The 57,671-nt window shown below is 68.2% G+C and carries 47 protein-coding genes (2 of these 47 cut by a window edge); 23 read left to right on the top strand and 24 right to left on the bottom strand.

The features are described 5' to 3' along the window. From AC1D2E_RS03700 to AC1D2E_RS03685, 4 genes are all read right to left on the bottom strand, one after another. A protein-coding gene (locus tag AC1D2E_RS03700; protein ID WP_478196148.1) for a serine hydrolase domain-containing protein crosses the window boundary here: on the bottom strand, positions 1-599 show its 5' portion. Its footprint begins 562 nt before the window's first position; 599 of the gene's 1,161 nt are visible here — the first part of the coding sequence; it begins with the start codon at positions 597-599; the stop codon falls past the left edge of the window. A 341-nt stretch (positions 600-940) separates the two neighbouring features. After that, positions 941-1,690, bottom strand: coding sequence for an H-NS histone family protein (locus AC1D2E_RS03695; RefSeq protein ID WP_478196147.1), 750 nt, complete (start codon positions 1,688-1,690; stop codon positions 941-943). Positions 1,691-1,906: 216 nt separating this feature from the next. After that, the gene (locus AC1D2E_RS03690; RefSeq protein ID WP_478196146.1) at positions 1,907-2,686 is read right to left on the bottom strand and encodes a metallophosphoesterase; all 780 of its coding nucleotides are present in this window, start codon (positions 2,684-2,686) and stop codon (positions 1,907-1,909) included. A gap of 1,119 nt (positions 2,687-3,805) precedes the next feature. Next, the gene (locus AC1D2E_RS03685; protein WP_478196145.1) at positions 3,806-4,468 is read right to left on the bottom strand and encodes a MurR/RpiR family transcriptional regulator; all 663 of its coding nucleotides are present in this window, start codon (positions 4,466-4,468) and stop codon (positions 3,806-3,808) included. 195 nt (positions 4,469-4,663) lie between these two features. Between AC1D2E_RS03685 and AC1D2E_RS03680 the strand changes: the two genes are divergently transcribed. Genes AC1D2E_RS03680 through AC1D2E_RS03665 form a run of 4 tightly spaced genes read left to right on the top strand, consistent with a single transcriptional unit; the run spans position 4,664 to position 11,293 of the window. Further along, entirely contained in the window at positions 4,664-6,364 is a 1,701-nt protein-coding gene (locus AC1D2E_RS03680) for a DUF1302 domain-containing protein (protein WP_478196144.1), read from the top strand. Positions 6,365-6,375: 11 nt separating this feature from the next. Next, the gene (locus AC1D2E_RS03675) at positions 6,376-7,725 is read left to right on the top strand and encodes a DUF1329 domain-containing protein (RefSeq protein ID WP_478196143.1); all 1,350 of its coding nucleotides are present in this window, start codon (positions 6,376-6,378) and stop codon (positions 7,723-7,725) included. A 13-nt stretch (positions 7,726-7,738) separates the two neighbouring features. Further along, positions 7,739-8,830, top strand: coding sequence for a WD40/YVTN/BNR-like repeat-containing protein (locus tag AC1D2E_RS03670; protein ID WP_478196142.1), 1,092 nt, complete (start codon positions 7,739-7,741; stop codon positions 8,828-8,830). Positions 8,831-8,848: 18 nt separating this feature from the next. Continuing rightward, positions 8,849-11,293: an efflux RND transporter permease subunit gene (locus AC1D2E_RS03665; RefSeq protein ID WP_478196141.1), complete on the top strand. Its 2,445-nt coding sequence runs from the start codon at positions 8,849-8,851 to the stop codon at positions 11,291-11,293. Positions 11,294-11,365: 72 nt separating this feature from the next. On the opposite strand, the gene AC1D2E_RS03660 is transcribed toward AC1D2E_RS03665, so the two are convergent. From AC1D2E_RS03660 to AC1D2E_RS03650, 3 genes are read right to left on the bottom strand one after another with little or no spacing between them, the layout of a single operon-like run. Then, positions 11,366-12,367, bottom strand: coding sequence for a S1C family serine protease (locus AC1D2E_RS03660; RefSeq protein WP_478196140.1), 1,002 nt, complete (start codon positions 12,365-12,367; stop codon positions 11,366-11,368). Between the two features lie 7 nt (positions 12,368-12,374). Then, entirely contained in the window at positions 12,375-12,722 is a 348-nt protein-coding gene (locus AC1D2E_RS03655; protein ID WP_478174835.1) for a response regulator transcription factor, read from the bottom strand. A gap of 26 nt (positions 12,723-12,748) precedes the next feature. Then, on the bottom strand, positions 12,749-13,630 hold the full coding sequence (locus tag AC1D2E_RS03650) for a S1C family serine protease (protein WP_478196139.1): 882 nt from the start codon (positions 13,628-13,630) through the stop codon (positions 12,749-12,751). Between the two features lie 88 nt (positions 13,631-13,718). On the opposite strand from AC1D2E_RS03650, the gene AC1D2E_RS03645 reads away from it, so the two are divergent. Beyond that, entirely contained in the window at positions 13,719-14,102 is a 384-nt protein-coding gene (locus AC1D2E_RS03645; RefSeq protein WP_478196138.1) for a hypothetical protein, read from the top strand. Positions 14,103-14,136: 34 nt separating this feature from the next. Further along, positions 14,137-15,867: an OPT/YSL family transporter gene (locus AC1D2E_RS03640; protein ID WP_478196137.1), complete on the top strand. Its 1,731-nt coding sequence runs from the start codon at positions 14,137-14,139 to the stop codon at positions 15,865-15,867. Between the two features lie 151 nt (positions 15,868-16,018). Here AC1D2E_RS03640 and AC1D2E_RS03635 read toward each other — a convergent pair whose 3' ends face one another. Further along, positions 16,019-17,077, bottom strand: coding sequence for a DUF3500 domain-containing protein (locus AC1D2E_RS03635; protein WP_478196136.1), 1,059 nt, complete (start codon positions 17,075-17,077; stop codon positions 16,019-16,021). A 61-nt stretch (positions 17,078-17,138) separates the two neighbouring features. Here AC1D2E_RS03635 and AC1D2E_RS03630 point away from each other — a divergent pair, with 61 nt between their 5' ends. The 4 genes from AC1D2E_RS03630 (at position 17,139) to AC1D2E_RS03615 (ending at position 21,336) form a co-directional block, all read left to right on the top strand. After that, on the top strand, positions 17,139-17,486 hold the full coding sequence (locus tag AC1D2E_RS03630; protein WP_478196135.1) for a YtcA family lipoprotein: 348 nt from the start codon (positions 17,139-17,141) through the stop codon (positions 17,484-17,486). A gap of 607 nt (positions 17,487-18,093) precedes the next feature. Next, complete coding sequence (locus AC1D2E_RS03625; protein WP_478196134.1) at positions 18,094-18,969, top strand: FUSC family protein; 876 nt, start codon at positions 18,094-18,096, stop codon at positions 18,967-18,969. Continuing rightward, positions 18,956-20,488, top strand: coding sequence for a TolC family protein (locus AC1D2E_RS03620; protein ID WP_478196157.1), 1,533 nt, complete (start codon positions 18,956-18,958; stop codon positions 20,486-20,488). Before AC1D2E_RS03625 ends, AC1D2E_RS03620 begins: the two co-directional genes overlap by 14 nt. 20 nt (positions 20,489-20,508) lie before the next feature. Then, positions 20,509-21,336 carry a phosphodiesterase gene (locus AC1D2E_RS03615; protein ID WP_478196133.1) on the top strand — a complete coding sequence of 276 codons (828 nt, stop codon included), beginning with the start codon at positions 20,509-20,511 and terminating at the stop codon, positions 21,334-21,336. Here AC1D2E_RS03615 and AC1D2E_RS03610 read toward each other — a convergent pair. Beyond that, positions 21,297-21,764, bottom strand: coding sequence for a response regulator transcription factor (locus AC1D2E_RS03610; RefSeq protein ID WP_478196132.1), 468 nt, complete (start codon positions 21,762-21,764; stop codon positions 21,297-21,299). The genes AC1D2E_RS03615 and AC1D2E_RS03610 overlap by 40 nt on opposite strands. A gap of 397 nt (positions 21,765-22,161) precedes the next feature. Here AC1D2E_RS03610 and AC1D2E_RS03605 point away from each other — a divergent pair, with 397 nt between their 5' ends. The 8 genes from AC1D2E_RS03605 (at position 22,162) to cydB (ending at position 31,381) form a co-directional block, all read left to right on the top strand. Further along, positions 22,162-22,875: an ABC transporter ATP-binding protein gene (locus AC1D2E_RS03605; protein ID WP_478196131.1), complete on the top strand. Its 714-nt coding sequence runs from the start codon at positions 22,162-22,164 to the stop codon at positions 22,873-22,875. 35 nt (positions 22,876-22,910) lie between these two features. Further along, entirely contained in the window at positions 22,911-23,900 is a 990-nt protein-coding gene (locus AC1D2E_RS03600; RefSeq protein ID WP_478196130.1) for a PQQ-dependent catabolism-associated beta-propeller protein, read from the top strand. Next, entirely contained in the window at positions 23,897-25,075 is a 1,179-nt protein-coding gene (locus AC1D2E_RS03595) for a type 1 periplasmic-binding domain-containing protein (RefSeq protein ID WP_478196129.1), read from the top strand. The genes AC1D2E_RS03600 and AC1D2E_RS03595 overlap by 4 nt, the downstream gene beginning before the upstream one ends. Beyond that, positions 25,072-25,938, top strand: a complete 867-nt coding sequence (locus AC1D2E_RS03590; RefSeq protein WP_478196156.1) for an ABC transporter permease — start codon at positions 25,072-25,074, stop codon at positions 25,936-25,938. Before AC1D2E_RS03595 ends, AC1D2E_RS03590 begins: the two co-directional genes overlap by 4 nt. Continuing rightward, a complete protein-coding gene (locus tag AC1D2E_RS03585) occupies positions 25,935-26,918 on the top strand; it encodes a Bug family tripartite tricarboxylate transporter substrate binding protein (protein WP_478196128.1) in 984 nt (327 codons plus the stop codon). Before AC1D2E_RS03590 ends, AC1D2E_RS03585 begins: the two co-directional genes overlap by 4 nt. A gap of 224 nt (positions 26,919-27,142) precedes the next feature. Continuing rightward, positions 27,143-28,951, top strand: coding sequence for an outer membrane protein assembly factor BamB family protein (locus AC1D2E_RS03580; RefSeq protein WP_478196127.1), 1,809 nt, complete (start codon positions 27,143-27,145; stop codon positions 28,949-28,951). 16 nt (positions 28,952-28,967) lie between these two features. Beyond that, entirely contained in the window at positions 28,968-30,377 is a 1,410-nt protein-coding gene (locus AC1D2E_RS03575) for a cytochrome ubiquinol oxidase subunit I (protein WP_478196126.1), read from the top strand. Then, positions 30,374-31,381, top strand: coding sequence for a cytochrome d ubiquinol oxidase subunit II (gene cydB, locus AC1D2E_RS03570; protein ID WP_478196125.1), 1,008 nt, complete (start codon positions 30,374-30,376; stop codon positions 31,379-31,381). Before AC1D2E_RS03575 ends, cydB begins: the two co-directional genes overlap by 4 nt. 75 nt (positions 31,382-31,456) lie before the next feature. Here the strand turns inward: cydB and AC1D2E_RS03565 are convergent, their stop codons facing one another. The 10 genes from AC1D2E_RS03565 to AC1D2E_RS03520 all read right to left on the bottom strand — a co-directional run bounded on the left by AC1D2E_RS03565 (position 31,457) and on the right by AC1D2E_RS03520 (position 43,501). Continuing rightward, the gene (locus tag AC1D2E_RS03565) at positions 31,457-32,458 is read right to left on the bottom strand and encodes a Bug family tripartite tricarboxylate transporter substrate binding protein (RefSeq protein ID WP_478196124.1); all 1,002 of its coding nucleotides are present in this window, start codon (positions 32,456-32,458) and stop codon (positions 31,457-31,459) included. Between the two features lie 22 nt (positions 32,459-32,480). Continuing rightward, positions 32,481-33,491, bottom strand: coding sequence for a YeiH family protein (locus AC1D2E_RS03560; protein ID WP_478196123.1), 1,011 nt, complete (start codon positions 33,489-33,491; stop codon positions 32,481-32,483). Positions 33,492-33,498: 7 nt separating this feature from the next. Further along, on the bottom strand, positions 33,499-35,127 hold the full coding sequence (locus tag AC1D2E_RS03555; protein WP_478196155.1) for a 3-(methylthio)propionyl-CoA ligase: 1,629 nt from the start codon (positions 35,125-35,127) through the stop codon (positions 33,499-33,501). A gap of 44 nt (positions 35,128-35,171) precedes the next feature. Continuing rightward, positions 35,172-36,536 carry an MFS transporter gene (locus AC1D2E_RS03550; protein ID WP_478196122.1) on the bottom strand — a complete coding sequence of 455 codons (1,365 nt, stop codon included), beginning with the start codon at positions 36,534-36,536 and terminating at the stop codon, positions 35,172-35,174. 28 nt (positions 36,537-36,564) lie between these two features. After that, positions 36,565-37,536 (bottom strand): quinone oxidoreductase family protein, encoded by a 972-nt coding sequence (locus AC1D2E_RS03545; RefSeq protein ID WP_478176682.1) that lies wholly within the window; start codon positions 37,534-37,536, stop codon positions 36,565-36,567. A 43-nt stretch (positions 37,537-37,579) separates the two neighbouring features. Further along, positions 37,580-38,176 carry an RBBP9/YdeN family alpha/beta hydrolase gene (locus tag AC1D2E_RS03540; protein ID WP_478196121.1) on the bottom strand — a complete coding sequence of 199 codons (597 nt, stop codon included), beginning with the start codon at positions 38,174-38,176 and terminating at the stop codon, positions 37,580-37,582. 2 nt (positions 38,177-38,178) lie between these two features. Continuing rightward, a complete protein-coding gene (locus AC1D2E_RS03535) occupies positions 38,179-39,237 on the bottom strand; it encodes a beta-keto acid cleavage family enzyme (RefSeq protein WP_478196120.1) in 1,059 nt (352 codons plus the stop codon). 49 nt (positions 39,238-39,286) lie between these two features. Next, positions 39,287-40,210 carry a TauD/TfdA dioxygenase family protein gene (locus tag AC1D2E_RS03530; protein WP_478196119.1) on the bottom strand — a complete coding sequence of 308 codons (924 nt, stop codon included), beginning with the start codon at positions 40,208-40,210 and terminating at the stop codon, positions 39,287-39,289. A gap of 179 nt (positions 40,211-40,389) precedes the next feature. Continuing rightward, the gene (locus tag AC1D2E_RS03525) at positions 40,390-43,071 is read right to left on the bottom strand and encodes a helix-turn-helix transcriptional regulator (protein WP_478196118.1); all 2,682 of its coding nucleotides are present in this window, start codon (positions 43,069-43,071) and stop codon (positions 40,390-40,392) included. Between the two features lie 166 nt (positions 43,072-43,237). Beyond that, positions 43,238-43,501 carry a hypothetical protein gene (locus AC1D2E_RS03520; protein WP_478196117.1) on the bottom strand — a complete coding sequence of 88 codons (264 nt, stop codon included), beginning with the start codon at positions 43,499-43,501 and terminating at the stop codon, positions 43,238-43,240. Between the two features lie 18 nt (positions 43,502-43,519). Here AC1D2E_RS03520 and AC1D2E_RS03515 point away from each other — a divergent pair, with 18 nt between their 5' ends. Next, positions 43,520-46,684, top strand: coding sequence for an ATP-binding protein (locus AC1D2E_RS03515; protein WP_478196116.1), 3,165 nt, complete (start codon positions 43,520-43,522; stop codon positions 46,682-46,684). Between the two features lie 23 nt (positions 46,685-46,707). Then, a complete protein-coding gene (locus tag AC1D2E_RS03510) occupies positions 46,708-47,361 on the top strand; it encodes a peroxiredoxin family protein (protein ID WP_478196115.1) in 654 nt (217 codons plus the stop codon). Between the two features lie 172 nt (positions 47,362-47,533). On the opposite strand, the gene AC1D2E_RS03505 is transcribed toward AC1D2E_RS03510, so the two are convergent. Beyond that, complete coding sequence (locus AC1D2E_RS03505) at positions 47,534-48,238, bottom strand: Crp/Fnr family transcriptional regulator (RefSeq protein WP_478196114.1); 705 nt, start codon at positions 48,236-48,238, stop codon at positions 47,534-47,536. A gap of 158 nt (positions 48,239-48,396) precedes the next feature. Here AC1D2E_RS03505 and AC1D2E_RS03500 point away from each other — a divergent pair, with 158 nt between their 5' ends. Beyond that, a complete protein-coding gene (locus tag AC1D2E_RS03500; RefSeq protein WP_478196113.1) occupies positions 48,397-49,590 on the top strand; it encodes a M20 family metallopeptidase in 1,194 nt (397 codons plus the stop codon). Between the two features lie 28 nt (positions 49,591-49,618). Here AC1D2E_RS03500 and AC1D2E_RS03495 read toward each other — a convergent pair whose 3' ends face one another. After that, positions 49,619-54,454, bottom strand: a complete 4,836-nt coding sequence (locus AC1D2E_RS03495) for an NAD-glutamate dehydrogenase (protein ID WP_478196112.1) — start codon at positions 54,452-54,454, stop codon at positions 49,619-49,621. Between the two features lie 45 nt (positions 54,455-54,499). Here AC1D2E_RS03495 and AC1D2E_RS03490 point away from each other — a divergent pair, with 45 nt between their 5' ends. Continuing rightward, positions 54,500-54,709 carry a hypothetical protein gene (locus tag AC1D2E_RS03490; RefSeq protein WP_478196111.1) on the top strand — a complete coding sequence of 70 codons (210 nt, stop codon included), beginning with the start codon at positions 54,500-54,502 and terminating at the stop codon, positions 54,707-54,709. Continuing rightward, positions 54,694-54,849, top strand: coding sequence for a hypothetical protein (locus tag AC1D2E_RS03485; protein WP_478196110.1), 156 nt, complete (start codon positions 54,694-54,696; stop codon positions 54,847-54,849). Before AC1D2E_RS03490 ends, AC1D2E_RS03485 begins: the two co-directional genes overlap by 16 nt. 30 nt (positions 54,850-54,879) lie before the next feature. Here AC1D2E_RS03485 and AC1D2E_RS03480 read toward each other — a convergent pair whose 3' ends face one another. The 3 genes in view from AC1D2E_RS03480 to AC1D2E_RS03470 are tightly spaced (each overlapping or abutting the next) and all read right to left on the bottom strand, a layout consistent with a single transcriptional unit that may run on beyond the window. Then, positions 54,880-55,488, bottom strand: coding sequence for a glutathione S-transferase (locus tag AC1D2E_RS03480; protein WP_478196109.1), 609 nt, complete (start codon positions 55,486-55,488; stop codon positions 54,880-54,882). Beyond that, positions 55,485-57,215, bottom strand: a complete 1,731-nt coding sequence (locus tag AC1D2E_RS03475) for an FAD-dependent oxidoreductase (RefSeq protein ID WP_478196108.1) — start codon at positions 57,213-57,215, stop codon at positions 55,485-55,487. Before AC1D2E_RS03475 ends, AC1D2E_RS03480 begins: the two co-directional genes overlap by 4 nt. Then, positions 57,212-57,671, bottom strand: partial view of an SDR family NAD(P)-dependent oxidoreductase gene (locus AC1D2E_RS03470; RefSeq protein ID WP_478196107.1) — the 3' portion only. The gene runs 275 nt beyond the window's last position; only the last 460 of its 735 coding nucleotides appear in the window; its start codon lies beyond the right edge, outside the window; the stop codon is at positions 57,212-57,214. The genes AC1D2E_RS03475 and AC1D2E_RS03470 overlap by 4 nt, the downstream gene beginning before the upstream one ends.

The raw sequence follows: 57,671 nt of genomic DNA, 5'->3' as shown, positions 1-57,671 counted from the left end.
GTGTTGCTGTACTGGTATTGCTCGCCGGGAAGAAAGGCCGGCTTCGCGGCGAACGAGAAGGCCACGAGTTCCTGCGGCGTCCACACGTGCAGCGTGTCCTTGACGAAGACCTCGAAGAAGCCCGGCTGCATCGAGTAGTCGGCCAGTCCGCTCTGGTTGCCGGCGAGATCGGCCAGGTCGATCAGGTTTCCGTTCGGCACGCCCGGGATATAGCGCTCGATCTTGTGATCCAGTGCAAGCAGATCGGATTGCACCAGTTGAAGGAGCAGCGTCACCGTGAACGACTTGGTGACGCTTCGGACCGGGAACGTGCTGTTCAGCGCCATCGGCGTGCCGCGGGCCACGTCGGCCTGCCCGAAGGCTCGGCCCCAGGGTGCCTGGCCGGCCACGTTCAMGCCGGCCAGAATGCCCGGCGGGTGATAGGTCGCGAAGATGCTGTCGACGGCCTCGACGTAGGCGGCTTCGCGGGAATTCGCCGCCAGCGCAACAAGCACGCCCGAATCGCCCGAGCCGCCACCCCCGCACGAGGCGAGCCACGGCGCGAGGGCCGCCGCACCGGCCCAGCGGCCGAGGTGACGACGCGATAGATCGAAACGCATGATGATCAGCCCCTCGACTGGTTGGATTCTTGCGCGCGGGGTCGCGCTCTGCCGCATCCTAAACGAGGGCTCACGACTGGAAAACTCTGGCCACCGTGAGCAACTACCGAGCAGGCTCCGAGTTGACTGGCTTCTTGCATTCCTCGGGGCCGCGACGCGCCTTCGACTGTCACATCACCCATGGGGCTCGCTCCTGTCGGCGCTCGACTGAGGGGGCTCGGGCTAGTCGATGGACCCCTCGCTCTGCACCAAATCTATCTCTGGGGCCGGCTCGAAAAGAAACGGGCCGCAGAGCGGCCCGTTTGTGTGGTCTCTTCGGCCGAAGCCGACCAGCGGCGATATCAGCTTGCGGAAGCAGCCGTCTCCGGCGTGGCGGAGGTCAATACAGGCGCCGTGGCGCTGGTGGACGCGCGCAGGCTGCGGGTCTTGGCGGCAGCTTGTGACTTGATCGACTTGGGAGCGGCCTCCTTGGTGGCCTTCGCAGCAGCCTTTTGAGCCTTTGCAGCCTTGGGGGCGGCAGCTGCCTTCTTTACCGGTGCGGCCTTCTTCAAAGGAGCGCTCCTCTTTGGTGCAGCCTTCTTCGCGACCGGCTTTTCAGCCTTGGTTTCGGGAGCTGCGACAGCGGCGGCAACAGCCTTCTTGACGCGGATCGGCTTCGTCACCGGCGCTGCAATTGTGCGGGACTTGCGGGTGGCTTTTGCCACTGCAGCGACAGGCGTCACGGCCTTTTCGACCGAAGGTGCTGCAACGACGCCAGATTGGTCGATGAGGAACTTGTCGCGGTTGCGAACCGTGGCAATCCACCCGGGAGCCTTGCCGAAGCCCGTCCAGGTCTTTCCCGTCTTGGGGTGGCGGTACTTCGGCACGCCTGCGCCCTTGCGCGCCGCTTTGCCACCGCCGAGGGCCTTGCCGGCGGCCGCTTTCAGTGTTTTGGCGCCACGGCCAAAGAGGTGTTCGACGGTCAGGCCAAACGTGGCAATCGATTCCTTGATTTGCGCAACCACCTCTTTTGTTTCAGCTTCACGGAGTGCAGCCGCTTCTTTCTCGAGTTTGGCGATGGCGGATTTCAGTTGCGCGTAGGACTTCGTCATTGAGTCTGGAACCTTTGAAGTTGAGGGAGTCTGTCGCTTAGCGTCATGACGTTTGTGACAAAGGCGTTGAATATTAGTGAATCGTCAGAAAAAGTCTTCTTTTCAAATTCACGCCGGCCCGGATTTTACCCACCGGCCGTAGAGAGGTCTTCTCAGGCCTGCTTGGCACCACCACAGCACAACAACAAAGTGGAAGCGAAGATCACCGCGCGGCTACTATCCGGTGGCGGATCGCGTCATACAACGCCCCCGTGCTGAATCGTTCGAAGAATGGTCTGCACTCGTTCTCGACCGCCGGCAGCGGCGAACTCTGCCGGCGTTTGGCCTCCCAGGAGGAATCTCGTTGACGAAGCCGCCAGAGGACCAATCCTCAGCATACCGCGGTGCCAGCGACTTGCGATGCGGTGCATGGTGGGTCACCACCACCGTTGGCCCATCGAACGGTTCGGAGAGCCTTCGGCGCAGCCAAGAGCGATGCCGCCGATGGATCTTCAGGGTGTCCATCGGCACCAGGCGCCGCGAGCCTCKCGAGTTTGAAGTGGTTGGGTCGTCAACTCGTATCGCCGAGTAGTCGGCTAGGTAGCGCGAGCTTTCCGTCATCGAACGGTATCGATCCGACAGCAGACGCATCGGTTGCCCAGGGAAGCCAGGATTGTCGATGCGCAGTCGAAAGTCGGTCCACAACGTGCAGCCCAAGAACCGCACGCCGGCAATTTCGATCTCGTCGCAGTTGAGGAAGTGAACGCCCTGCTCTTTCGCTTGGCGGCGCATCTCCGTTTCTTCCTGATCCAGCACAGATTCGTAGTACTCATGATTGCCGGCGATCTGCACGACAGGCTTGCCACCAAAGCGCGCCGGATCTCGCAGCCAGCGCGCGACCACCCGCCCAGGCGCGACGATGTCGCCCGCCAAGATGGCCACGTCGTACTCCAGGCAATTCGATACTTCGAAGGTCTCGAATTCAGCGTGAAGATCAGAAAGGATCAGGAGCTTCATGTTTGATCAGTACGAGTCGCCGGTCGCCACCGCCAGGACACGCGCAAGCTCAGTGCCTCGTTCGAGGGCCACTCGCGGTGTCAAGCCGTCTAGCGCGGGCACCGGCGTCTCAAGAAGATCAAGGATCTGCCAGGGATCCTGCGTGCGCAGAGATCGGCCGACGAGCTGAATCGCTGACCAGGCAGACGGCTCAAACTGCCAACGGGGAAACTTCAGCAATCCGTCTGGACCGGCAAGCCCAATGCACCGGCCGCTTTCGATCCACGCTGCCATCGTCGAACCATTCACCTTCATGAGCGAGGCGGCCTCAGAGCCTGACACCGTCGATGACATCCCTTCCAGTGCCAAGCGGACCAATCCCATGAGCCCTGTCTCTACCGGATCGTTGAGCGTGTCTGGAGCATGCGAAGCGCAGACCGTGACGTATCACCCGTCGTACAGGGAGGTTTTGGCCTCGCCGCCGCATACCATGCAGCTGGCCGAGAGGCGCTGCTGGGCCTCTCGCACGATGTCGTCGATCTGATCAATCATTTGGACGCTCGGAATTGTCAGGGATGAAACGCTCCGCCTTCCGTCGCTGGCCAGAGTGACCTATCCAAGATCGAAACAGGTGTTCGACGAATCGACTTCGTGGAACTGAGGCATTGGTTGCTCGCGATGGATCTGGACATGGGGGCCTTCGTTGATGAGTTCGAAAAGCGTCTCCCGCAGCTAGCCGGTCTACGCAGGCCCTGACGGCAGGTCAAAATACTGAGCGCCGAGGACGAAACTGGCCCGGAAGCGGACGCTTGAACTTGAAGAATTCGGGCAGCATTCGTTGGCCCCCCCAGAGGATCAGTCCTTCGCGAACTGCCACGCAAGCGATCTGCGATGCGGTGCATGGTGGTCACCCCCACCGTTGGCCCTTCGATCGGGTCAGCCAGCCTTCCTGCAGCTACGAGCGGAGTCGCCGCTCAACAACCGCTGCCACAAGCCTGCTCTGAACATTCGAGCAGCGCATTGGCAGCGATACCGCGTCAACAGCCACGACGGCGGACGCTGTTTGTATCCGCCCAGACCGACTCTCGGCCACAACATTCATACTCCAAACTCAAGCGCCCGATCAGCGATTGATTCTTATCAGGAATTCTCGGCCAACTTTTGTTGCGACTCTTGACAATTGGCCAAAGGTCGGCGCACCAGGAGCAGGACGTCCATCTGGCGCGTCTGGCGGCGGGTGCCGAAGACGATCACGCAGTCGCGTTCGCCGACGCCGGCGAGGTGCTCGGCCAGGGTCTCGCCGGCGCCGGGGATCGCGCTGACGCGCGGCAGCACCTGGATGATCTGCCAGCGCAGGTACTGGGCGAAGGCGTGGCTGCTGCGGCTGCCGAAGATCAGCACCTGGCTGGCGCCGATGATCGCCTTGACGATGTCCGACATCTGCTTGTCGCCCAGGCGGTCGAAGGTGCTGGCCAGGTTGGCCTGCGAGCGCTGGAAGTGGGTCGCCACCAGGTGGCCGCGCCGGGACGCCTCGGTCGCGGTCTGGAACAGCGGCGAGCCGCTCTCCTTCTCCTCGCGCACCTGGCGCCGGGCTTCCTCGTAGTTCTCGTAGCCGATGCGGCGGATGAACCGGCTGACCGTGGAGGGCGACACGCCCGCGAGTTCGGCCAGTTCGTTGCCCGCGTAGCTGGCGAGCTCGCCGGGAAACTCGAGCACGAAGTCGGCCAGCTGCCGTTCGGTCGCGGACAAGGCGTCGAGGTGGCCGCGCACGCGTCGGACAAAGGATTCGGTGGCGTTGCGCATCGTTGAATGCAGCCTTTCAACTTCGGCCGGGAGTGAAATCGGGATTCTAAGTGCGGGYCGAGGCTTTCCCGACCCCCTCCCCCCTCCACCAAGGAGGGGGCAGCGCGCGGGTGCGACCGACAAAATTTCGGCCGTCCCCTGACCCCATGCAGTCAGGGGGCTCCCCCTGCCCTCCAACCAAGAAGCTCTCACCACGTGCACCACCCCAAACGCAAGACGGGATCCGTTGAAGCCCGCTCGTCCTTCCGCCTCGCAGCCACGGCTGCCGCAGTCCTGCTCGCGACGCTCTGCCCCGGCGGCGCGCAAGCCTTCGAATTCGACACCGGCAACCCCGACGTGTCGATCCGATGGGACAACACGCTGCGCTACAACTACGCGAACCGTGTCGAAAGCCGCGATCAGAAGATCGGCAACACGGTCATCGCCGACGAAGGTACCTACAGCTTCAATCGCGGCGAAACGGTGGCGAACCGCCTGGACGTGCTGAGCGAGATGGATCTGACCTACAAGAAGCGCTACGGCATGCGCGTGAGCGCGGCCGGCTGGTACGACGACGCCTACGGCCCCAACAGCAAGACCAATCCGTTCCCGCCTTTCACCAACATTCCCAGCTACGTCAACAAGAAGTACAGCCCCTACACCGAGCGCTACTACCGCGGTCCGTCGGGCGAGTGGCTCGACGCCTTCGTCTTCGGCGGCGCCGACATCGGCGACGTGCCGGTCAACGCCAAGCTGGGCAGCCATTCGCTGTACTGGGGCGAATCCCTCTTCCTCGGTGGCAACCTGAACGGCATCGCCTACGCGCAGAACCCGCTCGACCTCCAGAAGGGCTTTGCCACGCCCGGCGTCGAAGCGAAGGAGTTGTTCCGGCCCCTGAACCAGCTCTCGATGCAGGCGCAGGTCAGCGACACCGTGTCGGTTGCCGCACAGTACATGCTCGCGTGGGAGGCGTTCCGCTACCCTGAAGGCGGCACCTATCTCGGTCCCGTGGACTTCGCCTTCAACGGCCCCGACCGCCAGTTCCTCTCGCCGGCATTGGGCTTCGCCCAGCGCGGCGCACCGTCCGACCCGAAGCAGCGYGGCCAGGAAGGCGGCGTCTCCACGCGCTGGAGCCCGGAGTGGCTCGACGGCACCCTGGGCTTCTACTACCGCAGGTTCTCCGACAAGCTGCCGCAGACCTTCCTGACGCGGGTCGGGCCGGGCATCAGCCGCTACAACCTGATCTACGCCGACGACATCGACCTGTACGGCGTGAGCCTGGCGAAGAACATCGGCGGCATCAGCATCGGCTCCGAGCTTTCCTTGCGCCACAACACGCCGCTGAACAGCACCGTGCTCGGCATCGCGCCCGGCCTGCCTGCGCAGGGCGACACCAAGGGCCCGCGCGGCGACACCTACCACGGCCTCGTCAATGCGGTGGGCATCGTGCCGAAGACCGCCCTCTTCGACACCGCCGCCTGGGCGGCCGAGCTGGTCTGGGCGAGCTGGGGCAAGGTCAGCAGCGGCCAGAACCTCTTCTTCGCCGAGGGCTTCGCGCCCTGCGTCGGCAAGAACAAATGGGACGGCTGCACGACCAAGAACTACTTCGGCGCCGGACTTTCGTTCACGCCGACCTGGTTCCAGGTGTGGCCAGGCATCGACCTGTCGGCACCGATCACGTATGCCGTGGGACTCAGCGGCAACGCGCCGACGGTCTTCGGCGGCAACCAGGGCAACGGCAACTACAGCGTCGGCCTGGGTGTCGACGTCCGGCAGAAGTACCGCTTCGACCTGAAATACATCGACTACGTCGGCCACTACAAGGACAACGGATTCGCCGTGACCGCGCAGAACGGCTTCACCACCCTGCTCAAGGATCGCGGTTTCCTGAGCCTCACCTTCAAGACCACCTTCTGAGGATTCGATCCATGAAACTCTCCCACTCACTGCTTGCGGGCATCGTCGCCGCATCGACAGGGCTGGCCGCCCAGGCCGCCATCACCGCCGAAGAGGCCAAGGCCCTCGGCACCACGCTCACGCCCGTCGGGGCGGACAAGGGCGCCAACAAGGACGGCACCATTCCCGCCTACACCGGTGGCATGAAGAGCGGGCCGGCCGGCTACACGGCGGGCGACGGCATCCGTCCCGACCCCTTMGCCAACGAGAAGCCGCGCCTCGTGATCGATGCCAGGAACATGGCCGAGCACGCCGACAAGCTGACCGACGGCACCAAGGCCCTGCTGCAGAAGTACCCGAGCTTCCGGGTCGACGTCTACCCGACGCACCGCACCGTCGCGTTCCCCAGGTTCGTCACCGACAACACGTCGGCGAATGCGGTCAAGGCCAAGACCAGCCACGACGGGCGCTCGATCGAAGGCGCCCACGCCGGCTTCCCGTTCCCGATTCCCAAGGACGGCTACGAAGCCATGTGGAACCACCTGGTGCGCTTCAACGGCCAGAGCTACGAAGCCAAGTACCGCAACCTGAACGTCGATGCCAGCGGCCGTCCGGCACTGGCCACCGAGGGCGTCAGCGTGCAGGAGTTTCCGTTCTGGGACACGGGCAAGGCCGCCGCCGACACCTACTGGCGCATCAAGCTGACCTACACCGGCCCGGCGCGCCGCGCCGGCGAGGCCCTGCTGATCGTCGACCCCCTGGACATCGGCCAGAAGGACCGCCGCGCCTGGAGCTACCTGCCCGGCCAGCGCCGCGTCAAGGTCGCCCCCGACCTGTCGTACGACACGCCCAACCCCGGCACCGCAGGCGCCACGACCTTCGACGACACCTTCATCTTCAATGGCTCGATGGACCGCTTCGACTTCAAGCTGGTCGGCAAGAAGGAGATGGTCGTGCCCTACAACGCCTACGGCGCGGTGTACCAGTCCAAGCAGGACGACCTGCTCAAGCCCAACCACCTGAACCCCGACCTCGTGCGCTGGGAGCTGCACCGCGTATGGGTGGTCGAGGCAACCCTGCGCGAGGGCAAGCGCCACGTCTACAGCAAGCGCACCTTCTACCTCGACGAGGACTCGTGGGCGGCCCTGGCTTCGGACAACTATGACGCCCGCGGCCAGCTCTACCGCGCCGGCTTCGCCTACATGGCGCCGAGCTACGACCTGCCCGCGCCGTACACCGACATGTTCGGCCACTACGACTTCGCGTCGCGCATCTACTCGCTGACGGGCTACATCGCTGAAACCGGCGGCCTGCGCCACACCAAGCCGCTGTCCGATCGCGAATGGACCGCCGACTCGCTCGCCGGATCCGGCGTCCGCTGAAAGGGGCCCCTCGATGAACGCGAAGCGAGCCACCCCCGGTGGCCTGGTCCTGGCCGTGGCGCTGACCGCCGCGGCGTGGGCCGCGCAGCCCGCCGGCTCCAAGGGATGGCGCGACGTGCTGGACACGCCGGCGATGAAGAGCCCGCTCGCCTCGCGTGCATTGCTCAACGGCCTCGCGCGCGCCGGCGACCGCCTGGTGGCGGTGGGCCAGCGCGGCCACATCGTCTTCTCCGACGATGCCGGCATGAACTGGCGGCAGGCGGAAGTGCCCGTCAGCTCGGACCTGGTGGCCGTCAGCTTCCCGAACGCGACGACCGGATGGGCCGTGGGGCATGACGGCGTCGTGCTGCGCAGCACCGACGCCGGCCTGAGCTGGTCCGTCCAGCTGGACGGCCTGCAGGTCGGCGGCGTCATGGTCCGCTACTACCAGCAGCAAGCCGCCGCCCTGGCGGCCGAGGATCCGAAGCGGGCCGCGCTGCTGCTGGAGGAAGCCAGGCGATTCGAGGTGCAGGGCGCCGAGAATCCCTTCCTCGACGTCTGGTTCCGCGATCCATCCGAAGGCTTCGTGGTCGGTGCATTCGGCCTGGTGCTGCACACCCGCGACGGCGGCCAAAACTGGGAGCCGTGGCTGCACGCCGTCGACAACCCGAAGGGCCTGCACCTCTACGCGGTGCGGGGCATCGGCCAGGACGTCTACATCACCGGCGAGCAGGGACTGCTGCTCAAGCTGGCGCATGGCGCCACGCGTTTTCGCGCACTCGAGCTGCCCTACAAGGGCACCCTGTTCGGCATCACGGGCCATGCCGGCTCACTGGTCGCCTACGGCCTGCGCGGCACCGTGCTGCGCAGCACCGACGGCGGGCAGAGCTGGCAGCAGACGCCCACCGGCCTGCAGGTCGGCCTGACCGCAGGCATCCGCCAGGACGACGGACGCATCGTGATCGTCAGCCAGGCCGGCCACATCCTGCGCAGCGCCGATGACGGCGCGAGCTTCAAGGCCGAATCGGCCGAACGCACCGTACCCGCCGCCGCGGTCGCGATGCCCGCCAAGGGCACGCTCGTCATTGCCGGGCCACGCGGCGCCCAATCGCTTCAACTGCCCTGAGAGGCTCGGAGACCACCCGTGCATCCCCTTTCGAACGCGGACAGGTCCGCGCCGACTTCGCTCGACCGATTCGACCCCCGCTCCGGCTCGCGCCTGGAGCGGCTCATCTTCAATCACCGCTTCGCGGTGATGGTCGCCTGCGGCCTGATCACGCTGCTGCTCGGCTTCGTGGCCGCAACGAAGCTGACGCTGAATGCCAGCTTCGAGAAGATGATCCCGCAGAGCCACCCCTATATCCAGAACTACCTGGCGCATCGCTCGGACCTGCGCGGGCTGGGCAACTCCCTGCGCATCGTCGTGGAGAACACCCAGGGCGATGTCTACGACCCGCGCTACCTGAAGGCGCTCAAGCGCATCCAGGACGAGCTCTTCCTGACACCGGGCGTCGACCGCGCCTGGATGAAGTCCTTGTGGGCACCGGCCGTGCGCTGGACCGAGGTGACGGAAGAAGGCTTCCGCGGCGGGCCGGTCATGCCCGACAACTACGATGGCTCGCCCGCCGCCATCGAGCAGCTGCGCGGCAATATCGCGCGCGCCGGACTGGTCGGCGGCCTCGTCGGCAACGACTTCAAGTCGAGCATGATCGTCGTGCCGCTGCTGGACCAGAACGCCGGCCAGCGCATCGACTACCGGGCCCTGTCGCACACGCTCGACGAGATGCGCGCGCGCTACGAGACGGACGACAAGGGCCAGGCCACGGGCATCCGCGTGCACAGCATCGGCTTCGCGAAGCTGGTCGGGGACCTGATCGACGGCCTCTACCAGGTGGCGCTGTACTTCGGCCTCGCCGCGCTGGTGGCGACGCTCATCATCTTCTTCTACACGCGCTGCGTGCGCAGCACCGCGCTGGTCGTCGCCTGCTCCCTGGTGGCCGTGGTGTGGCAGCTCGGGCTGATCGCCGGGCTCGGCTTCGAGCTCGACCCCTACTCGATCCTGGTGCCCTTCCTGGTCTTCGCCATCGGCGTGTCGCACGGTGCCCAGAAGATGAACGGGATCATGCAGGACATCGGCCGCGGCGCCCACCGGCGGGTGGCGGCGCGCTTCACCTTTCGCCGCCTCTTCCTCGCCGGGCTGACCGCGCTCGTGGCCGATGCGGTCGGTTTCGCGGTGCTGATGCTGATCGACATTCCGGTCATCCAGGACCTGGCGCTCGCCGCCAGCATCGGCGTGGCCGTGCTGATCATGACCAACCTGATCCTGCTGCCGGTGCTGCTGTCGTACATCGGCGTCAGTCCCGCCGCCGCCGAGCGCAGCCTGCGTGCCGAACGCGACGGGTCGGGCGGGCGCGGCGTCGACCGGGTGTACGCCTGGCTCGACCGCTTTACCCAGCGGCGCTGGGCCGTCGGCACCGTGGCGCTCGCCGCCGCGCTGATGGCGGTCGGCCTCGCGGTCAGCACGCACCTGAAGATCGGCGACCTCGACCCGGGCGCGCCCGAGCTGCGGCCGGACTCCCGGTACAACCGCGACAACGCCTACGTCACGGCCAACTACTCGCTGTCGAGCGACACCTTCGCGGTGATCGTGAAGACCGCCAAGGAAGGCTGCCTGAAGTACGAGACGCTGGTCGAAGCCGACCGGCTGGCGTGGGCGCTGCAGCAGGTGCCGGGCGTGCAGACGACGATGTCGCTCACCAACGCCGTGCGCCAGATCACCGCCGGCAGCAACGAGGGCAGCCCCAAGTGGCTGACCATCGCGCGCAACCAGGACGTGCTGAACTATGGCGCCCAGCAGGCCAGCGTCAACAACCCGGAACTGTTCAACACCGAGTGTTCGGTGATGCCGGTGATCGCCTACCTCGCCGACCATCGCGCCGAGACGCTCGACCGCGTGGTGCAGGCCAGCGCCGGCTTCGCCGACGCGCACAGCGGCACCGACCGCAAGTTCCTGCTCGCCGCAGGGGGTGCCGGCATCGAGGCCGCGACCAACATCGTGGTCCGCAAGGCCTGGACGCAGATGCTGCTGCTGGTCTACGCTGCCGTGATCGTGCTGTGCTTCATCACCTTCCGGAGCTGGCGCGCGGTGGTCGTGGCCGTGGTGCCGCTGATCATCACCTCGGTGCTGTGCGAGGCCCTGATGGTCTGCCTCGGCATCGGCGTCAAGGTCGCCACGCTGCCGGTGATCGCGCTCGGCGTCGGCATTGGGGTGGACTACGCGCTGTATCTCCTCAGCGTGCAGCTGGCCCAGCAGCGTTCCGGCGCATCCCTCGGCAGCGCCTACCGCGCGGCCCTGCAGTTCACCGGCAAGGTGGTCGTGCTGGTCGGCGTGACACTGGCCGCGGGCGTGCTCACCTGGGCGCTGTCGCCCATCAAGTTCCAGGCCGACATGGGGATCCTGCTGGCCTTCATGTTCATCTGGAACATGGTCGGCGCGGTGCTGCTGATCCCGGCGCTGTCGTACTTCCTGCTGCGTTCGCGCACACCGGAAGCGTTGGCCAGCGAAACGCCTTGCGCCGCACCGGCCTGAAGACGCAGTTCGTCGACCTCGGCGGCCGGCGCATCCGGACGCGACCGCCTCCGGGCGGCGACCCTCTCATGTCTAGCGCCGTGCGGAAGCCGGCGCCGGCCGTTCCTGCGCCGTCACCGTGCGTGCGACGAGGCGGCCATCGCGCAGCAGCGACACCTCCACGGGCCGCCCGATGCGGTCCGCGCCGAGCAGGCGCAGCAGGTCGTCCGCGCCCGCCACCAGCACGTCGTCCAGCGCGATGAGGATGTTGCCCACGCGCAGGCCCGCCCGATCCGCTGCGCCGCCGGCCTGCACTTCGCCGACACGCACGGCGTTGGCGCCCGAATGAACGGCCAGCGCCACGCGCCGGGGCAGCGGCACCGTCTGCGCCGCGATGCCGAGGTGCGCGCGCCGCACCCGGCCGTGCGCGATGAACTCGCCGATCACGAAGCGCGCCGTATTGCTCGACACCGCGAACGCGAGCCCCTGCGCACCCGCGATCATGGCCGTGTTGATGCCCACCACCTGCCCGGACGCAGCCACGAGCGCGCCGCCCGAGTTGCCCGGATTGAGCGCCGCGTCGGTCTGGATCACGTCGTCGATGAGGTGCCCGCTCTGCGATCGCAGCGAGCGGCCCAGCGCCGACACGATGCCGGCGGTGATGGTCGATTCGAAGCCCAGCGGATTGCCGATGCCCACGACCAGATGGCCGCGCCTGAGCATCTTCGAATCCCCGAGCGTCGCGGTGGCCGCGCTGCGCGGAAGCTCCACGCGCAGCAGCGCGAGATCGGTGGCGGGATCGTCGCCGAGCACTTCGGCTTCCCTGTCGCCGGCTTCCGCGAGCCCGATGCGCACGCGCCGCGCACCGCCCACGACGTGGCTGTTGGTCAGCACCAGCCCGTCGCCGGCGATGACCACGCCCGAGCCCAGGCCGCCGCGGCGGCCGGCCGTGCCGCTTTGCACGCGCACCACGGCCGGGCCGACGTTGTCGGCCACCGTCGCGACCGCGTGCGAGTAGGCGTCGATGAGCGCGTCCTGGTTCAGCTCGGGCGCGCTGCCGTCGATGGAGGGAGAGAGGGTGTGGTCGTCGAACATGGTCTTCTCAAAGATGGATGACACCCTGCCGCACCGCTTGCGCCACCGCATCCGTGCGGCCGGTGGCGTCCAGCTTGTCGAGCAGCGAGCCGACATGGAACTTGGCCGTGTGCACCGAAATGCCCAGCCGCCGGGCGATGGCCTTGTTGGATGCGCCTTCGGCCATGAGGGCGAGCACTTCGAGTTCGCGCCGGGTCAGCGTCGCGTCGGCGTCTGCCGCGGTCGTTGCATCGGCCACCACCACCGTGACATCGGCCGGTTCGCCGCGCCGCGCGACACGCAGCCCTGGCACCTCCGCCAGCGACGCGAGCAGGCGCTCCGACAGCGCGGCATCGGCCACATCGATCGCGATCACGATCGGCTCCGTGACGCTCGTCCTGGTCAATCGGCCGGCCTTTCGCCAATGGTGATCTGCGTCTCGGCGGGCTCGCCCGCGCGCCGCAGCGACAGCGCCACGACGGTGCCGACGCTGGCGGGCCCCAGCGCGCGCAGCAGCATCTGCACGCTGCGCACCGGCTCGCCGTTCCAGGCCACGATCACGTCGCCCTGGCGCAGGCCCGCCGCCGCAGCCGGTCCGTCGCGGTCGATGCTCATCACCATGGCACCGATGCCCTCGGGCTCGACCTTCACCGGCTGGAGGCCCAGGCCCAGGTAGCCTCGCGGCACCCGGCCGTGGGCGGCCAACTGCGCGGCCACACGGTCGATCGTCGCGCCCGGAATGACGAGCACGCGGCGGCGCGGCCCGAAGACGCTCATGCCGATGGCCCGGCCTTGCGCATCCAGCACCAGTCCGCCTTCGGCGATGCGCCGCATCGTCAGCCCGAGCTCGATCCGTGCGTCGATGTCACCACCGCGCAGGCTGCGCCATGCGGGCGCCGCCAGCGAAACCACGCCGGCCGCAGCGACCGGCGTGCCGGCGAGCGATCCCACCGAGAGTGCCAGGGATGCGACGCGCACCGGCGCCGCGTCGAACGCGATCGGGGAGGGCGCGGCGCCATCGATGCGCAGCAGGGCGATGTCGGTGCCGGCGTCGCGCCCGACGAGCGTTGCCCGCGCGCTCGCACCGCCGGGCAGGCAGACCGTCACGTCCGCGTCGTCGGGCAGCGCCTCTTCGCAGGTGACGACCAGCCCTTCGCGCCAGGCGAAGCCGCTCGCGCGCGAACGCCCGGTGTGCACCGCCACCACGCTGCCGGACGCAGCAGCCACCGCATCGGCCATTGCCGCGGACAGTTGTTCGAGAGATGAGGACATCGTGTCGGCCATGGGGAACTCCTTAGATGGCTTCATTGTGTGAAGGCACAAGGGCTGGCGCTACTGCCCGGATGGGCAGGGTGTGCATACTGTTCAAGCCATGAAGCTGCAGCCGTTCGTCCGCGTCGATGACACACCGTTCTCGGCCTCCAGGGAAGAGGTCCTGAGGATGCGCGGCGAGCCCATGAGAACGTGCCGGAACGACATCGGGCTGCATGAGCTCGACTATGACTCGGTGGTCTACCGCTTTCAGGATGGCGGCAGGCTGGAAGAGATCACCCTGCGGGCGCCGGTCGTGAACATCGGCAATTTGTCGGTGCCATTTACCGCACTGGCTTCCTTTGTTCGAGCGACAGATCCGTCGGCGTTCGAGAGGGCGGGCTTTCTCGTCACGCCGATGTTCGGGCTTGCTTTCGATCCGGATGAACCTTTCTGGGTCACCGCGCTGGCGGCGCACTGCCTGGACGCGTGGCGCGCCCTGTGAAACCGGAAACGGACCTCATCCCTCGAGCCTGTTCATGGATCCACACCAAGGTCCCCGCTGGGGATGGTTGCCCATCGAGGGCAGCTGGCGTTACCACCTCCTCCTGGCAGGCACGGGCATGTTCGTCCTGGGTCCGTTGGCCGGCGTGACTGCAGCCTATATGAACTTCTCGCTCGGCTTCTTTGTGGGCGGCCAGGTGCTGGCGGGCCTGCTGGGCTCCGCCGTCACTGCGGGCTACGGTGCGGCAGGCCGGCACGGCGCCAACTACATCCAGACCGCGGCCGCCTCGGTCGCCAGCATGAGCGGCCTGGGCGTGCTGCTGCAGGCCATGGCGTGGATGGGACTGCCGCAGCCGCCCGGCTGGCAGATGGCGCTGTATCTCGCCTGCGTCGGTATGTTCGGCGTCGGCGTGGGCATGCTCTACACGCCGGTTCTGGTGGACCGCATGCACCTGGTCTTTCCGTCCGGGCTGGCGGTGGCTAACATTCTGCGAGCGCTGACCGACACCGCGCTGCTGCGGCGCTCGGTGCGGCAGCTCGGAGGCGGCGTCGTCCTTGGACTGGCGACCGGACTGACCGCGGCCCGCCTGCCGCTGCTGGGCGCCATCGAACTGTCGGCGTCCACCTTCGGCGCGGGGCTCGTGATCGGCGCGCGCATCGGCATCCCCGCGGTGGTGGGCGGCTTGATCGGTGTGGCGCTGCAGCCGTTCTTCGTCCTGATCGGCTGGCTGGAGACCGGCGACCCGCCGCGCAAGATCATGTTCCTCATCGCGCTGGGCACGATCATGGGCGCGGCTCTGGTGGATTTGGCGCTGATATTCGCGCGTGCCCTGCCCCGCGCGCGGCGGCAGGCTGCAAGCGATGCGCCGCCGCCGGCCGTCGACGACTGGCGGCGGGTGAACAGCACCCGCCTGGTGCTGTGGGTGGCTTTCTGGGCGGCCGCCACGGTGGCCTGCGGCCACTGGCTGCTGGGACAGCCCGTCTTCTTTCTGCTCGTGGCCGTGGCGCTGGTGTTCCTCTTCGCCCTGGTCAACGGCATATCGGTCGGTATCAGCGACTCCAACCCTATCTCCTCGGCCTTCGTCGTGACGGTCGTCATCCTCGCCGCCCTGGGCCTGCGCGATCCCGGCGTGGGCCTGATGGTCGGCGCGGTGCTGCTGGTGGCGACCAGCGTGGCCTGCGACATGCAGCAGGACCGCTCCACCGGCTGGCGGCTCGGCACGCCACGCGTGCCGCAGTTCCGCTATCAGGTGCTGGGGATCGTCGTGGGCGCCGTGCTGGCGGTGGTGTTCGCGCGGCTTTTCATGGCGGCCTATCCGGTGCTGCTGCAGGACCAGACGGTGCTCAAGGCCGACCAGCAGCCGGCCGCCTGGAGTTCGGCCATGACCTTCAAATTCGTGGGCGTGCTGCGTGGCCTGGCACAAGACCTGCCATTCCAGCGCGTCGCCATCGGCGTGGGCATCGTCGCCGGCCTGACGATCGAAGTGCTGCGCAAGTGGGTGCGCCCGCGCAATTTCGTGCTGGACGCCATCGTGCTGCCTTCTCCCTATGCGCTGTCTTTCGGCGGCTTCGTCAACCTGCCGACCTCGCTGTGGCTCGGCGCGGGCGGCGTTGCAGGTAGCCTGTGGGCGGCGCGCGCGCCCGTGCGGCGCGATGTGCCGCAGGACATGAGCAGTGCTTCGCTGTTCGGCGGCGGGTTGATCGCCGGCGATGCGCTGGCGGCGGTGGGGATTGGCGTCGCCAGCTTGCTGGCGGTGTTGACTTAGGCCCCCTCCCAAAAAAGAAATGAATTGTCGTTCCCAGCCGACTCCCTTGAGAGGGTGGGCATGCACCGTGGTGGCGCTTCACACGATGCGGACTGACTTTCCGGTCAGTACGGTGTCGCAGCTCTGAAGCAGTTGGCGCCGGGCACGACACTCAGTGCCGGTGGCTGCTTGCGCGTGTGCGGCGGTAGTGTTCGCCGAGCACGTCGCGCCCCCAGTCGCCCTCGAAGTCGCGCCACACGCTGTGGATGTGGTTGCCGCCCGAGTTGTCCCATTCGATCAGAAAGCGCGAGCCCTGGATGCGCCAGTAGTGCGGCTGGCCGCGCTCGGTGTCGCCGGCCCATCCGAAGCGGATGCCGTCCAGGCCGCCCGCACGCACGCGCTCCAGTCGCTGCTGCGCCAACGACGATTCGGCCACCGACGCCAGCGACTCGATGATGCGCAGCAGCAAGGCCTGCTGCGCTGCGTCCAGGGCGCTGAAGGCCACACCCACAGGTGCCAATGGGTCCAGCTGGGCGGCATTGCGCGTGACGATGTCACCGAACGGCCGGGCACTGAAAATGGCTTGCTGGCGCTGCGCCGGCGAGAGAGCAGCCAGCAGCGCAAAGGCGCGGTCTTCCTCCTCGCCCAGCGCGCGCTGGCCCTTGCGCGGGCCCTTGTTGGCGATGTCGCGCGGCACCTGCGCCGGATTGGCACCCAAGAACTGAGGCAGCGTGGCCACTACCTGGCCGTCGGCCAGCGTGAAGTGCAGCGAGAGATGGTGCCCCTCAATTCGCCAGCCCCAGGGCGACGTGGCGTCCGGCGTGCCGAACAATGCGATGGCGTAGTTCTCCGGATCGCGCGAGAAGCCGAAGGATTCGATCTCGCGCAGCGCGATCTCCAAGGCGATGATGGCCTGCACCTTGACCAGCCCCGGCTCCGACAAGGCCGCGGCCAGCAACTGCTGCGCTGCCTGGCGCTGTGCATCCTCCATGGTCTTGAAGGCAATGCCGGGCCGGCTACGCGGCGTGTAGTTCCAATCGCCACGCGCCTCCAGCGTGAACGGCTGCAGCAGCTCCGGCCGCTGCCGCGCCGGCGTCGCCTCCAGCAGCGCCCGCGCCGCGGCCGTCATCGCCTGCGCCGCGCGGCTGGTGTCGGCCGCGGTGGCGGCAAGGGGCACCACGGCGAGCAAGGTCCAGCAGGCCGTCCAGGCGGAGAGAGTGCGCAGCAGCATGGCCCAGCCTCGACAAAGTGATGAAGCAGCATGTTGGCGAGGAGCATATATGTCAACGCATATGGAGAAGACCGAGGATGTCCGCAGGGCCTTGACAGCGCCTGCGTCAACCGCCGATCGACGCATTGACAGGGCCACCTCGGACAGATATGCACGCGCGCTTCGGGTGCCGCTGATTTCGCTCGCGCTGAGCGGATGCGCGCAACGCGCCGCGCCATCGTTCGCGCTTTTCGGCGCCTACTTCCCCGCCTGGATGCTCTGCGCGCTGCTCGGCGTCCTCGCGGCAATATTCGCGCGCGCGGGCTTTGTTGCGACAGGGCTGTCGAGTGCCCTGCCCTATCAGCTGTTCGTGTGCATCGCGATCGGGGTCTGCTTTGCACTGTTCGTCTGGTTGTTCTGGTTCGCGTAGCAGAAATGAAGGCCGCAGGAATTCACCGACCTGCGCAGGCCTGATGATGCGTCTCGGCGGGCCCTCGGCAAAGCCCTGTCCGAGGGGACCGGCGAAATTCAAGGGTGGTTGAAACGGGTCGAGGTCGAGAAGACATCGGTCGCAGAAGACGTCGCCGCGCTTCGCCGGGCCGTTGCGTCGGTCACGCAGATCCTGCTGGTGGTGGACTTGGCCAATCCCGAAGGCCCCAGCCCATGGCCGCCCGTGCTTCGGGATCGCGTGGCGCGCACGCTGGACGAGATGGGCTCGATCCTGCAAGCCGGCGGGTACCCGGTCGACATCGCGCTCGACGATGAAGCCCCTGACCCGGCTTTGCCGCCCGCAGGCGCCGCGATTCTTGCAGAGATGAAGGAAGCACTCGTGCGATTCACGCAGCAGCCTGGTCCAGAGACAGCGCCACGGCCATCGCAGCCGAAGTCGAAGACGAAGACGAAGGATGGAGGCTTCTTCCTGCCGGATGCTTTCGTCAACCCGGAGCCTATGCAGTACGCCCTCAAGACCACAGCGGCGGCCATGTTCTGCTACTTCGTGTACTCGCTGCTCGACTGGCCCGGCATCCACACGATGCTTGATCACTTGCTACATCGTCTCGCTCGGCACTGCAGCCGAAACGGTCGAGAAGCTGACATTGCGGATCGTCGGCTGCCTGGTCGGTGCCGCGAGCGGCCTCGCGGCACTCGTTTTTCTCATGCCGAGCGTGACTTCGATCGGCGGCTTGTTGGCGATCGTCTTCCTGGCGGCGCTCGGCTCGGGCTGGGTCGCGGCGGGGTCGCCGCGCATCTCCTATGCGGGGTTTCAGATCGCGTTCGCCTTCTTTCTCTGCGTGATCCAAGGCGCTTCGCCCGCCTTCGACATGACGGTAGCCCGGGATCGGGTCGTCGGCATCCTGTTCGGCAATCTGGTCATGTACGTGGTGTTCACAACGATCTGGCCGGTCAGCGTCACGCGGCGCATCGATCCAGCCATCGCCACGGTTCTGCGTCGCTTGAGCGCCATGATGACGGCGGCCAATCGCTCGAGCCGCTATTCGCTGGCAGGTGAAGCGCACGCGGCGCTGGGCACGCTCGAACAGGATATGGCTCTCGCCCGCTACGAGCCGCAAGCCGTTCGGCCCGCGCCCGATTGGCTGGAAGCGCGACGGCGCGCGGCGCACGAGATCGCAGCGCTCCAGGGGCCGCTGCTCTTGAACGCCAGGCTCGATCCCACGTGTTCCGACGCCATAGCCGGCCGGCTCGCCAGGCTGGCCGACAGCGTCGACGATCATTCGGCATCTTCGGGCGCACGTGCCACGGGCGCCGTGGGACCGGGGCCGCAAGAAGAGCCCGAAGCCTCGACACATGCGGTGGGCAGGCGCATCGATGACCATCTCGGCAGACTGGAGCAATCGCTCCTCCATCGATATGCAGAAGAACCGCGCAGGAGAGCTCAGCATGCGCCGGGTTGAGTCGGCCATCGCGACCGCGCTTTGCACGGCCTGGCTGGCCGGTTGTGCAACTTCGGCGCTCGAGATGGCGCCACCCGGGTCCGACCGACCCTGGGTTCCGGCCACGACGGCCGAAGGAGAAATACTGGCCGGGCAGAAAGGTGCTTCGGAAGGGGCCGGCGGCTACGTCCTGCCTGCCAATCGCGCGATGGCGAGCTTTCCGCCGCCGGCCAGCGTCGACAGTGCAAAGGTCTACGCCCTGCCCGAGCTGATCGATCTCGCGGAATCCAGCAATCCGATCACTCGGATTGCCTGGAACGATGCGCGGCGCGTCGCGCTTGCCGCCGGCATTGTCGAGAGCAGCTACCTCCCGAACATCACCGCGAGCGTCGTCGGCGCATACCAGTCGACGAGCACCAGAAATTCGGTGCTCGGCCTCAGCGGCAGCGGCGACGCGTCGGCGCGTGGCACCATCTCGGCGGTCTCGTTCCAGTGGCTGCTGTTCGATTTCGGTGAGCGATCGGCCGTCATCGAAGCGGCGAAGCAGGCGTCGCTGATATCGAACATCGCTTTCACCGCGGCGCACCAGCAGGTGATCTACGACGTCAGCCTGGCCTTCTACGCGAATGCCGCGGCCCGCACGCGACTCGCGACGCCGACGCAATCGCTGAAGAACTCTCAGGCCGTGCAGGCGGCAGCCGAGGATCGCCACAAGCACGGCATCGGGACCGTCATCGAGGTCGCGCAGGCACGCCAGGCCACAGCACAGGCCAATCTCGCCGTCGTGCAGGCGACGGGTGGGAGCCAGGACGCCCATCTCAGGCTGCTGACGGCCATGGGCATTTCGCCACTGACAAGGATCAAGGTCGCCGACGTGTCGGGCCGGTCCCTGTCGCCAGCGATGGCTGCCTCCGTCGAAAGCATCATTTCGGATTCGCTTTCGCGCCGCCCGGACGTGCTGAGCGCCTATGCGGCCCAGAAGGCGAGTCTCGCGAAGGCGCGCGCGGCAGAGGCGGAATTCATGCCGAAAGTCTTCGTCGCGGGCACTGGCGCCTACAACTCCGCAAACCTCGGTGTGACCGCGCTGCCGTCGGTGGGACAGCAAGCCCCGACAGTCAACATCAACGGCAGAGGCAGGGGGGGCACCCTCTTCGCAGGGATCACGATTCCACTCTATGACGGCGGAACGCGCGACGCGATCCTGGCGCAGGCCCGCGCCGACTCCGACAGCGCCGAGGCCAGACTCATGCGCGTTCGTGAAGATGCAGTACGCCAAATCGTGCTCGCCGACAACGCCCTGCGCACCAGCCTGTCCGCACACGTTGCCTCGCAGGCGCTGGTAGCAGCCGCGCAGACAAGCTTTGACGCGGCGCTGGCTGCCTACCGCAGCGGCGTGGGCTCCGTCACCGATCTGACGCTGGCGCAGACGCAGCTGCTGCAGGCCGAGAATGCTGCAGCCGAGACCTACAGCACGGCACTGTCGGCCGCGGCCACCCTTGCGCTGTCGGCCGGCGCGCTCGGCGCCGCCCCGCAATACTGACACACCTCATGGAATGAAACATGCTTGTCGCATCGCTTCGTCAGGAGGTCGCCTTGCTCATCGCTCAGCTCTCGGATATGCACATCAGGCCGAAGGGCCGGCTCTATCACGGCGTCGCGGATTCCAATCGCATGCTCACCGAGGCCATCCGACACCTGCATTCCCTTGACCGACGGCCTGACCTGGTGCTGCTCACGGGCGATGTTGTCGACGAGGGGCACCCGGATGAGTACGCTGCCGCCCGAGAGTTGCTCGCCGAGCTGACGATTCCGTATCTGGTCATCCCGGGCAACCACGACAGGCGCGAGCCTTTCCGAGCCGCCTTCGCAGACCACGCATACCTGCCCGAGTCCGGCCCGATGCACTACTGCGTCGACGACTATCCAGTCCGAATCGTGGCACTCGATTCGACTGTTCCCGGGTTGCACCACGGCCATATCGAGCAGGCCGGACTGGACTGGCTGCGCACGACGCTCACGTCGAACCCGATCAAGCCGACGGTCGTGATGCTTCATCACCCTCCGTTTGCCTGCGGCATTCCGTACATGGACGCGTACAGGTACCTCGAGCCCGAGCCTCTCGCCAAGGTCCTCGGTGATTTTGACAACATTCATCTCGTGCTGTGCGGACACGTGCACCGCCAGATGCTGCATCGCTGGGCGGGAACCGTCGTCTGCGCTTGTTCCAGCACCACAACAGAAATTGCGCTCCGCTTGTCCCCGGACGCGAGCCCCGCATCCTTCATGGGTCCGCCGGCCTGCTTGCTCCACCTCTGGGATGACACCCAAGGCATGGTCAGCCACACCAGCTACATTGGCAGCTTCCAGGGGCCGTTCGACTTTGCATAGGGCTCGACCGGCGCTATGCCCCCCTGGCTTGAATCCCATCGCAGGGCCTTGTAGATGGCGTCCAGCAGCTGTTGCTGCGGGTAGGGCTTTTGCAGGAAGTCCACGGCGCCGTCTTTGATGACCTGGACGGCCGTCGGAATGTCGACGCTGCCGCTGACGAACACGATCGGTATGCGGACATCCATCTCGAGCAATCGCTTCTGCAGAGCGAGCCCACTCATCCCCGGCATGCGCAGGTCCAGCACCAAGCAGCCACGCCAAGTCGGGTCGAGGGCGGTCAGGAACTCGAACGCCGAGCTGAAGACCGCGGCTGCGAGTCCGACCGCAAAGACCAGCTCACGCATCGCGTCCCGACAGGCGTCGTCGTCGTCAACGATGAATACAGTGGGTTCGCTCACCGGCTCCCCCTCCAAGGGTGTGCTGAGCATGGCAACGCGTCGCTTTCGACACGAGCGCTGGCGTCGTCGAAGCACTTCATGGTGCGCCCGAGCTCATCGGCTGCCATTCTTGCGACTTCTTTTCACAAGGAAAAACGACCGCCCCCGGTCACCTCCACAACTTTGATGAGGCTTCAGCCGCGGCAACGTGTGGCCGGGCAAGCGCGCGGGCCGGATGGATCCAGATCAAAGGGGCTGTCGCTGGAGCCGCACAAGATGGCCGCTGCGGAAAACGCGTTGATGTATGCGTTTGCCCACTTCCGCGGATGCGCTTGGCGAGAGGCCGCACGCGCAGAAAGAATACTAAGATGACCTTCTGATTGGCGGTTGTCGAGGACTCTGCGGCTGCCGACCCCATCCCATGCCACAGACGTTCCCATCGACGACCATGTTGCGGACCACCGGCCTGACCAAGCGCTACGGCGCGCGGACGGCGTTGAAGGGTCTTTCGCTGACGCTGGCGGCAGGGCAGTTCGTGGCCCTGCTGGGGCCCAACGGCGCGGGCAAGTCGACACTGTTCCAGGTGCTCACCGGGCTGTTTGCGGCCGACGAGGGCGAGGTCGAAGTGGCCGGTCATTCGCTCTACCGGTCCGCGTCGGCGGCGTTGCGCCACATCGGCGTCGTGTTCCAGCAGGTGTCGCTCGATCTGGATCTCAGCATCCGCCGGAACCTGCTGTTCCAGGCCGACCTGCACGGCCTGCCGCGTCGGCTGGCGGCGTCCCGCATCGAGGCGGGCTGTGCCCAGCTCGGCATCGACGCCGACCTCGATCGCAAGGTGCGTGAACTGTCCGGCGGCAATCGGCGCAAGGTGGAACTCGTGCGCGCGTTGCTGCATCGACCCGCCGTGCTGCTGATGGATGAAGCCACGGTGGGCCTGGACCCCAAGTCACGCCAGGACCTGATGCGCGCCCTGCATGCGAACGTGCAGGAGCGCGGTGTCTGCGTTCTGTGGGCAACGCACCGGGTGGAGGAGGCCGAAGGCGCCGACCGTGTACTGGTGCTGCACAAGGGCGAACTCCTGGCCGACGGCACGCCCGTCGAGGTGACGCAAGCGCTTGGAGAGCCGACGCTGGAAGCGGGCTTCATCGCGCGCACGGGTTGAATGCATGGCTGAATCACGTCAGGAAAGACACCGACATGAATGAAGTTGCCCAGTTTCTGAAGCGTGTGGCCCGTTCCGTTGCGGCCCTGTCGTGCATGTGCCTCGGCACGGCCGCGGTGGCACAAGGCACCGCCTATGTATCGAGCGAGAAAGACCAGGCGATCACGCTGATCGACCTGGCCACCCTCAGCGTCAAGGGCACCATCCCGACCTGCAATCGGGGGCGGCACATCCAGCTCACGGCGGATCGCCTGATCATGCTCGCCTGCAGCGAGTCGAACGCCGCCGATGTGATCGACCCGGCGACGGGAAAGTCGCTGCGCCGCATCCCGCTGGGCGAGGAGCCCGAGGCCTTCGACCTGTCGCCGGACGGCAAGACCATCTATGTCTCCAACGAGGACGAAGGCGCGGTCAGCTTCATCGATGCGGCGAACGGCAAAGTGCTCAAGTCGATCAAGGTCGGCAAGGAACCCGAAGGCGTGAAGGTCAGCGCAGACGGCAAGACGCTGTACGTGACTTCCGAAGTCGCCAGTCTCGTGCACGTGATCGACGTCGCCAGCGCTGCCATCGTCAAGAACGTGAAAGTCGGCAAGCGGCCGCGCCGCATGGCCTTCACGCCCGACGGCAAGGAACTGTGGGTCACCAACGAACTCGATGCCAGCGTCAGCATCATCGATACGKCCACCCGCAATGTGGTCGGCAGCCTGAAGTTCGAAGTCAAGGGCGCGCGCAGCGAAGACATCACGCCGGTGGGCATCCAGATGTCGCGCGACGGCAAACGCGCCTTCGTGGCGCTGGGCAGGGCCAACCACGTCGCGTTCGTCGACGTGCCGCAGCGAAAGGTCACGAATCTCGTCCTGGTCGGCAAGCGCGCGTGGAACGTCACGCTCGACAAGGCCGAAGCCCGGCTGTATGTGGTCAACGGCTTGAGCGACGACGTCACCGTGGTCGATGTCGCAGCGGCCAAGCCGATCAAGAGCATCCCCGTCGGCCGCGTGCCCTACGGCCTGGTGGTGGTCGAATGAAGTGGTCCGCCTGCTCCGTCGGCGTGTCGCTGCTTCTTGCGGGGCCGGCGTCGAGCGGACAGCCGACGGGTGCCATCACTGCGTTGAAGGCGACGCTGATCTCGCCCAGTCCCGACGCGCGGCTCGAACGGGCGCGCGTTGAGCGCCATTTCCTGGGCCACCCTGACGGCCCTGCGAGTGACGGCTTGCAGGTCGCGCTGGACGAAGGCCAGTTCGAGCTCGACTCCGTCGATGCGGCCGTCACGCTGGCGAAGCAGTCCGCCGACTCGCCGGAGGCCGCACGCGCGGCCGCGCAGGCGGCCGAAAGATCCGGCGCCGCGGTGCTGGTGACGGATCTTCCCGCGGATTGGACGCTGGCCGTGGTCGATGCCGTGAAGCTGCCGGTGATCAACATCGGCGAGGCCGCCGACCGCCTGCGCGAGCAGGACTGCCGGGCGCACCTGTTCCACATCCTTCCGAGCGAGCGCATGCGCGCCGACGCACTGGCGCAAACGCTCGTGTCGCGCAAATGGAGCAAGTTGCTGCTGCTCGTCGGCCCGAGCGTGCAGGACCCGTTGCGCGCTGCCACGGCGCAAGCTTCGATCAAGCGCTACGGCTTGCAGGTGGTCGCGGTGCGGCCCTTCAAGCTTTCCGGCGACCCGCGGGAGCGCGACCTGGCCAATCCGCTGCTGCTGACGGCCGGCAGCACCTACGACGCCGTCTGGGTGGTCGACAGCGACGGCGAATTTGCGCGCGGCTTGCCGTATCGGATCGTGCTGCCTCGCCCGGTGGTGGGTGATGCGGGGCTGGTGGCGCTGGCCTGGCATGCGCAGTTCGAGCGCTACGGCGCGCCGCAGGTGTCACGCCGCTTCGCCAAGGCGGCCGGCCGGCCCATGACTGCGAGCGACTGGTCGGCATGGATGGCGGGCAAGGCGCTGGTCGCGGCCGCCACCGCGGCACCGAAGGGGCCTGCCGCGAGTTGGGCGCAGGCGCTCGCCAAGACGCCGCTCGACGGCTCCAAGGGCACGAGTCTGACCTTTCGTTCCTGGGATGGGCAGCTGCGTCAGACCGTCCTGCTCACCGACGGCCAGGGCGTGATTTCGCAGGCGCCGGTCGATGGCCTGCTGCACCCGAGCAACGTGCTGGATACACTGGGCGCGGACGCCCCGGAGAAGCGATGCACGACGACGCGATGATTCCCGCCGAAGCCGGCGCGGCAGAACTTGCGCCGCGCCGCGGCCTCGCGCATGCGCTGCAGGCCATGCAGGCGATCGTCATGCGCGAACTGCTCAAGTTCTCGCAGCAGACCGGCCGGCTGGTGTCGGCGCTGGTGCGCCCGCTGTTGTGGCTGGCGGTGTTCGCGGCGGGCTTTCGCAACGTGTTCGGCGTCGCGATCGTCGAGCCCTACGACACCTACATCCCTTATGACGTCTACATCGCGCCGGGCCTGGTGGGCATGGTGCTGCTGTTCAACGGGATGCAGTCGTCACTCGCGATGGTCTACGACCGCGAGATGGGTCTGATGCGGCTGCTGCTCACCGCACCCTTGCCGCGCGCATGGCTGCTGTTTTGCAAGCTCTGCGCGACGGCCCTGCTGTCGGTACTGCAGGCCCTGGCCTTCGTGATCGTCGCGACCTTGATCGGCACCGACCTGCCGCTTCTTTCGCTGGGCGGGCTGCATGCCTTGCTGGCGCTGGTCTGCGGGGCGCTGATGCTGGGCGCGCTCGGCCTGCTGCTGTCGGTGCACATCAAGCAGCTCGAGAACTTTGCCGGCACGATGAACTTCGTGATCTTTCCGATGTACTTCATGTCCACCGCGCTTTACCCGCTGTGGAAGCTGCGGGAGTCGGGCGCCGGATGGGTCTATCAGCTGGCCCGCTTCAACCCGTTCACGCACGCCGTCGAATGGATCCGGTTTGCGTTGTATGGCAAGGACCCCGGCGAGGCGCCCTGGGTGGTGCTCGGGTGCCTGGCGGTCTTCTTCGTGCTGGCCTGCTGGGGCTACGACCCGCAGCGCGGTTTTGGTGGATTGACGAGGCGCGGCGGAGGTTCGGCATGAACACCGGCCGCCGCCGCTGGCTGGGACGTGCGGCCGCGCTCGCGCTGACTGCGGGGCCTTTGGCGCACGCGCTGGCAGCCGAAGCCTTCCCCTCCCGGCCGATCATGATGTGGGTGCCATGGGCGGCGGGTGGCGCCACCGACCTGACGCTGCGGCTCCTGGCCGAACTCGCCGCGCCGGCGCTCGGCCAGCCCGTGGTGGTGGCGAACCGCGCCGGCGCCGGCGGCACGCTGGCGATGCCGATCCTGCAACAGGCCGAACCCAACGGCTACACCATCGCGCAGATGCCGCAGCCGGTCTTTCGCGCGCCGTTCATGCAAAAGGTGCTGTGGGATCCGGTGCGAGACGTCACGCCGATCATCCAGATTTCGGGCGTCACATTCGGGGTGCTGGTGCGCGCCGCCAGCCCGCTGCGCTCGCTCGACCAGTTGTTCGACTTCGCACGCGCACGGCCCGGCGAGTTGAGCATCGCCACCAATGGCGTCGGCACCACGCCGCACCTCGTGCTCGAGGCGCTGTTCACCGAGCGCGGGCTGAGCTACATCCATGTGCCGTACAAKGGCAGCTCCGAGCTGACCCTGGCGGTGGCGTCGGGCCAGGTGATGGCCGGGGTCAGTTCCACCGGCTTCGCGCCCGAGGTCGATGCGGGCCGCCTGCGGCTGCTCGCGACCTTGGGGGCGCAGCGCTCCGGGCGCTGGCCGCAGGTGCCGACATTGCGCGAACTGGGCTTCGACATCGTGGCGATGTCGCCCTACGGGCTGGCCGGCCCGCGCGGATTGCCAGTCGACGTACTGGACGTGCTGCATGGCGCCTTCAAGAAGGCCCTGTTCGACCCGCGGTTCGGCGAAGACCTGGCAAGGTACGACCAGGAGATCGCCTACCTCGGCCCGGAGGACTACGCGAACGCCTGCCGCGAAGAGTACGCCAGGGAGCGTGCGGTCGCCGAACGAATGAAGGGCTCGCGCGGCGCGGGTGGCTGAGGACGGCGTCGAAGATCGCGGCCGCGGCGCCTTTGACTTGAACTTCCGGCGGCTTGCCACGTACGTGGACATACGTGGTCGCCGGGATTGCGCTCTCGGAGGCCACACTTCCAAAATCTTCCGTGTGGGACCAAGATCCCTCGACGCGACCTGCCCAGGTCGATTGAAGCGTCTCCAGTTCAAGCTCCACATCGCCTTCCCTCCTACACGATCGGGATAGAAGCATGAAAAAGATCCTCATCATCATCGGCGTGCTGGTTGTGGCAGGCGCGGCCATCGCGGGAGCGCTCTACCTCACGTTCCCTGTACAGATGACGACCTACGGCGCCATGGGGCTCAACTTTCTCAAGTCCTTTGCTGCGCCACCAGGAACGCTGACCACCGAGACGAACTCCGATTACAAAGCGCCTGTGGCCGCGGTGCCCGCACCGCCGCTGGCCGAGGCGGCATGGCCCGGTGCTGCCGCCAGCGACTGGCCGAGCTACAACAGGACCCCGTCCTCGCAGCGGTTCTCGCCGCTCGACCAGATCAACGCGAAGAATGTCGGGAACCTGAAGATCCAGTGCGTCTACGAGATCGGGGAGATCACGGCCTTCGAATCCGGCCTGCTCATGGTGAACAACGCTTTGATCGGCTCTACAGAGTTCGACATCTTCTCGATCAATCCGGCCACGTGCGCGCAGAACTGGCGCACGCATCTGGACTATCCCCCGGGCCTTCTGCCTTCCAACCGTGGCCCCGCCTACATGGACGGCCTGCTGTTTCGTGGCACGCAGGACTGCCGGGTGCTGGCCTTCGACTTCAAGACAGGCAAGCAGGTGTGGGAGACGACGATTTGCGATCCAAAACGCGGCGAGTCGGTGCCGTCGTCGCCGATCGCGTGGGATGGCCTCGTTTACGTCGGCAATGCCGGCGGGGACTACAAGGGCGGCAAGGGCAAGGTGTACGGTCTCGACGCGAAGACCGGCAAGGTCGTCTGGCAGTTCTTCCTCATTCCCAAAACCGAGGGCGATGTCGTCCGTGGCCCGGTGGGCAAGTCGCCGCTGGACGCGAAGACGTGGAACAACGCCCCAGGCATACCGATCAGCGGCGGCGGAACCTGGACCTCCTACACCCTCGACATCAAGAACGGCTTGCTCTACGTGCCGGGAGGCAATCCGGCTCCCGACTTCGCTTCGGGGGCACGGGCTGGCGAGAACCTCTTCACGGACTCGGTGGTGGTGCTCGATGCCAAGACGGGCGACTACAAGAACAACTTCAAGGTCGTGAAGAAGGACTGGCATGACTGGGACGTGTCCAGCCCGCCCATCCTGCTTCAGACCATGGGTGGCAAGCAGCTCATGTCGGTCGCACCGAAGGACGGCCACCTCTATGGCTACGACCTTGCCTCCAACAACCTGCTGTACCGCGTTCCCATCACCACGGTCGAGAATGCCGAAGGCACGTTCGCCGTCGGTCAGAAGGTTCACTTCTGTCCGGGCCCGGTCGGAGGCACTGAATGGAACACCCCGGGTTTCGATCCGACGACGAACCTCATCATCAGCGGCACCGTCGATTGGTGCGATACGGTGACGATCGAGACGGACGAGAGATTGCGGTCTGTGGCCGTGGGCCAACCCTGGACCGGCATGGCGACGTTGAACCCGATCAACATGTTCGGCAAGGAAGACCGTACCGACGGGCACTGGGCCGGATGGGTCTATGCCAGCGATGCGGACACCGGCGTCTGGAAATGGCGGGCCAAGTCCAACTACCCTTTCGTGGCCGGCATCACGCCGACGGCCGGTGGCATCGTGTTCGTGGCGGACGTCGGCGGAAACTTCTACGCATTGGATTCCTCCACCGGCCAGAAACTCTGGGGCGGCCCGCTCGGAACCGGCGGCGGGATCGGCGGCGGTGTGATCACGTACACCGTCGATGGCGTGCAGAAGGTTGCCGTCGCCGACAACTTCACGATGGCCGCGTGGCCCATCAAGCCGAGGCGCGCAAGGATCGTCGTCCTGGGGCTGGACAGCGCCGCGGCGAAGAAATAGGCCCGAACTTCGAACCATGGACCTCGACCCAGTCCTCCTGTCACGGATCCAGTTCGGGTTCCTGATCAGCTTCCACATCATCTTCCCCGCCTTCACCATCGGGCTGGCGGCATGGCTCGCCACGATCGAGGGAGCGCGGCTGGCAACGGGCAACACGCTCTATCGGCGGGTGTTCGACTTCTGGCTGCCGATCTTCGCTGTCTCCTTCGGCATGGGCGTGGTCACGGGCATCGTGATGGCCTTTCAGTTCGGCACCAACTGGGGTGTGCTCGCAGTCAAGACCGGCTCGATTCAAGGCCCGCTGCTCGGCTACGAGGGTTTCACGGCCTTCATGCTCGAGGCGACCTTCTTCGGCGTGATGCTGCTCGGGCGCGACCGGGTGTCGCCGCGCTTCTATTTCTTCTCATGCTGCATGGTGTCGCTGGGCACGTTGTTCTCGTCGTTCTGGATCCTGGCCAACAACAGCTGGATGCAGGTGCCGCTGGGCCACACGATCGTGGACGGCAAGATCATTCCGGTCGACTGGATGCAGATCGTGCTGGGACCGATTCAGATGGTGCGCTGGCCGCACATGCTGCTCGCCGCCTTGTTGACGACCGCGATGTGCGTGTCGGGGACCGGTGCCTGGTATCTCTTGCGCCGGGTGCACTTCGACGAAGGCCGGATGATGCTGCACTGGGGCCTCGGGCTGGCCGCGGTGTTGATCCCGGTCCAGCTCTTCTTCGGTCATCTGACGGGCCTGTACGTGCTGCAGCACCAGCCCGTCAAATTCGCCGCGATCGAGGCACGCTGGAAGAACGAGCAGCCCGCCAGCGAAGTGCTGATCGCCATTCCCGATGAGGCGAACCGGCGCAATCTCTACGCCATCTCGGTGCCCAAGCTCGGCAGCTTGATCGCGTCGGGGAACTTGACCGCCGCCGAGCGGGGTCTCGAGTCCTTTCCTCGCGAAGACTGGCCGCCAGTGCTGATTCCTTTCTGGACCTTCCGGCTGATGGTCGGCATGGGACTCATCATGCTGGCCGTGTCGTGGCTCGGCAACTTCCTGCGATGGCGCGGCAAGCTGGAGTCGTCGCGCTGGTTCCTGTGGGGCACCTTCGCGTCGTTCCCGACCGGCTTCGTTGCCACCCTCATGGGCTGGTACACCGCAGAGATCGGACGCCAGCCCTGGGTGGTCTACGGACTGCTGCGGACCAAGGACGCGGTCACGCCCTCCCTGACCACGGGTGACGTGCTGACCTCCCTGATCATCTACGTGGTGGTGTACTGGCTCTTCGTTTCCTTCGGCATCTACACCATCTACAAGCTCTTGCGCCAGGGACCGCGTGCCAAGACGCAAGCCACGGCCAACGTCACCGGCAGCCGGCCGCTGGCCATCGCCGCGCGCACGGACGCCGCGCCCAACGGCGAATCCGGAGGCGCTCGGTGAGCCCGGCCCTGCCCAGCGACCTGGCGCTTTTCTGGGCGGCGGTCATTGCCATCTCGATCCTGGTCTACGTGATCCTGGACGGCTTCGACCTCGGTGTCGGGATCCTTTTCGGCACCACCAGCGAGGAGAGCCACCGCCTGCACATGATGGACACCATCGCGCCGTTCTGGGACGGCAACGAGACCTGGCTGGTGATCATCGGCGCGGGCCTGTTCGCGACCTTTCCGGTGGTGTATGCCGTGTTCCTGGGCGCGTTCTACCTGCCGGTCCTGCTGCTGCTCGTCGGCTTGATCTTTCGCGGCATTGCCTTCGAATTCCGCTACCGCAGCGTGAAGACACGCTGGCTATGGGACATGGGGTTCTTCCTGGGATCGACAGTGGTCGCCTTCGTGCAGGGGGCCGCTGTGGGCGCACTGATGCGCGGCCTACCGGTGGCGAATGGCCAGTTCGCCGGTACCTCCTTCGAATGGCTGCATCCGTTTTCGGTTCTGACCGGCATCGGTCTCGTCTTCGGCTATGCGCTGCTCGGTGCGAGCTGGATCGTGCTCAAGAGCGAAGGCGACCTGCGCGACTGGGCTTATCGCCGCATCCCGTGGCTGGCCGCGGCCGTCTTCGTGGTCCTGGGCCTGGCCTTCGCCGTGTCGCTGACAGTCGATGCGGGCGCGGTCGCGCAGGGCCATCTGAAAGATCGGCCATGGGGATGGGTCTTTGTCGCGCTGGCGATCGCCTCGTTGACCGGCGTCGTGGCGGGGGCTCGTGCGCGCCGCGATGGGGTCGCGTACACGCTGACCGTGGTGTTCATCGCGGCGGCGTACCTGACGCTCGGCACGATGTTCTGGCCCTTCATGGTTCCGTATGCAGTCACCGTGGCCAGTGCGGCGGCGCCGGAGGCATCGCTCCGGTTCCTGTTCTACGGCGGCGTGGTGGTGTTGCCGGTGATCGCGATCTACACCATCGGTGTCTACTGGGTGTTCCGCGGCAAGGTCCGCAGCGGCTACCGGTGAGCAAGGACCATCCGCATCGTGGCTGCGCTGCTGAGCGCCTCTGTGAGGCTCTACGGCCGACCGATGCGGCTGCCCTTACTCGGGCTTGAAGTCGATCGACTTCAGCACGGCTCCCATGCGCTGGTAGTCCGCGCTGAGCGACTTGCTCAATTCCTCGGGACTGCGCGGCTGGCCCGGCTCGAAGCCGATGTCCTGCAGCCGCTCGCGGACCGCGGGCGTCGCCAGCACCTTGAGAGCGGCTTCGCGCACCCTGGCCTGCTGCGCGGCAGGCACGTCGGGCTTGACCCACAGTCCCATCCAGCCAGTGGCCTCGAGCTGCGGGTAGCCGAGCTCGGTGAAGGTCGGCACCTCGGGCAGCAGCGCGGATCGCTTGGGCGTGCTGACCGCGAAGGCCTTGATCTTCCCGGCCTTGATCAGCGGCAGCGAACTCGGCATGGCGTCGAACATCAGCGGCACGTGGCCGCCCATGACGTCGGTCAGCGCGGGCGTCGATCCCTTGTAGCCCACGTGGGTCATGTCGATGCCGGCGGCCTTGTTGAGCTGGAGCCCCAGCACGTGCGACAGCGTGCCCGCCGTGTAGGACGCGTAGTTGACCGTCCCGGGGTGGGCCTTGATCCAGGTGATCAGCTCGCCGAAGTTCTTCGCCGGCACCGAAGGAGAGCCGACCATGACCAGGCCGCCGCGCCCGAGCTCGGCCACCGGCTTGATCTCGGCCGCCATGTCGACGCGCAGCTTGACGATGTGCGGAATCTCGCTGACCAGCGAATTGACAGCCACCAGCACCGTGTAGCCGTCATGCGGCGCCTGCGAAAGCTCGTTCACCGCGAGGACGCCGCCGGCGCCGGGCCGGGGGTCGACCACCACCGGCTGGCCGCTCTCCTTGGACAGGTTGTCCGCCAGCAGCCGCGCGACGATGTCCGCCGACCCCCCGGCAGGGCCGGCGGCGATGATGCGCACCGTCTTGTCGGGCCACTTCGGGGCCTCGGCGTGGGCCATCGCCGTCGCCAGGCAGGTCGCCGCAACGCAGGCCAATGACGCGGCGCGCGCGACGTGCCGCAATTTCTTCTTCAGATTCATGATCAGTCTCCTGTGTCTGGGATCAAGGCGCCCAGCGCAGCAGCGCCAGCACCAGTATGACGAGAAACACGGTCTCGCCGAGCATCAAGGCCACCGGCTTCAAGCCGACAGCGGCGAGGTCGCGCAATTGCGTCTTCATGCCGATCGCCGCGATCGATGCCACCAGGCACCAGCGCGAGACATCGCTGCCCAGCGCGCTCACGGCCTCCGGGACCCAACCGGTGCTGTTGACGGCAACCAGTGCCGCGAAGGCGACCGCGAACCAGGGCAGCAACGGCGGCCGAGGCCCGCCCGCGCCCTTGCCGCGCGCGCGCGTGCACATCACCGCGAACACGATCACCGGCAGCAGCATCGCCACCCGCATCAGCTTGACGAACGTGGCGACGTCGCCGGTCTCTCGCGACATGCTGTAGCCGGCCCCTACCACCTGCGCCACGTCGTGGATGGTGGCGCCGAGGAACATGCCCGCCAGCCGCGCGTCGAGCCCGAGCACGTGGGCGAGCATCGGGTAGACGATCATCGCCAGTGTCGACAGCGCCGACACCCCGACCACCGTGAACAGCGTGGCGCGCTCCTTCTCCGGGTGGCCGGGCAGGGCCGCCGCCAGCGCCAGCGCGGCCGATGCCCCGCAGATGGCGGTGGCGCCGCCGGTCAGCAGGCCGAACAGGCTCTGGAAACCCAGCATCCTGGCCGCCAGCATCGACACGCCGATCGTGACCACGACCGACACCACCACCAGCAGCACCGGATGCCATCCCAGCGCAGCGATCTGCCCCACGGTGATGCGCAGGCCGAGCAGCGCGACGCCGCAGCGCAGCACCTGGCGGGCGGTGAACTGGATGCCGGACGCGCAGGCCCCGTCGGCCGAGAGGAAGTTCATCGCCATGCCCAGGATCAAGGCGAACAACATGACGGGCGCGCCGTAGTGCTGCGACAGGAAGGTCGCGGCGGCCGCCACCACGACGCTGGCGAGTACGCCGGGAAAGAGCGTGCGGCCGCGGGCCGGCCAGGCCAGGATGGAGAGCGTCGTCATGGGCGTCTCAGGCCGCGGCCAGAAGGTGGTCCTGGAACACTTCGCGCAGCTTGTTCTTCTGCACCTTGCCGGTCGGCCCCAGCGGAATGCTGTCGACGAAGACGACGTCGTCCGGGGTCCACCATTTGGCGATCCTGCCGTCGTAGAACGCGATCAGCTCGTCGCGCGTCAGGCTCTCGCCCGGCTTCCGGGTCACCACCAGCAGCGGGCGCTCGTCCCACTTCGGATGGCGAGCCGCGATGCAGGCCGCCAACGCCACCGCCGGATGGGCCATGGCGATGTTCTCGAGGTCGATCGAGCCGATCCATTCGCCGCCCGACTTGATGACGTCCTTGCTGCGGTCGGTGATCTGCATGAAGCCGTCGGCGTCGATGGTCGAGACATCGCCGGTGGGGAACCAGCCGCCGACCAGCGGGCCGTCGCCCTGCGCCTTGAAGTAGTTCGAGATGATCCACGGACCGCGCACCATCAGCTCACCGGCCGACACGCCGTCGCGCGGCAGTTCCGCGCCGTCCTCGCCGACGATCTTCATGTCGACGCCGAACACCGTGCGCCCCTGCTTGGACTGGATGGCCAGGCGAGCCTCGGCGTCGAGCGCCCGCTGCCCCGGCTTCAAGGTGCAGACCGTGCCCACCGGGCTCATCTCGGTCATGCCCCAGGCATGCAGCACCTGGACGTCGAAGCGCTCCTGAAAGGCGCGCATCATCGCCGGCGGGCAGGCCGAGCCGCCGATGACGGTGCGGCGCATCGTGCTGAACGAGAGGCCATTCGCCTCCACGTGGGTCAGCAGGCCCTGCCAGACGGTGGGCACGCCCGCCGACAGGGTCACGCCTTCGGCCTCGAACAGCTCGTGCAGCGACTTGCCGTCGAGCCACGGGCCTGGGAACACGAGCTTCGCACCGACCATGCAAGCCACGTACGGCAGACCCCATGCATTGACATGGAACATCGGGACGACGGGCAGGATGACATCGTTGGCCGAGCAGTTCAGCGCATCGGGCAGTGCCGCGGCATAGGTATGCAGCAGCGTCGAGCGATGGCTGTAGAGCGCGCCCTTGGGATTGCCGGTGGTGCCCGAGGTGTAGCAGAGCGACGAAGCGCGCCGCTCGTCGAAGCTGGGCCAGGCGAAGTCGGGCGAATGCTGCGCCACCAGCTCCTCGTAGCACAGCAGCTTGGGCAGCTTCGGCGACACCGGCATGTGCGCCCGATCGGTCATCGCCACGAAGGCCCTGATCGTCGACACGCGCGAAGCGATCGCCTCGACCAGGGGCAGGAAGCTCAGGTCGAAGAACAGCACCTGGTCTTCGGCATGGTCGGCGATCCAGACCACCTGGTCGGGATGCAGGCGGGGGTTCAGCGTGTGCAGCACGGCGCCCGACCCGGAGACGGCGTAGTAGAGCTCCATGTGGCGATAGCCGTTCCAGGCCAGCGTGGCGACCCGGTCGCCGGCGCCGATGCCGTGCGCCGCCAAGGCGTTGGCCAGGCGGCGCGAGCGCTGCGCGAGCTCGCGATAGGTGGTCCGGTGGAGGTCGCCCTCGACGCGGCGCGAGACGATTTCCTGTTCGCCGTGGTGGCGTTCGGCGTGGACGAGCAGCGTCGAGATCAACAGCGGCTGCTCCATCATCAATCCATTCATGGAGGTTCTCATGGGTTCGTTGGTTGGGGGGTGGGGGCTTCGCTTCAGGCCAGGGCCCTGCGCGAGGGGGGTTGGGCGGGCGCCGCGCGGGCCGGGTCGTCTGCGGCTTCTCCGGCCCGCCGGAGGTCCGCCTCGTAGCTGCGCGCCGCGACCAGCAGGGCGCCGGCCGCCAGCAGGCTGAACAAGGGCACGGTCATCAGTGCGCGTTCGAGGGTCCACGCGTCCGACAGCAGCCCGGCGATGAACGGGCCGGCGGCGAGGCCGAACAGGTTCTGGAACAGCGACAGCACGGAGGCACCGGTGGCGCGGATGCCGGGATGGATCACGTCGATCACCGCCGCCGCCAGCGGCCCCACGGTGCAGGTCATCAGGAAGCCGCCCAGGGCCAGCAGCGCGAACTGCGTCTGCGCGCTGATCTCGAGCCCCAGGCTCGCGGCACCGAAGGCCAGCATCAGCACCAGCATCGAGGCCACGCACAGCAGCGCCGTGACGTGCAGCTTGGCGCGCGGACGCCGCTTGCCGGCGAAGTCGGCCACCGCACCCCAGACCACGCTGCCGAGCGCGCCGCACAGCACGACCAGCGCCGCGCTGATGGCCGCCTGTTCCGGCGCGACGCCATGGGCACGATTCAGAAAGCTGGGCAGCCAGGACCAGATCGCCGAGACGACGACCAGTTGCGCCGGAGCGGCCAGGCACAGCCACAGCATGGTGCGAGAACGCAGCAGCGCCCGCACGATGGCGCCGGCCGCGTCTCGCGTCGAGCGCGTGGCCCGGTCGAGCCTGGGCGTGAGCTTGACCGTCGGGTAGTCGCGCACCTTGAGGTACAGCAAGGCGAGGATCAGGCCCGGCACGCCGACGACGCCGAACGCGGCCTGCCAGCCGAAGCGCGCCGCGATCATGCCGCCGAGCAGCACGCCGAGCACGGAGCCGACCGAGGCCGAGGCGAAGAAGCCCGCGAGCAGCGCACCGCGCAGCCGGGCCGGAAAGTGGCTGGCGATCAGCGCGGCGCCGACCGAGCCGTAGCCCGCCTCGCCCAGGCCGACCAGCGAGCGCGCCGCCAGCAACTGGCCGTAGCCGCGGCTGAACATGCAGGAGATCGACGCCAGGCTCCAGACCAGGGCCATGACCACCACGCTCCTGACGCGGCTGGCGCGATCGGCGAACAGCGCCACCGGGATGCCGGCCAGCGCGACCGTCACCGACACCGCCGAGACCAGGCCGCCGAGCTGCGTGTCGGACAAGCCCCAGTCCTTCTTGAGGTACGGAAACAGCGAGACGATGACCTGCCGGTCGATGTAGTCGACCATCATCAGCCCGACGGTCATTGCAAAGGCGAACCAGGCCTGGCCCCGGCTGAACAGATAGCCGTCGTCCCGTCCCTGCGTCGCTTGAAGCGCACCGGTGTTCATTGCGTGCTCCCTGCCGAAGGCCGCCGCATCAGGGCACCAGGACGGTCGCGCCGACCGTCTTGCGCGACTCGAGCGCGCGATGCGCCTCGGCGGCATCGGCCAGCGCAAAGACCTGCTTCGGCTCGCTGACGATGCTGCCGGACAGCACGTGGCCGAACAGCTCGTCGGCCATGGCGAGCATGTGCGAGCGCGGCATGATGTAGTGCATCATCGCGGGCCGCGTGAACCAGAGCGAACCCTTGGTCGCGAGCGTCATCGAATCGATCACCACCGGCCCCGAGGTCGTGCCGTTGCTGACCAGCACGCCGCGCGGCCGCAGGCTGTCGAGCGAGGCCTCCAGCGTGTCCTTGCCCACCGAGTCGTAGACCACCGGCACGCCCTGGCCGTCGGTGATCTCGCGGACGCGCTCGGCGATGTTCTCGCGCGAGGTCACGATGGTGTGGGCGCAGCCGTTGGCCTTGGCCAGCGCGGCCTTCTCGTCGGTGCTGACCGTCCCGATCATCGTGACGCCCGTCGCACGCGCCCATTGGCAGGCGATCAGGCCGACGCCGCCGGCGGCCGCGTGGTACAGGATCGTCTCGCCGCCGTGGAGCGGAAAGACCTGTCGGAACAGGTACTGCACCGTCATGCCCTTCATCATCAAGGTCGATGCGCTGCGGTCGGAGACGCCCGCAGGCAGCGGGATCAGCACATCGGCCGGCATGATGCGGACCTCCGAATAGGCGCCCTGCGGCCCGATCAGGTAGCCGACGCGGTCACCGACCTTGACGGCGGTCACGCCCGGGCCGACCGCCTCGACGACGCCCACGGCATCGGAGCCGAGGCCGTTGGGCTTCGGCAGGGGATAGCGGCCGGTCCGGAAATAGATGTCGATGAAGTTGACGGCCACGTAGGTGTGGCGCACGCGCGCCTGGCCGGGGCCCGGCTCGCCGACTTCGACGCTTTCCAGTTGGAGCACTTCCGGACCACCGGTTGCGTGCAGGCGAATGGCTTGTGCCATGGGATGTCTCCTTCGAATATTGAAACCAGGAACGACAGGCGCTTCAGCCTGCCGTGCAGCCGCAGGCTGCGAGTTCGTCGATGAACAGCTCGGCGGCGGGCCACGGCCCGAATCCGGAAGCCGGGTTCAGGTGGCCGACTTCGCCGAGATCGACCAGGCGGCTGCCCCAGTCGCGCGCCAGTCGGGTGACCCGGTCGAAGGCGCCGAGCGGATCGTCGCGGCTGGCGGCGACGATGCTTGGAAACGGCAGCCGTTGCCGCGGCACGGGCAGCCAGCCGCCGGCGCGCAGTTCCGCCAGCGTGGGATAGCCCCCGGGCATCGCTGCCTCGAAGTCCGGCGGCGTGGCCATCAGCGCRCCGTCGACGGCGCGCCGGGTCCGGCGTGCCCAGTGGGCGACCATCACGCAGCCGCCGCTGTGCGCCACCAGGATCACCGGGCCGTCGATGGCCTGCGCCGCGTGCTCGATCGCGGCGACCCGGGTCGCGCAATCGAGATCGGCGCGGCCCATCGGCGGCACGGTGCGCACCTTGCGGCCGCGCGCTTCCAGGTTCGCGGCCAGCCGCGTCTGCCAGTGCGCGTCCACGTGGTCCCGCAGCCCGGGGACGACGAGGACCGTCGGCAAGGAGGAAGCACCGGCCATCGTCACGCCACCTTGCGCAGGTAGCCTTGCTGGCGTCCCTTGGGGTTGGGCGCGAAGCCGTTGGCGGCCAGGGTCTGCTCGACGGTGTCGTAGAAGACCCCGATCTTCAGGATCTCGCGGGCTTCCTTGCCCGATGCGGGCTCGCGGCCGAACTCGCGCGACATGCGCACCAGCTGCTCGATCTGCTGCACGGTGCTCATCTTCGCCGTGCGCGACTGGTTCCAGAGGTTGTCCTCGATGCCGCAGCGCACGTGCAGGCCCATGGCCATGCCGATCATGTTGATGGGCAGCACGTTGCGCATGCTGCTTTCCACCGTCAGCATGGCGCCGTCGGGGATGGCGCGCAGGAAGTTGGCCAGGTTGTAGATGTTGGGCGCGTCCATGCCGCCGCCGATCGCCACCCAGTTCATCACCAGCGGTCCCTTGTACACGCCGCGGCGAATCAGGCGCTCCACCGATTCGTAGCTGTTGATGTTGTAGAACTGGAACGCGCTCTGGATGCCGGCGGCGCTCAGGCGGCGCACATGCTCCTCGATGAAGCCGGGACCGGAGGGCACGATCATCTCGGTGTACGCGCGGAAGTTGTCCGGCTCGGCCAGCGAGGTACCGGCGATGTCGTCGATCTCCATCTGTTCGAGGACGTTCATCTGCGTCGTGTTGACGGTGACGGTGACCTGGTCCGGCTTCGGGTCGAGTTCGGCGAGCATGTGGCGCGTGTCGTCCGACAGCCACTTCGCGGATGCACCGTCGTTCTCGGGCGCGAAGGAAATCGAACCGCCGACCTGGATGATCAGGTCCGGAACGGCCTTGCGCACGCCGGCGATCAGCTCGTTGAACTTCGAAAGGCGCTTGGAGCCCTTGCCGTCCAGTTCGCGCACATGCAGGTGCAGCACCGAGGCGCCGGCGTTGTAGCAGTCGACCGCCTTTTGCACCTGTTCTTCCATCGTGACCGGGATGTCCTGCGGGAAGTCGGCAGGCACCCACTCGGGGCCGTAGGGCGCGGCGGTGATCACCAGCTTGTCCTGGTTTTCGGGAAACAGCGATCCGTCGAGGAAATTCATGGTTCGTCTTTCTGTGGGGTTGATGTGAATCGAGAGCGGGCGGGCGGCGTCAGAACGTCGCGTCCCCCATGATCCCGGCGCGTTCCATCTGGCGGTGGCACGGCGGGTAGTCCATCACGGCGTAGTGCTGAGTGCTGCGGTTGTCCCAGAAGGCCATGCTGTTCTTCTTCCAGCGCCAGCGGACCTGGTATTCGGGGATCGCGGCCTGGCTGACGAGGTAGTTCAGCAGCAGGCTGGCGCCGGGATTGGCATCCTGGCCGAAGCGCACGTTCTCCGGCGTGTGGTAGTTCGTGAAGTGGGTCGTGAAGGCGTTGACGAACAGCACGTTCTCGCCGGTTTCCGGATGGGTGCGCACCACCGGGTGTTCCGCATCGGGATACTGGGCCTTGAGCGCCAGGCGCTTCTCGATCGGCATGGCGGCGCCGAAGCTGGCTTCGATGCTGTGCCGGGCGCGCAGGTTCGCGATCTTGCGCTTGATGTCCTGCGGCAGGCGGTCGTAGGCCTCGACCATGTTGACCCAGAGGGTGTCGCCGCCCACGGGCGGGCATTCGACGCAGCGCAGCACGCAGCCGAAGGGCGGCTTCTCGCGCCAGGTGGCGTCCGTGTGGAAGGCGTTCTCGTAGCGGTCGTTGGGCGTCTCGGGCGACTTGTAGATGCGCACGAGGCCCGGGTTCTCGGGGTCGCTGCCGGCCACGGGATGGTCTTCCAGCTCGCCGAAGTGGCGGGCGAAGGCCACGTGCTCGGCGCGCGTGATGTCCTGGTCGCGAAAGAACAGCACCCGGTGCTTGAGCAGCAGGGCGCGCAGCTCGGCCATCAGGCCGGCGTCGCGCGACGCCGCGCCAAGGTGCACGCCGTGCAGTTCGGCGCCGATCGTGCAGGTCAGCGGCTCGACCGTGAAGGAGCTCCTCAGGGCCGCGGCGTGGACCACGGCGGGTCCGGCCGGCAACGGGCTCGAAAGGGTGACTGAGTTCATGCCATTTGTCTCCGTGGGGAGCCTCTGGACGGGGCCGGGCTCGTTGGGGTGGAGCGGGCCGCGGTTCGGCGGCTTCGCAGGCCCAAAGAATACGCAGAAGGCCCCTTCGGCGCCCCCTCCTTGCAGGAGGGGAGCGCCCTTCCGCGGGCCCGCGGGGGCACCGGCGGCGCCGCCTCGGCTCAGTCCGCCGGCTTGATCAGACCGAGGATGCGGGCGCGAACCACGACCTGCTTGCGGGTCCCGGCATCCAGCTTGGCGAAGAGGTTCTTCACGTGCCACTTGATGGTGGTCTCGCCGACCTGCATGGCGCGCCCGATCTCCTTGTTCGACAGGTTGCGCGCCAGCAGCTCCAGCACCTCGCGCTCCTTCGGCGTCAGCACCATGCCGTAGGACGCGGCCGGGCGCGCTGCCTCGGGCTCCTTCGCTGCCGGCCCGGCATTCGGCGCGGAACCGGGCGCGAGCGGCTCGCGCCGGGGCCCCTCCGCCGCGACCGTGCGCACCCACTCCCCGAGCTCCGGATGGGCGTCGGCGAAGACCCGCCGAAGACCGTAGGCATCCGCCAGGTCCACGGCTTCGCGCAAGCGGGCCTGCGACGGCTCGCCGCAGCGGTTCAGGGCGAAGGCGTGCAGGCCCAGGATCTCGATGTGCAATCGGCCCTGCTTGAGCGCCCGGGCCAGTCGGTCGGCGCGCGCCAGCGGCTCGAGCGCGCCGCGCCAGTTCTTGTCGGCGATCGCCGCATAGCCGTGGGCGAGGTCCTGCAGGATCTCGACGCTGCGCCGCAAGAGCCGCCCCTGAGGCCATGCGTCGCCGCTCAGCAGCGCGTCGATCTGCGCGCAGAGCTCGCGGCAGCTGCGTGAGCGGTACCGTCCGGCGTGCAGGCGCACCTGTTCGGCCAGGCTGGCGATGCGCAGGCGCGGCAGCCCGCGGGCCGCGCCGGCCGCGTCCAGGGCGCCCAGAAGCTCGAGCGCGCGGTTTTCGGCGCCCTCGGCCGCCGCGATCCGGGCCATGGTCCGGTAGGCGAGCAGCAGCGACTCCGGCAGGCCGCTGTGCTCGAGAATGTCGAGCCGATCGGCCAGCAGCGCGATCGAGTCGGCGGGGCGATCGCACTCCCAGGCCGCCGCGGCCAGCAGCGCCGCCAGCATGCAGCTGAAGCGATTGCGCCGCCCCAGGTCGGCTTCGGCGCTCGCCACCGCCGGCCGCAGCAGGCTGTCGGCGAGCAGCACCTGGCCCTCCCAGAGGTAGCTGAGCCCGATGATGAACTCGCCCCAGCGCCGGGTGTATCCGACGCCGCGGCCGAAATCACCGGGCGGTGCCTGCTGTTCGCGCAGGCGCGCCAGCGCCGGCTCGCCTTCGAGCAGCGCGCGGTACGCCGTCCGGTTGGCATGCACCTGCAGCAGCATCGGATCGCGCAGCGGGGCGGCCTGAGCCCATGGATCGTGAAGGGCCGCAAAACGGTCCGGATCGTCCGCGAACAGCGCGGCGCCGCCGAGGATCAGCGCGCATTCGCAGCGAAGCTCTTCGCCCACCCCGGGCTGGGCCAGGATCCGCGCCACCAGCCGCCCGGCTTCCTCGTGGCGCTCGCTCACGGCCAGCGTCCATGCGGCAGCCAGCAGGAGCCGAGGCCGCCGGTCCAGCTCGTCGGCCGGCAGCTGCGCGAGCCATTCGAGCACCGCCCCCTGGCGGCCGTGCCGCATGATCGACTCGTAGAGGCTGCGCTCGGCCAGCCCATAGGCCTTCTGGTGCTCGCCCGCGGTCAAGGCGTGCCGGGCGGCGTATTCGAGCAATCCGTGCTCGGCCAGCCAGTGCGCCGCGCGCGCATGCGCATGGGCCTGCTGCTCCGGCGTCAAGGCCGAGAATTGCTTGCGCAGGACGTCGCGCGCGAGGGTGTGCATGCGCAGCCAGTCGCCGCGCTCGGCGGCAGCGAAGACCGGCGTGTCGCGGCTCAGGCGCGCCAGCCGCTCGGTGGCGTTGTCGCAGTCCGTGACGGCGCGGCACAGGTCCGGGTGCAGGTGGTCCAGGATGGCGATGCGAACGAGGAAGTCGCTGTCGCCGGGATCGAGATTGGCCAGCAGCAGTTTGACGAAATGGTCATGCAACTCGCCGTCGAGCACCGCCATGCGGGCGACGTCGGCGCGCGCATCGACGCCGCGCGAGATGACCGTCAGGGCCAGCTGAAGGCCCAGCGGCCAGCCTTCGGTCAATGCGTGCAGGCGGGCGGCGGTATCGTTGTCGACCCGTACACCCAGGCGGCCGCGCACCAGTTCCATGGTTTCGTCGAGCCGGAATCGAAGCGCGGCAGGCCCGATCACGACGCATTGCCCGTAGGCGATGAGATCGTCGATGTCCAGCCGGCAATCGGGGCGCGCCGCGACGATCACTCGCAGATTGGGCGGCGCATTGCGCAACAGGTAGCCGAGGGCTTCGCGCGACGCCGTCGGCAGGCGATCGGCCTCATCGACGACCAGCACCACATCCAGCGCCGACTGGGCCAGCTCGGCCAGCCACACCGTGATGCCCTCGAGACCGCCGGGACCGACGGCTTCGAGCAGCGTGTGGCCGAAGGTCGAGCGCCCGGCACTGCGCCGGACCGACAGCGCAAGGGCCTGGGCCAGCCGCTGGGGGTCGTCCTGCGGCTGGGCCGACAGCCAGGCGACCACGGCGCCATGCGACAGATGCTCGAGCCGCCACTGCGCCAGCAAGGACGTCTTGCCGAAGCCCGCCGGCGCTTGAACCAGCAAGGCGGGGAGATCGCGAATCGCGGCCTCGGTCGACAGCAGGCGCGCACGCGAAACAAGATGGCGGGGTACCCGTGGAGGCGAGACCTTGAGCAGCAAATCGTCGTCGACGGAACCACGGGTCACGACAAGTTTTCCTCTCGGAGCCTGCGCAAGCGGGAAGGCGCGCTGCCCGGTACGAATCGGGGGATTCACCCATGCTTCGACGCACGGGGCAGCCGTGCAGCTGCGGGGATTCTAGCTTCGCCATGGCGGCCGAAGCGCCCCGCGTGCACACGCACAGCTCGGCCCTTCACTGCGCCGCCGGCCCCAGCAACAGGAAGGCGATGCCGAAGGCCAGCAGGAACGCAATCGAGGCCAGCTTGATCGCGACGCCGAAGGCGTGCAGGCGCCCGATGCCCAGGCGCGAGCGAAGCCACTCGGTCTCGACGCCGAGGTACCAGATCACCGCGCTGCTGGTCATCGCGGTGGCGACGATCGGGAAGCCGAGCCGCGCGAAGACCGACAACGCCCCGGGGCGCTCCGGGTGGCGCACGCGCCCGAACTGGCGCAGCATCCAGGCTCGGGATTCGCCATGACCACGACCTGTGCCGGCTGCGGCGCCGAAGTGCTGCCCTCCTCCTCCTTCTGCCAGCGCTGCGGACGCCGGCTGGAGGCCCCTCGGCCGGCCGACCCCGACCCCACGGCCGACCGGCGGCAGGTCACGGTGCTGTTCGCCGACCTGACCGGCTTCACGGCGCTGGCCGAGGAGCTCGACCCCGAGACCGTGCGCGCCTTCCAGAATGCCCTGTTCGAGTCCATGGCGCAGGCCATTGCGCACAGCGACGGCTTCGTGGAGAAGTTCGTCGGCGACGCCGTCATGGCGGTGTTCGGCGCCCCGCGCGCGCACGAGGACGATCCCCTGCGGGCGCTGGAGGCGGCCCAGGACATGATGCAGCGCGTCGACCGCCTGAGCCGGCAATGGGCGGCCCGCCTCGGCCGTCCCGTGACGCTGCACATCGGCGTCCACAGCGGCCCGGTGGTCGCCGGCAGCCTGGGCAGCGGCGCCGGTGGGGCCTATGCGGTCACCGGCGACACGGTCAACACGGCCTCGCGGCTGCTCACGGCCGCGCAGCCGGGCACGGTGCTGGTGTCGGAGGCCACCTGGTCGCTGGTGCGGCACCGCTTCGACTTCGAGCCGGCCAGCGAACTGGCATTGCGCGGCAAGGCGCAGCCGATGCGGGTCCACGCACTGCGCGGCGCACGCACCGACGCGGTCTCCGCGCGCGGCCTCGCCGAACTCGGGCTGACGGCGCCGCTGGTCGGTCGCAGCGAGGCCATCGAGCGCCTGGCGGCCGCCTTCGACCGCATGCAGGCGGGCCAGGCCCAGCTGGTCTGCGTGGTCGGCGAGGCCGGCGCCGGCAAGTCGCGCCTGCTGGCCGAGCTGTTCGCTCGCCTCGAAGGCGATGGCCGGCTGGCCGGCACCGGCGTGCGCCGCACCACCTGCTCCTCCCACGGCGAGCCGACCTACGGCACTTTCGGCGCCCTGTTCCGCGAGGTCTACCAGGTCGACGCCGACGACTCGCTGGAAGTGGCCCGCCACAAGCTGCACCAGGGCCTGCTGGCCCTCGGTGCCGATGCCGACGAGGTCGACGCGGTCGCACGGGTGGTGAACCACCTGCTCGGCATCGAGGAAGCCCGGCCGCGCGACATCGAGCCCGAGCAGCTGCAGCGCCAGATCACACTGGCGGCCCGTGCGCTGCTCGAGCGCCGGCTGGCGCGTCAGCCGGTGTTGATCGTGATCGACGACATGCAATGGGCCGATGCGGCATCGGTCGACCTGCTGCGCGAGGTGATCGACCAGCTGGCCGACCGGCCCCTGATGCTGCTGGCCGCGCAACGTCCCGATGCTCGGGCGCTGCGGCCCGCGCGGGCCGAGCATTCGGTGGTCGAGCTGGGCCCGCTGAGCGACCGGGACGCCGGGGCGCTGGTGAGCCACCTGCTGGGCGCCGCGGCCGACGACGGCCTGGCCCCGGTGCGCGAACTGGTGGCGGCACGCGCCGGCGGCAATCCCCTGTTCGTCGAGGAGATCGTCCGCAGCCTGGCCGGTTGCGGCCTGCTGGTGCGCCGGGGCGAGCGCTGGATTTGCGAGGCCACGCACGAAGCGGTGGACGTGCCGCCGACGCTCTACGGTCTGCTGCTGTCGCGCATCGACCGGCTGGACGCCGAAGACCGCCGGATGCTGCAGGAGGCGGCGGTGCTGGGCGCCGACTTCGATCCCGCCCTGCTGCAGCGCATCGCCAGCGACCCGCCGGCGACCGAGGCCGCACTGGGACGGCTCGCGGCGGCCGACCTGATCCGGGCCCAGCCGGCGAGCCAGCCCCGCTGGCGCTTCACGCACGCATTGCTGCACGAAGTCGCCTACCAGAACCTGCTGCTGACCCGACGCACCGAGCTGCATCGGCGCGCAGGCTGCGCACTGGAAGAAGCGTTCGGGGTGGACCGCGACGCGCCGACCGATGGCGAAGGCCGCGGCCCGCTGCGCCTGGCCGAGCTCGAAGCGCTCGGCCACCACTGGAGCCTGTCGCCCGACAAGACACGCGGCGCCCGCTACCTGTTGGCCGCCGGCGACCGGGCGCGCGCCGTCTACGCCAACGACGACGCGATCCGCCACTATGAGCGCGCACTGCACACGCTGGCCGAAGAGCCGGCGCAGACGCCGGCCGCCGCTTCCGGCGTCGAGTCCCTGGTGCTCGACGCGCGCGAGCGGCTCGCCGACCTGTACGGGCTGCAGGGGCGCCGCGCCGAAGCACTGGCGCAATACGAACTCGTGCAGCGCGCCGCCGAACAGCGGCGCGAGCCGGTGCGGGCCGCACGCGCCTTGCGCAAGACCGGCGGCCTGCATTGGGAGGCCGGCGAGCGCGAGCGCGCCAGCGCCTGCTTCAGCGCCGGCCTGGCGCAGCTGGGCGAGCAAGGCGACCCGATCGAGCGCGCCCACCTGTTCCAGGAGATGGGCCGGCTCGCGTTTCGTGCCGGCGACAGCTCCGCCGCCCTGGCGCTGGCGGAGCGGGCCCTGGCCGAACTGCCCGCCGACACGCCGGAACGCAGCCGCGAGGCCACCGTCGTGCGTGCCGAGGCCTGCAACACGCTTGGCGTCGCGCTGGCGCGCCTGGGTCGTCCCGCCGAGGCGGTGGCGCAGATCGAAAGCAGCGTCGCCCAGGCCGAGGCGCACCAGTTGCTGCAGGCGGCCTGCCGCGGCTACACCAACCTCGGGGTGCTGTATGCGACGCTCGATCCGCAGCGCAGCATCGAGACCTGCCTGCGCGGTCTCGAGACCGCGCGCAAGGTCGGCGACCTCGGCTTCCAGTCGCGGCTGTACGCCAATCTCGCGGTGGCCTACTGCGCCCTGACCAACCGCTGCGAGGAAGAAGGCATCGAGGCCGCGCGCGCTGCCGCCAGCCTCGATCGCCGGCTCGGACTGCTCGACCACCTGGCGGTGCCCCTGATCGTGCTGGGCCAGATCTACCAGTGCCATGGCGACCAGGCACGGGCCTTCGCCTCCTACAACGAGGCGTTGCAATTGGCCGAGCAGATCGACGAACCCCAGCTGCTCTTTCCCTGCTACGATGGATTGGCGACGTTGTACCTCGACGCCGGGCGCATCGCGCAGGCCGAAACCTACCTGGCCAAGGCACAGGCTGTCTGCGAGCGCGCCGGGCTCGAGCCCGACGCCTTGATGGTGCTTCCGTTCCTCTGCTGAACCTGCCGGAAGGAGCCTCGAACATGACCTCCGCGATGATTTCCCCCGTGGCACCCGGCGAGGCCGCCCCCGACTTCGCACTCCCGACGGTGGCCGGCCCCGGTATGGTGTCGCTGGCCGACTACCGAGGCCGCAGCCCCTTGCTGCTCTCGCTGATGGTCGGCCTCTGGTGCCCGTTCTGCCGGCGCCAGCTGGTGCAGCTCGGCAAGTTCGAGGTCAAGCTGAAGTCGCTCGGCATCGAGAGCCTGGTGGTGGTGGCCACCGACCCCGAGAACGCCCGGCTCTACTTCAAGTTCAGGCCGACCCCGCTGCGGCTGGCCTCCGACCCTGCCCTGTCGACGCATCGCGCCTACCGGGTACCCAGGCCCGAGCCAACGCCCGCCCTGCTGCAGGCACTGCAGGAAATCCGCGTCAACCCCACGGGCGAGCTGCCCGAACCGCTGCCGATCCCGGAGGCCGCCAAGGCCATCGAAAAACTCGACGGCTATGTCTGCACGCCCACCGACCTGGGCGACGTCGACCGGCAATGGCCGCAGCTGAAGGCCCTGTTCATGATCGACCGCGACGGCATCGTGCGCTGGCACGACATCGAATGCGCCCGCGAGGGGCTGGCCGGCATCGGCAAGCTGCCCTCCGAGGACATGATCCTCGACGCGGCGCGCGCCTGCGTCGCCTGACGGGCCCCCACGCTCCGCACTTCGTGTCGTCGCTGCCCCCCGAGGGGGCCGCAGGCCGCCTTGGGGCGGCCCGGCGCCGGCCTGGGCCCCCACGCTGCCCCACTGTGTGTGGGTCGCTGCCCCCCGAGGGGGCAGCAGGCCGCCTTGGGGCGGCCCGGCGCCGGCCTGGGCCCTAGCTTCCCAAAGGCGCCGGCCGGCTCGACGCCATCAGCGATTCGAGCCGCTGGCGGTCGGCGATCAGGCGCGAGGTCACCAGGTTGACGACCTGGAAGCCGAAAGCCGGATTCTGGAAGTAGAGCTGCTTGAAGGTGGTCTCGTCGATGCGCAGCACGGTGCAGTCGGTCGCGCAGCGTGCGGTCAGCGTGCGACGCTTGTCGGGGGCGAAGAAGGCGATCTCGCCGAACAGGCGCCCGGCCTCCATCATCTCGCTGATCTCGACGAACTCGATCCGGCCGGAGGCCAGGAAGTACAGGTGGCGGGCCGTGTCGCCCTTGTGGAACAGCACGCGGCCGGCCTTCATCCGCCGGCTGCGCATGTAGGGCCTGAGCCAGACACCGGACAGGTCGTTCTGGGCCGCCGCGGCCGTCACGCGGCGCGTGAGCCGAACCATCTCCGCGGTACGCCAGACGTTGATCGGCAGCAGCGCCCCGTGCAGCAGCATCATGATCAGCGATGGATGGAGCGCCCCGTAGAGCAGGAAGCCGAGGTTGCCTCCCACCGCCAGGCAGCGCAGCGGGATCATGGTCTTCACGAACGAGCTGACCACCACCAGCGCCCCGGCCACCGCTGCCGAGCACACGGCGACGACGCCGGCCGGCGTCGAGATCGACGACGCCAGACTCGCCATCGCGGTGTCCCACAGTGCCTGAGTTGCCATGCATGCTCCTTGTCTCGGCCCATCGCCTCGCGCCCGATTGTGCGACCACCCCGCCGATTCTCAACGCGGCATTTCCCGCCCGGCCATCCACGCTACGCCCCGGGAACCCACCGTGGTACCTTGCCGCCATGCGATCCGCGCTCACACCCTGGCCGCGCATGCCAGGCCCCGCCGTTCCCTTCGACTCGATCGTCGCGCTGCTCCAGTCGCTGGTGCGCACGCCGAGCCGCGCCGGCATCGATGCACCCGCACCGGTGATGCACTGCATGCAAGACTGGCTCGACGCCCGCGGCCTGGCCTTCCGCCGGCTGTGCGATGCCGATGGCGAGGCGCTCGGCCTCTATGCGGAGGTGGTCGGCGCCCGGCCGGGCGGCCCATGGACCGTGCTCGACGCCACGCTCGACACCGCGGGCTTCGGCGACGCCGCGACCTGGAAAGGCCCGCCGACCGAACCGAGGATCGAGGACGGCTGGCTCCACGGGCGCGGCAGCGCCGACTCCAAGGGCGGCGCGGCCCTGTTCGCCCACCTGCTGCAGGACTTCAGCCACGCGCGGGACCGCTTCGCCGGCCGGATCGGCGTGCTGTTCGACCTCGACGAGCATTCCGGGCGCTTCGGCGGCGCGCGGGCCTTCTTCGACCACCCGCCGCCCGGCGGGCCCGAACCGAGGCCCGACGGCGTCATCATCGGCTACCCGGGCATGGAGCGGATCGTCACCGGCGGCCGCGGCTTCCTGCGCGCGCGCCTCACGGTGCACGGCGTCGCCGCCCATTCCGGCGCCACGCGCCGGCGCGGCCTCAATGCCATCACACGGGCCACGGCGCTGGCGCGGGCACTGGAGGCCGTCCCGTTGCCCCGGGCCGACCCGGCATTCGGCCTCGCGCCCCAGTTGACGCTGACCGGCATCCAGGCCGGGGACGGCGGCTACAGCCAGGTGCCCGACCGCTGCGAACTGCGGGTGGACCTGCGGCTCACGCCCGGCTTCGCCGACACCCAGGCGCGCCAGCTGGTGCAGCGCACGGTCGATCGGCAGGACGCGGCCTGCGCCGGCACGGCGGCGACCGAGATCGAATGGGCCGCCGGCTGGCCGGCCTACCGCGTGCCCGACGCGAACCCGATGGTCGCGGCCTTGCGCGAGGCGAGCCGCGCCGAGCTGGGCGCCGAACTGCCGACCACGGTGGCCGGGCCGTCGAACATCGGCAACTACCTCCATGGCCTGGGCGTGCCGGCGCTGTGCGGCTTCGGCCTGCGCGGCGAGAACATCCACGCGGCCAACGAGCGCATCGCGCTCGACAGCATCGAGCCGGTCTACCGGATCTATCGCGACGCGCTGTATCGATTGCAGTGCGGCTAGGGGCGGCCCGGCGCCGGCCCGACAAGTCCTAGGCCAAGGCCCGCAACTCCCGCAGCGCGACCGACAGCATCGCCGCGTCCGGCACTGCCACGGCACGCAGTTCCCCCATCAGTTGCGCGGCACGCTCGAGCGCCCGGCCATTGCCGGCCTGCCACGTCTCGATCAGCGCGGCCGGCGCTTCGGCCTCGCCGCCCCCCGCAAGCACCGCGCCGGTGATCGCGCGCTGCAGGCCCGACAGGTCGTCGAGCATCGCGCCCTTGGCGAGCATCTGCCAATGCTGGTCGCCCGGCAATGCCGCGATCCGGTCGCGCAGCCACGGCATGCCGAGCCGGTTGGCGAGCTCGAAGTAGATCGCCGCGGCCACGGCGACCGGCCACCTGGCAGTGCCGGCGATTTCCGCGATGTCGAGCGTGGCGTACAGGGAATCGAAGGTGACGACACGCTCGGCCAGTTCGCGCGGCACGCCGCCGGCCACGTAGTGAGCGACCGCCGCATCGACGCGGGCGCGCTCATCGGCGTCCAGCAGTTCGGTCAGGCGCGCCGACAGCGCGTCGACGTTCGGCGTGAAATGCTCGATGGTCGCCGCCATGTCTTCCTTCAGGCGCCGCGAGCGCAGGAACCACTTGGTGCCGCGTTCCAGCTGCCGGCTGGTGTCGATGAGCAGGTTCGACTGCACCGCGTCGTCGACGCGGTTGTCGAGCGCCTCGATGGCCAGCCACAGCGGCACCATGCCGAAGATCTCGCGGCTCATCAGGTAGGCGCGCACGATCTCGAACGCGCGGGCGCCGGTGGTCTCGACCAGGCGGTGCACGAAGGTGCTGCCGACGCGGTTGATCATGCTGTTGGTCACGTGGGTGGCGATGATCTCGCGCCGCAGCGGATGCTTGGGCATGTAGGCCGCGAACCTGTCCTTGAGCAGCGACGGAAAATAGCGCTCGAGCGCGGTCGCGACCCAGGGGTCGTCCGGCAGCGGCGAGGCCAGCAGTTCGTCGTAGAGCCAGATCTTGCTGTAGGCGAGCACGACGGCGCGCTCGGGGCTGGTCAGCCCCTGGCCCTTGGCCCGCCGCTCGGCCAGCTCTTCGTCGGACGGCAGGTACTCGATCGCGCGGTTCAGGCGCCCGGCTTTCTCGAGGTACTGCATGAAGCGGGTCTGCGCATCGAGCAACTGCGGCGCGATGCGCCCGGTGACCGACAGCACCTGCGTCTGGAAGACGTTGTCGCGCAGCACCAGCGCGGCCACGTCGTCGGTCATCTCCGGCAACAGCGCGTTGCGCTGCTTCTCGGTGAGCTCGCCTTCGGCGATGGGCAGGCCGACCAGGATCTTGATGTTGACCTCGTGATCGGAGGTGTCCACCCCGGCCGAATTGTCGATCGCGTCGGTGTTGATGCGCCCGCCCGCCAGCGCGAACTCGATCCGGCCCAGTTGCGTGCAGCCGAGGTTGCCTCCTTCGGCGAAGACCTTGCAGCGCAGCTCCCTGCCGTTCACGCGCAAGGCGTCGTTGGCGCGGTCGCCCACCTGCGCGTGGCTCTCGCTCGACGCCTTCACGTAGGTGCCGATGCCGCCGTTGTAGATCAGGTCGACCGGGGCCTTGAGGATGGCGTTGACCAGATCGGTCGGCGCGAGCGCATCGGCATCGAGGCCCAGCACTTGCTTCACCTGGGGCGTGAGCGCGATCGACTTGGCGCTGCGCGGATGGATCCCGCCGCCCTCGGAGATCAGCGCCGCGTCGTAGTCGGCCCACGACGAACGCGGCAGCTTGAAGAGGCGCTCGCGCTCGGCGAAGCTCTTGGGGACATCGGGGCTCGGATCGAGAAAGATGTGACGGTGGTCGAAAGCCGCCACGAGCCGGATGTGCCTCGACAGCAGCATGCCGTTGCCGAACACGTCGCCCGACATGTCGCCGATGCCGGCGACCGTGAAGTCGGTCGTCTGGGTGTCGATGCCCATCTCGCGGAAATGTCGCTTCACCGATTCCCAGGCGCCGCGCGCCGTGATCCCCATGACCTTGTGGTCATAGCCCACCGAGCCGCCGGAGGCGAACGCGTCGCCGAGCCAGAAGCCGTATTCCTTGCTGATGCCGTTGGCATAGTCGCTGAACGTGGCCGTTCCCTTGTCGGCCGCGACCACCAGGTACGGGTCGTCGCCGTCATGGCGCCTGACCTGGGGCGGCGGCACGAGCGCCTCGCCGACGCGGTTGTCCGTGATGTCGAGCAGGCCGCGCAGGTAGTCCTGGTAGCAGGCCACGCCTTCGCGCAGGTAGGCATCGCGATCGCTCGGCGGGGGTGCGAGCTTGAGCACGAAGCCGCCCTTCGAGCCCACCGGCACGATCACGGTGTTCTTGACCATTTGCGCCTTCACGAGGCCCAGTACCTCGGTGCGAAAGTCTTCCAGCCGGTCGGACCAGCGCAGTCCGCCGCGCGCCACGCGGCCACCGCGCAGATGCACGCCTTCGAAGCGCGTCGAGTAGACGAAGATCTCGAACATCGGCTTCGGCGCCGGCAGGTCGGGCACCTTCGCCGAATCGAACTTGAACGACAGGAAGCTGCGCCGCTTGTCCGCCGCATCCCGGCGCCAGAAGTTGGTCCGCGTGGTGGCCAGGATCAGCGCGAGGAATTTCCGCAGCACCCGGTCTTCCGACAGGTTGGCCACGTCCTCGAGCGCGGTCTCGATCTCGCGCACCTTCTCGTCGGCAGCACCTTCCGCGCCGGCCGGCTGCGCGGGATCGAAGCGCAGCTTGAACAGTTCGACCAGCGCGCGCGCAATTCGCCCGTTCGCCGCGAGCGTGCCCTCGATGAACGACAGCGACAGCGCGAATCCGATCTGCCGCATGTACTTCGCGTAGGCGCGCAACACGACGATCTCGTGCGCCGGCAGACGCGCTACGAGCACCAGGCGATTGAAGTCGTCGTTCTCGACCGCGCCGGAAGAAACGGCGGCGAAGGCCTCCTCGAACACCGGCCGCAGCGCGTCGACCTCGGTGTCGGCGTCGGCAGCGCCGAGCACGCTCTGCAACCCGAAGTCATGGACCCAGATCGGCGCCGCGCCCTCAGGCGCCAGCCGGTGCGGGTGCTCGTCGAGCACCTTCATCCCCAAGTGTTCGAGCATCGGCAGGCTGGCCGACAGGACGAGCGGCCCGCCGCGCCGCAGCACCTTGAAACGCAAGGTGCCGGGCGGTGCCTCGAGCGGCCGGTAAAGATTCATGCCGAGCGGCTGCGCGTCGGTCAACCGCTCCATCAGTTCGATGTCGTGCACCGCGGCCCGCGCCGCGAACTCGTCGCGGTAGCCGACCGGGAATGCACCACCGAACCGGCGCAGCAGTTCGCTGCCGCGCGCTTCGCCGGTCGCCTCGGTCAATGCCGACTTCAAGTCGTCGTCCCAGCGCCGGGCCGCGGCGGCCAGGCGCTGCTCCAGTTCGCGCACATCGAAGGGCGGGATGCTGCCGGGCTTGGTGCGCACGACGAACTGGATGCGTGCCAGCACCGACTCCGAGAGTTGAACGTTGAACTCGGAACTGGTGCCGTTGAAGGCGTCCATGAGAATCGATTGCCACTTGTGGCGCAGATCGGTCGTGTAGGTCTCGCGCGGCGCGTAGATCATGCAGGCGAGGAAGCGCTCGAACTGGTCGCGCCGCACGAACAGGCGAAAGCGCTGGCGCTCGCCCAGGTGGAGGATGCCCATGGCCGTGTGCAGCAGGTCGTCGGCGTGGGTCTGGAACAGCTCGTCGCGCGGATAGGTCTCGAGGATGTTGTCGAGCGCCTTGCCCGAGTGGCTGCCGCTCGCCAAACCGGCGCGCCCGACCACGTCGGCCACTTTTCGCCGCAGCAGCGGAATCTCGCTCGGGTTGGCGCTGTAGGCCGTGGAGGTGAAGAGGCCGAGGAAACGGTCCTCGCCGCAGACCAGGCCATCGGCATCGAAGCGCTTGACGCCGATGTAGTCCAGGTAGCCGGGCCGGTGCACGGTGGAGCGAGAGGTCGACTTGGTGACCACCAGCAGTTCCGGCCGCCGTGCGTGGGCGCGCACCTCCGGCGGCAGCGCGGCGAAGGCGGCCGTCACGTCCTTGACCGGCTCACGCAGGATACCCAGGCTCGAATCCGGCACGATCCGCAGCGCGTCTTCGCCCTCGACCGTTTCCAGTTCGTGGCTGCGGTGACCCAGGAAGGTGAAGTGGTCGTCGGCCAGCCATCGCAGGAAGGCCAGTCCCTCGGCGAGTTCCTGCGGCGGGATCGGCGGCGGCCGTTCGTCGAGGCCCTGCGCGATGGCCAGCACGCGCTGCTGCATCTTCTCCCAGTCGGCCACCGCCAGCCGCACATCGCCGAGCACGCGCGTCAGGTCGGCAGCCAGTGCCTCGAGGCGGCTCGCGTCCGCCACGCGGTCCACCTCGACGTGGATGAAGGACTCGCGGCAGGCGTCGGGCGGCGCAGGATCCGCGGCCAGGCCCTGAAGGATGCCTTCGCCATCACGCTTCACGGCCACGAGCGGATGGATGATCAGGTGCAGGGTGAGTCCATGGCGGTTGACTTCCATCGTCACCGAGTCGACGAGGAAAGGCATGTCGTCGTTGACGATCTCGATCAGGGTGTGGGTCGACTGCCAGCCGTGCTCCGCGATCGTCGGGTTGTACACGCGCAGCCGCGCGCGCCCCGGTTCGCGCTTGCGCGCGAAGTTCCAATGCGACAGCGCAGCGCCATAGAGGTCCGCCACCTGGCGTTCGTCAAGGTCTTCACGGTCGACCTGGCCGAAGTACTGCCGGGCGAAGGCAGAGAGCAACTCCGCAGGATCGCCCGCGACCTTGGTGCGGATAAGTTGGATCACCTCGTCCACGCGTTCGACCCTGCGCCCGGTCTCGGTTGCATCGATCTCCATGCTTGTCTCCTTGCCGACCTTCGATCGGGCTGGTTTCAAATCACTGTGGACGCGCTGGTTCAAAAAGGCAAGCGCATTCTGGTCTCGCTGGTCATGCAGCCCATCAGGGTGCCGGACCTCCACGCGATGCGTCTTTCGGCACCGATCCGTCCGCCCGCTGAGTGCGTGCTGATCTTCCTCGCCGGCATGGCCGACAACGTGCTGAAGCCGCTGATGCTGGCCGCGGGGTCGACGCGCCGATGCCCGTCATCCTGATCGGCGCGCTCGGCGGCATGGCCGCAGCGGGCATTCTCGGTATGTTCGTCGGCGCCACGCGGCTGGCGCTGGGCTATCAGATCTTCATGGGCTGGGTCGGGAACGGCCAGGACACGCGCGAGGAAGGACCATCCCCATGAGCCATCTGCTTTCGCCGGGTTGCCGCGCGTTCAGAGCGACCAGCTGGCCTGCAGCGACGGACGCTTCGAGAACTCGGCGAACCACTGGGCCACCGCGGCATGCCGCGTGCGCCAGTCGAAATCGCCGAAGCGCAGGTCGAGGTACCAGAGCGCGCAGGCCACGGCGAGGGTGCCGATGTCCACGCGCCCGGGTGCCAGCAGCGCGGGATTCGCGTTGAGGTGTGCCAGCGAGGTCTCGGCCTTGTCCAGCTGCGCGGCACGCCATTCGGGCCAGCGCAATGCCTCCGGCCGCGCCACGTCCTCGTAGCGCGCCAGCAGCGCCCCATCGAGGATTCCGTCCGCCAGCGACTGAAGGGTCAGCGCGTTCCAGCGCGCCGCCCCGCTGGCCGGGAAAAGCCGGCCGCCCGCCAGGCTGTCCAGGTACTCGCAGATCACCCGGCTGTCATACAGGACCTGGCCGTCGTCGGTGATGAAGGTGGGAACCTTGCCCAGGGGATTCCTGGCGATGATCTCCTGATCGCGCTGGACCGGGTTCGCGTTCGACGGCAGCAGCTGCACGCGCTCGCCGAGGCCGAGCTCGTGCGCCACCACCAGGCACTTGCGAACGTAGGGAGAGAAGGGAGAAAAATAGATCTTCATGGGCCGATGGATTCCGTCGTTGCGTGTTCAGGCGACTTGGCGAGATGCCGCCCGGCGATCCAGCCGAAGGTCAATGCCGGGCCCAGCGTGATGCCGGGCGCCGGGTACTCGCCGCCCATCACCGAGTGCATGTCGTTGCCCGCCATGTAGAGGCCGGGGATCGGCCGGCCTTCGGCGTCGAGCGCCTGGGCATTCTCGTTGCATGCGATGCCTGCCGCGGTTCCGATGTCGCCGGCCACCACCTTGACGGCGTAGAACGGCGCGCGCCGCAGCGGCCCCAGGCAGGCGTTGGGCTTCTGGTCGGGGTCGCCCAGATAGCGGTTGTATTCGGTGCTGCCCTTGCCGAAGTCCTCGTCCTTGCCGCTGGCGGCCTGCGCATTGAAGCGCGCGGCGGACGCCTCCAGGCGCGCGCCGTCGATGCCCAGCGATTCGCCGAGCGAGCCCAGGGTCGGTGCCTTGTGGAGGTAGCCGGCGCGGATCAGGTGCTCGCGCGGCCGGCCGCCCGGCAGCGCCAGGCCCATGCCCCACTTTTCCATGAAGTCGTGGTCGCAGACCAGGTACGCGGGCAAGGACGGCACGGTCTTGTGCGAGCGGTACATGGCACGCACGAACTCGTGATAGGACGTGGACTCGTTGACGAATCGCTCGCCGGCCTGGTTGACCGCCATCAGCCCCGGCTTGGCGCGGTCCCAGACCAGGTGCGGATAGCGCACCACGCTGCCGTCCGGCCGCTGCAGGATCGACACCGGCGCCCAGAAGGCCGGGTTCGAATGGCCGCTGCCCATCGCCGCGCCGGCGTCACGGGCAAGCGCAATGCCTTCGCCGCGATTGCCTTGCGGTGCCATCGACCAGTTCCCGGTCGGCTGTGGATACAGCTCGCTGCGCAGGGTCTCGCTCCATGGAAAACCGCCCGTGGCCACCACGACGCCGCGCCGCGCGCGCACTCGCACGGTCTTTCCGCCGCGCAGCAATGCGACCCCTGTCACGCGGCCGCCGGCCCGCTGCAGCTGCTGCAACGGCGCCTCGAGCCAGTAGTCGATGCGGCGGTCCAGGACGCTCTTGAAGAGCCGCGCGCCGAGTGCATTGCCGAGCACCAGGCGGGTGCCCCGGTGGTATCCGCGCAGCCGGTCGCTGAAGTAGCGCAGCACCAGCCTCACGCCCTCGCGCCACGCCGTGAACGACTTCGTCACCGCGAGCAGGTGCTTGGCGTCCGTCATCGTGATCATCATGCCGCCGAGCACCATGAACTCGGGCAAGGGATCGCGCAGTTCCTTGAAGTGCCGGCCCAACAGGCGGCCGTCGAACATCGCGGGATCCAGCGAGCGGCCGCCCAGCGCCGCGCCCTCGCGGTCGGGGTAGTAGTCCGGCGAGTAGCTGCGCGCCACGAGTTTCACTTCGGTGTTGCGCTCGAAGAAATCGACCATGCCGGCGCAGCTGCGCAGGAAGGCCTGCTGCATCGCGGCCGGCGCAGCGTCGCCCACGGTGCTGCGCATGTAGGCCCAGGCCTTGTCGAAAGTGTCCGGATGGCCGAGCTTCGCGGCTTGTGCATTGAGCGGCGCCCATACCGCGCCGCCCGACACCGCGGTCGATCCGCCGACGCGGTCGGTCTTCTCGGCGATGAGCACGCTCTGGCCCTCGATGCTGGCGGTCAGGGCCGCCGCCATGCCACCGGTCCCCGCGCCGATCACGACGACGTCGTACTCGGCATCCCACCTTTGTGCATTCATGCGCCGGATCCGCCCAGGGACTTGCCACCGTCGACGAAGAGCACCTGGCCGGTGATGAAGCCTGTCTGCGGCGACACGAGGAAGGACACTGCCTGCGCGATGTCCTCGGGCCGCCCGGCCTTGCCCGTGGGCTGCAGGGCCAGCTGGGCCTGCAGCCGCTCGGGCGTGAGCGCGCGCAGGATCGGCGTGTCGATCAGCCCCGGGGCAATGGCATTGACGAGAATGCCGCGCGGCGCCAGCTCCATGGCGCTGGCGCGGGTGTAGCCCACGACCGCGGCCTTCGAGGCGACATAGTGGGGATGGTTCCTGGCACCGAGGTAGGCGCGCGAGGCGATGTTCACGATGCGGCCGCCGTCTGGCATCGTCTTTGCGACCTCCTGCGTGAGCGTGGCGACGGCGATCAGGTTGACCTCGTAGGCGCGCCGGAAATCCGCATTGCTGACCTCGAGGAACTTG

It is taken from the genome of Variovorax sp. P1_H2 (genome assembly GCF_056405295.1).
This window is presented reverse-complemented; position numbering and strand designations above follow the sequence as displayed.

Excerpts from the sequence above, each read along its gene's own strand:
- AC1D2E_RS03475 (WP_478196108.1), bottom strand. The coding sequence starts at position 57,215 with ATGAATGCACAAAGGTGGGATGCCGAGTACGACGTCGTCGTGATCGGC.
- AC1D2E_RS03605 (WP_478196131.1), top strand. The coding sequence starts at position 22,162 with ATGTTGCGGACCACCGGCCTGACCAAGCGCTACGGCGCGCGGACGGCG.
- AC1D2E_RS03640 (WP_478196137.1), top strand. The coding sequence starts at position 14,137 with ATGGATCCACACCAAGGTCCCCGCTGGGGATGGTTGCCCATCGAGGGC.
- AC1D2E_RS03615 (WP_478196133.1), top strand. The coding sequence starts at position 20,509 with ATGCTTGTCGCATCGCTTCGTCAGGAGGTCGCCTTGCTCATCGCTCAG.
- AC1D2E_RS03480 (WP_478196109.1), bottom strand. The coding sequence starts at position 55,488 with ATGAAGATCTATTTTTCTCCCTTCTCTCCCTACGTTCGCAAGTGCCTG.
- AC1D2E_RS03495 (WP_478196112.1), bottom strand. The coding sequence starts at position 54,454 with ATGGAGATCGATGCAACCGAGACCGGGCGCAGGGTCGAACGCGTGGAC.
- AC1D2E_RS03620 (WP_478196157.1), top strand. The coding sequence starts at position 18,956 with ATGCGCCGGGTTGAGTCGGCCATCGCGACCGCGCTTTGCACGGCCTGG.
- AC1D2E_RS03520 (WP_478196117.1), bottom strand. The coding sequence starts at position 43,501 with ATGCTGCGCCAGTTCGGGCGCGTGCGCCACCCGGAGCGCCCCGGGGCG.
- AC1D2E_RS03580 (WP_478196127.1), top strand. The coding sequence starts at position 27,143 with ATGAAAAAGATCCTCATCATCATCGGCGTGCTGGTTGTGGCAGGCGCG.
- AC1D2E_RS03610 (WP_478196132.1), bottom strand. The coding sequence starts at position 21,764 with ATGCTCAGCACACCCTTGGAGGGGGAGCCGGTGAGCGAACCCACTGTA.
- AC1D2E_RS03670 (WP_478196142.1), top strand. The coding sequence starts at position 7,739 with ATGAACGCGAAGCGAGCCACCCCCGGTGGCCTGGTCCTGGCCGTGGCG.
- AC1D2E_RS03590 (WP_478196156.1), top strand. The coding sequence starts at position 25,072 with ATGATTCCCGCCGAAGCCGGCGCGGCAGAACTTGCGCCGCGCCGCGGC.
- AC1D2E_RS03505 (WP_478196114.1), bottom strand. The coding sequence starts at position 48,238 with ATGGCAACTCAGGCACTGTGGGACACCGCGATGGCGAGTCTGGCGTCG.
- AC1D2E_RS03660 (WP_478196140.1), bottom strand. The coding sequence starts at position 12,367 with ATGTTCGACGACCACACCCTCTCTCCCTCCATCGACGGCAGCGCGCCC.
- AC1D2E_RS03565 (WP_478196124.1), bottom strand. The coding sequence starts at position 32,458 with ATGAATCTGAAGAAGAAATTGCGGCACGTCGCGCGCGCCGCGTCATTG.
- AC1D2E_RS03555 (WP_478196155.1), bottom strand. The coding sequence starts at position 35,127 with ATGAATGGATTGATGATGGAGCAGCCGCTGTTGATCTCGACGCTGCTC.
- AC1D2E_RS03635 (WP_478196136.1), bottom strand. The coding sequence starts at position 17,077 with ATGCTGCTGCGCACTCTCTCCGCCTGGACGGCCTGCTGGACCTTGCTC.
- AC1D2E_RS03595 (WP_478196129.1), top strand. The coding sequence starts at position 23,897 with ATGAAGTGGTCCGCCTGCTCCGTCGGCGTGTCGCTGCTTCTTGCGGGG.
- AC1D2E_RS03650 (WP_478196139.1), bottom strand. The coding sequence starts at position 13,630 with ATGGCCGACACGATGTCCTCATCTCTCGAACAACTGTCCGCGGCAATG.
- AC1D2E_RS03560 (WP_478196123.1), bottom strand. The coding sequence starts at position 33,491 with ATGACGACGCTCTCCATCCTGGCCTGGCCGGCCCGCGGCCGCACGCTC.
- AC1D2E_RS03685 (WP_478196145.1), bottom strand. The coding sequence starts at position 4,468 with ATGCGCAACGCCACCGAATCCTTTGTCCGACGCGTGCGCGGCCACCTC.
- AC1D2E_RS03550 (WP_478196122.1), bottom strand. The coding sequence starts at position 36,536 with ATGAACACCGGTGCGCTTCAAGCGACGCAGGGACGGGACGACGGCTAT.
- AC1D2E_RS03510 (WP_478196115.1), top strand. The coding sequence starts at position 46,708 with ATGACCTCCGCGATGATTTCCCCCGTGGCACCCGGCGAGGCCGCCCCC.
- AC1D2E_RS03530 (WP_478196119.1), bottom strand. The coding sequence starts at position 40,210 with ATGAACTCAGTCACCCTTTCGAGCCCGTTGCCGGCCGGACCCGCCGTG.
- AC1D2E_RS03695 (WP_478196147.1), bottom strand. The coding sequence starts at position 1,690 with ATGACGAAGTCCTACGCGCAACTGAAATCCGCCATCGCCAAACTCGAG.
- AC1D2E_RS03575 (WP_478196126.1), top strand. The coding sequence starts at position 28,968 with ATGGACCTCGACCCAGTCCTCCTGTCACGGATCCAGTTCGGGTTCCTG.
- AC1D2E_RS03500 (WP_478196113.1), top strand. The coding sequence starts at position 48,397 with ATGCCAGGCCCCGCCGTTCCCTTCGACTCGATCGTCGCGCTGCTCCAG.
- AC1D2E_RS03535 (WP_478196120.1), bottom strand. The coding sequence starts at position 39,237 with ATGAATTTCCTCGACGGATCGCTGTTTCCCGAAAACCAGGACAAGCTG.
- AC1D2E_RS03485 (WP_478196110.1), top strand. The coding sequence starts at position 54,694 with ATGCCCGTCATCCTGATCGGCGCGCTCGGCGGCATGGCCGCAGCGGGC.
- AC1D2E_RS03645 (WP_478196138.1), top strand. The coding sequence starts at position 13,719 with ATGAAGCTGCAGCCGTTCGTCCGCGTCGATGACACACCGTTCTCGGCC.
- AC1D2E_RS03515 (WP_478196116.1), top strand. The coding sequence starts at position 43,520 with ATGACCACGACCTGTGCCGGCTGCGGCGCCGAAGTGCTGCCCTCCTCC.
- AC1D2E_RS03630 (WP_478196135.1), top strand. The coding sequence starts at position 17,139 with ATGGAGAAGACCGAGGATGTCCGCAGGGCCTTGACAGCGCCTGCGTCA.
- AC1D2E_RS03545 (WP_478176682.1), bottom strand. The coding sequence starts at position 37,536 with ATGGCACAAGCCATTCGCCTGCACGCAACCGGTGGTCCGGAAGTGCTC.